General features: G+C 58.4%; 56 protein-coding genes, 1 pseudogene and 1 riboswitch (1 of these 58 running past the window's edge). Of the genes and pseudogenes, 32 read left to right on the top strand and 25 right to left on the bottom strand.

What is annotated here, in order from left to right; translation table 11 throughout:
• Nucleotides 1–5 precede the first annotated feature (5 nt).
• The 5 genes from AC07RO_RS00585 to AC07RO_RS00565 all read left to right on the top strand — a co-directional run bounded on the left by AC07RO_RS00585 (nucleotide 6) and on the right by AC07RO_RS00565 (nucleotide 3,990).
• Nucleotides 6–428, top strand: coding sequence for an HPF/RaiA family ribosome-associated protein (locus tag AC07RO_RS00585; protein ID WP_065991892.1), 423 nt, complete (start codon nucleotides 6–8; stop codon nucleotides 426–428).
• A gap of 538 nt (nucleotides 429–966) precedes the next feature.
• Complete coding sequence (locus AC07RO_RS00580) at nucleotides 967–1,296, top strand: DUF3509 domain-containing protein (RefSeq protein ID WP_495085042.1); 330 nt, start codon at nucleotides 967–969, stop codon at nucleotides 1,294–1,296.
• 241 nt (nucleotides 1,297–1,537) lie between these two features.
• Complete coding sequence (locus AC07RO_RS00575) at nucleotides 1,538–1,882, top strand: YXWGXW repeat-containing protein (protein ID WP_122535300.1); 345 nt, start codon at nucleotides 1,538–1,540, stop codon at nucleotides 1,880–1,882.
• A 345-nt stretch (nucleotides 1,883–2,227) separates the two neighbouring features.
• A complete protein-coding gene (locus AC07RO_RS00570; protein ID WP_346630863.1) occupies nucleotides 2,228–3,673 on the top strand; it encodes a DUF6861 domain-containing protein in 1,446 nt (481 codons plus the stop codon).
• A gap of 8 nt (nucleotides 3,674–3,681) precedes the next feature.
• Nucleotides 3,682–3,990, top strand: coding sequence for a hypothetical protein (locus tag AC07RO_RS00565; RefSeq protein ID WP_065991887.1), 309 nt, complete (start codon nucleotides 3,682–3,684; stop codon nucleotides 3,988–3,990).
• A 154-nt stretch (nucleotides 3,991–4,144) separates the two neighbouring features.
• Here AC07RO_RS00565 and AC07RO_RS00560 read toward each other — a convergent pair whose 3' ends face one another.
• Nucleotides 4,145–4,591, bottom strand: coding sequence for a phosphate-starvation-inducible protein PsiE (locus tag AC07RO_RS00560; protein WP_172609665.1), 447 nt, complete (start codon nucleotides 4,589–4,591; stop codon nucleotides 4,145–4,147).
• A gap of 421 nt (nucleotides 4,592–5,012) precedes the next feature.
• Here AC07RO_RS00560 and AC07RO_RS00555 point away from each other — a divergent pair, with 421 nt between their 5' ends.
• Nucleotides 5,013–5,279, top strand: a complete 267-nt coding sequence (locus AC07RO_RS00555) for a YebG family protein (RefSeq protein WP_346630864.1) — start codon at nucleotides 5,013–5,015, stop codon at nucleotides 5,277–5,279.
• A 55-nt stretch (nucleotides 5,280–5,334) separates the two neighbouring features.
• Here AC07RO_RS00555 and AC07RO_RS00550 read toward each other — a convergent pair whose 3' ends face one another.
• Entirely contained in the window at nucleotides 5,335–6,357 is a 1,023-nt protein-coding gene (locus tag AC07RO_RS00550) for a Glu/Leu/Phe/Val dehydrogenase family protein (protein ID WP_463583338.1), read from the bottom strand.
• Nucleotides 6,358–6,552: 195 nt separating this feature from the next.
• Here AC07RO_RS00550 and AC07RO_RS00545 point away from each other — a divergent pair, with 195 nt between their 5' ends.
• Nucleotides 6,553–7,356 carry a SirB1 family protein gene (locus tag AC07RO_RS00545; RefSeq protein WP_495085041.1) on the top strand — a complete coding sequence of 268 codons (804 nt, stop codon included), beginning with the start codon at nucleotides 6,553–6,555 and terminating at the stop codon, nucleotides 7,354–7,356.
• Here AC07RO_RS00545 and AC07RO_RS00540 read toward each other — a convergent pair whose 3' ends face one another.
• The 4 genes from AC07RO_RS00540 to AC07RO_RS00525 all read right to left on the bottom strand — a co-directional run bounded on the left by AC07RO_RS00540 (nucleotide 7,357) and on the right by AC07RO_RS00525 (nucleotide 13,743).
• Nucleotides 7,357–10,245 (bottom strand): dermonecrotic toxin domain-containing protein, encoded by a 2,889-nt coding sequence (locus tag AC07RO_RS00540; protein WP_495085040.1) that lies wholly within the window; start codon nucleotides 10,243–10,245, stop codon nucleotides 7,357–7,359.
• A 1,214-nt stretch (nucleotides 10,246–11,459) separates the two neighbouring features.
• Nucleotides 11,460–11,984 carry a hypothetical protein gene (locus tag AC07RO_RS00535; protein ID WP_065991875.1) on the bottom strand — a complete coding sequence of 175 codons (525 nt, stop codon included), beginning with the start codon at nucleotides 11,982–11,984 and terminating at the stop codon, nucleotides 11,460–11,462.
• Nucleotides 11,985–12,169: 185 nt separating this feature from the next.
• Entirely contained in the window at nucleotides 12,170–13,078 is a 909-nt protein-coding gene (locus AC07RO_RS00530) for an SDR family oxidoreductase (protein ID WP_495085039.1), read from the bottom strand.
• Nucleotides 13,079–13,287: 209 nt separating this feature from the next.
• Nucleotides 13,288–13,743: a flavodoxin gene (locus AC07RO_RS00525; RefSeq protein ID WP_346626990.1), complete on the bottom strand. Its 456-nt coding sequence runs from the start codon at nucleotides 13,741–13,743 to the stop codon at nucleotides 13,288–13,290.
• Nucleotides 13,744–14,117: 374 nt separating this feature from the next.
• Between AC07RO_RS00525 and AC07RO_RS00520 the strand changes: the two genes are divergently transcribed.
• The 7 genes from AC07RO_RS00520 (at nucleotide 14,118) to AC07RO_RS00490 (ending at nucleotide 18,096) form a co-directional block, all read left to right on the top strand.
• The gene (locus tag AC07RO_RS00520; RefSeq protein WP_192171862.1) at nucleotides 14,118–14,723 is read left to right on the top strand and encodes a hypothetical protein; all 606 of its coding nucleotides are present in this window, start codon (nucleotides 14,118–14,120) and stop codon (nucleotides 14,721–14,723) included.
• 187 nt (nucleotides 14,724–14,910) lie between these two features.
• On the top strand, nucleotides 14,911–15,480 hold the full coding sequence (locus AC07RO_RS00515) for an antibiotic biosynthesis monooxygenase (RefSeq protein ID WP_192171863.1): 570 nt from the start codon (nucleotides 14,911–14,913) through the stop codon (nucleotides 15,478–15,480).
• Between the two features lie 228 nt (nucleotides 15,481–15,708).
• Nucleotides 15,709–16,419, top strand: coding sequence for a dihydromonapterin reductase (folM, locus tag AC07RO_RS00510; protein ID WP_495085331.1), 711 nt, complete (start codon nucleotides 15,709–15,711; stop codon nucleotides 16,417–16,419).
• Between the two features lie 20 nt (nucleotides 16,420–16,439).
• Nucleotides 16,440–17,000 carry a GTP cyclohydrolase I FolE gene (gene folE, locus AC07RO_RS00505; RefSeq protein ID WP_463583332.1) on the top strand — a complete coding sequence of 187 codons (561 nt, stop codon included), beginning with the start codon at nucleotides 16,440–16,442 and terminating at the stop codon, nucleotides 16,998–17,000.
• A 3-nt stretch (nucleotides 17,001–17,003) separates the two neighbouring features.
• Complete coding sequence (folX, locus tag AC07RO_RS00500) at nucleotides 17,004–17,375, top strand: dihydroneopterin triphosphate 2'-epimerase (protein WP_065991860.1); 372 nt, start codon at nucleotides 17,004–17,006, stop codon at nucleotides 17,373–17,375.
• Nucleotides 17,376–17,465: 90 nt separating this feature from the next.
• Entirely contained in the window at nucleotides 17,466–17,762 is a 297-nt protein-coding gene (locus AC07RO_RS00495; protein ID WP_192171866.1) for a DUF1244 domain-containing protein, read from the top strand.
• Entirely contained in the window at nucleotides 17,755–18,096 is a 342-nt protein-coding gene (locus tag AC07RO_RS00490) for a HopJ type III effector protein (RefSeq protein WP_495085038.1), read from the top strand. Before AC07RO_RS00495 ends, AC07RO_RS00490 begins: the two co-directional genes overlap by 8 nt.
• A gap of 84 nt (nucleotides 18,097–18,180) precedes the next feature.
• Here the strand turns inward: AC07RO_RS00490 and trxB are convergent, their stop codons facing one another.
• Entirely contained in the window at nucleotides 18,181–19,143 is a 963-nt protein-coding gene (gene trxB / locus AC07RO_RS00485) for a thioredoxin-disulfide reductase (RefSeq protein WP_133771976.1), read from the bottom strand.
• Nucleotides 19,144–19,528: 385 nt separating this feature from the next.
• Here trxB and cysZ point away from each other — a divergent pair, with 385 nt between their 5' ends.
• Nucleotides 19,529–20,284 carry a sulfate transporter CysZ gene (gene cysZ, locus AC07RO_RS00480; protein WP_495085037.1) on the top strand — a complete coding sequence of 252 codons (756 nt, stop codon included), beginning with the start codon at nucleotides 19,529–19,531 and terminating at the stop codon, nucleotides 20,282–20,284.
• Between the two features lie 74 nt (nucleotides 20,285–20,358).
• On the opposite strand, the gene AC07RO_RS00475 is transcribed toward cysZ, so the two are convergent.
• A complete protein-coding gene (locus AC07RO_RS00475; protein ID WP_495085036.1) occupies nucleotides 20,359–20,991 on the bottom strand; it encodes a hypothetical protein in 633 nt (210 codons plus the stop codon).
• Between the two features lie 368 nt (nucleotides 20,992–21,359).
• On the opposite strand from AC07RO_RS00475, the gene AC07RO_RS00470 reads away from it, so the two are divergent.
• On the top strand, nucleotides 21,360–21,683 hold the full coding sequence (locus AC07RO_RS00470; RefSeq protein ID WP_495085035.1) for a hypothetical protein: 324 nt from the start codon (nucleotides 21,360–21,362) through the stop codon (nucleotides 21,681–21,683).
• A 39-nt stretch (nucleotides 21,684–21,722) separates the two neighbouring features.
• Here the strand turns inward: AC07RO_RS00470 and AC07RO_RS00465 are convergent, their stop codons facing one another.
• Nucleotides 21,723–22,130: a flagellar protein FlhE gene (locus AC07RO_RS00465; RefSeq protein WP_495085034.1), complete on the bottom strand. Its 408-nt coding sequence runs from the start codon at nucleotides 22,128–22,130 to the stop codon at nucleotides 21,723–21,725.
• Nucleotides 22,131–22,311: 181 nt separating this feature from the next.
• Nucleotides 22,312–22,455 carry a hypothetical protein gene (locus tag AC07RO_RS00460; RefSeq protein WP_495085033.1) on the bottom strand — a complete coding sequence of 48 codons (144 nt, stop codon included), beginning with the start codon at nucleotides 22,453–22,455 and terminating at the stop codon, nucleotides 22,312–22,314.
• Between AC07RO_RS00460 and AC07RO_RS00455 the strand changes: the two genes are divergently transcribed.
• On the top strand, nucleotides 22,454–23,620 hold the full coding sequence (locus AC07RO_RS00455) for a glycosyltransferase family 4 protein (RefSeq protein WP_495085032.1): 1,167 nt from the start codon (nucleotides 22,454–22,456) through the stop codon (nucleotides 23,618–23,620). The genes AC07RO_RS00460 and AC07RO_RS00455 overlap by 2 nt on opposite strands.
• A gap of 29 nt (nucleotides 23,621–23,649) precedes the next feature.
• Here AC07RO_RS00455 and AC07RO_RS00450 read toward each other — a convergent pair whose 3' ends face one another.
• The 3 genes from AC07RO_RS00450 to AC07RO_RS00440 form a co-directional block, all read right to left on the bottom strand.
• Nucleotides 23,650–24,753 carry an NADH:flavin oxidoreductase gene (locus tag AC07RO_RS00450; protein ID WP_495085031.1) on the bottom strand — a complete coding sequence of 368 codons (1,104 nt, stop codon included), beginning with the start codon at nucleotides 24,751–24,753 and terminating at the stop codon, nucleotides 23,650–23,652.
• A 124-nt stretch (nucleotides 24,754–24,877) separates the two neighbouring features.
• Nucleotides 24,878–25,360, bottom strand: a complete 483-nt coding sequence (locus tag AC07RO_RS00445; protein ID WP_495085030.1) for a glutathione peroxidase — start codon at nucleotides 25,358–25,360, stop codon at nucleotides 24,878–24,880.
• A 114-nt stretch (nucleotides 25,361–25,474) separates the two neighbouring features.
• A complete protein-coding gene (locus AC07RO_RS00440) occupies nucleotides 25,475–25,960 on the bottom strand; it encodes an FKBP-type peptidyl-prolyl cis-trans isomerase (RefSeq protein ID WP_074884740.1) in 486 nt (161 codons plus the stop codon).
• Between AC07RO_RS00440 and AC07RO_RS00435 the strand changes: the two are divergent.
• The 3 genes and pseudogenes from AC07RO_RS00435 to yihG all read left to right on the top strand — a co-directional run bounded on the left by AC07RO_RS00435 (nucleotide 25,929) and on the right by yihG (nucleotide 29,460).
• Nucleotides 25,929–26,290 (top strand): annotated as a pseudogene (locus AC07RO_RS00435) (DUF3565 domain-containing protein). The gene AC07RO_RS00440 and the pseudogene AC07RO_RS00435 overlap by 32 nt on opposite strands.
• A 94-nt stretch (nucleotides 26,291–26,384) precedes the next feature.
• On the top strand, nucleotides 26,385–28,478 hold the full coding sequence (gene pta / locus AC07RO_RS00430; RefSeq protein ID WP_495085029.1) for a phosphate acetyltransferase: 2,094 nt from the start codon (nucleotides 26,385–26,387) through the stop codon (nucleotides 28,476–28,478).
• An 82-nt stretch (nucleotides 28,479–28,560) separates the two neighbouring features.
• Nucleotides 28,561–29,460, top strand: a complete 900-nt coding sequence (gene yihG / locus AC07RO_RS00425; RefSeq protein WP_495085028.1) for a 1-acylglycerol-3-phosphate O-acyltransferase, YihG family — start codon at nucleotides 28,561–28,563, stop codon at nucleotides 29,458–29,460.
• Nucleotides 29,461–29,527: 67 nt separating this feature from the next.
• On the opposite strand, the gene AC07RO_RS00420 is transcribed toward yihG, so the two are convergent.
• On the bottom strand, nucleotides 29,528–30,229 hold the full coding sequence (locus AC07RO_RS00420; protein WP_192171876.1) for a YiaD family glycine zipper/OmpA-like lipoprotein: 702 nt from the start codon (nucleotides 30,227–30,229) through the stop codon (nucleotides 29,528–29,530).
• A 424-nt stretch (nucleotides 30,230–30,653) separates the two neighbouring features.
• Between AC07RO_RS00420 and AC07RO_RS00415 the strand changes: the two genes are divergently transcribed.
• On the top strand, nucleotides 30,654–31,853 hold the full coding sequence (locus tag AC07RO_RS00415; RefSeq protein WP_282371938.1) for a cyclic di-GMP phosphodiesterase: 1,200 nt from the start codon (nucleotides 30,654–30,656) through the stop codon (nucleotides 31,851–31,853).
• 33 nt (nucleotides 31,854–31,886) lie between these two features.
• Here the strand turns inward: AC07RO_RS00415 and AC07RO_RS00410 are convergent, their stop codons facing one another.
• Together AC07RO_RS00410 and AC07RO_RS00405 are read right to left on the bottom strand one after the other, a co-directional pair.
• Nucleotides 31,887–32,177 (bottom strand): helix-turn-helix domain-containing protein, encoded by a 291-nt coding sequence (locus tag AC07RO_RS00410; protein ID WP_192171878.1) that lies wholly within the window; start codon nucleotides 32,175–32,177, stop codon nucleotides 31,887–31,889.
• 173 nt (nucleotides 32,178–32,350) lie between these two features.
• On the bottom strand, nucleotides 32,351–35,122 hold the full coding sequence (locus AC07RO_RS00405; RefSeq protein ID WP_495085027.1) for a winged helix-turn-helix domain-containing protein: 2,772 nt from the start codon (nucleotides 35,120–35,122) through the stop codon (nucleotides 32,351–32,353).
• Between the two features lie 233 nt (nucleotides 35,123–35,355).
• On the opposite strand from AC07RO_RS00405, the gene AC07RO_RS00400 reads away from it, so the two are divergent.
• The 5 genes from AC07RO_RS00400 to AC07RO_RS00380 are packed head-to-tail and all read left to right on the top strand — an operon-like array spanning nucleotide 35,356 to nucleotide 39,912.
• Nucleotides 35,356–35,553 (top strand): hypothetical protein, encoded by a 198-nt coding sequence (locus AC07RO_RS00400; protein WP_495085026.1) that lies wholly within the window; start codon nucleotides 35,356–35,358, stop codon nucleotides 35,551–35,553.
• Nucleotides 35,550–38,135 carry a DUF8812 domain-containing protein gene (locus AC07RO_RS00395; protein ID WP_495085025.1) on the top strand — a complete coding sequence of 862 codons (2,586 nt, stop codon included), beginning with the start codon at nucleotides 35,550–35,552 and terminating at the stop codon, nucleotides 38,133–38,135. The genes AC07RO_RS00400 and AC07RO_RS00395 overlap by 4 nt, the downstream gene beginning before the upstream one ends.
• A gap of 1 nt (nucleotide 38,136) precedes the next feature.
• Nucleotides 38,137–38,616 carry a hypothetical protein gene (locus AC07RO_RS00390; RefSeq protein WP_495085024.1) on the top strand — a complete coding sequence of 160 codons (480 nt, stop codon included), beginning with the start codon at nucleotides 38,137–38,139 and terminating at the stop codon, nucleotides 38,614–38,616.
• A complete protein-coding gene (locus AC07RO_RS00385; protein ID WP_495085023.1) occupies nucleotides 38,609–39,406 on the top strand; it encodes a PA3715 family protein in 798 nt (265 codons plus the stop codon). Before AC07RO_RS00390 ends, AC07RO_RS00385 begins: the two co-directional genes overlap by 8 nt.
• On the top strand, nucleotides 39,403–39,912 hold the full coding sequence (locus AC07RO_RS00380; RefSeq protein WP_192174912.1) for a hypothetical protein: 510 nt from the start codon (nucleotides 39,403–39,405) through the stop codon (nucleotides 39,910–39,912). Before AC07RO_RS00385 ends, AC07RO_RS00380 begins: the two co-directional genes overlap by 4 nt.
• 182 nt (nucleotides 39,913–40,094) lie before the next feature.
• On the opposite strand, the gene AC07RO_RS00375 is transcribed toward AC07RO_RS00380, so the two are convergent.
• From AC07RO_RS00375 to AC07RO_RS00365, 3 genes are all read right to left on the bottom strand, one after another.
• The gene (locus AC07RO_RS00375) at nucleotides 40,095–41,459 is read right to left on the bottom strand and encodes a DUF1329 domain-containing protein (RefSeq protein WP_192174913.1); all 1,365 of its coding nucleotides are present in this window, start codon (nucleotides 41,457–41,459) and stop codon (nucleotides 40,095–40,097) included.
• A 14-nt stretch (nucleotides 41,460–41,473) separates the two neighbouring features.
• Nucleotides 41,474–43,396 carry a DUF1302 domain-containing protein gene (locus AC07RO_RS00370; protein ID WP_192174914.1) on the bottom strand — a complete coding sequence of 641 codons (1,923 nt, stop codon included), beginning with the start codon at nucleotides 43,394–43,396 and terminating at the stop codon, nucleotides 41,474–41,476.
• A 364-nt stretch (nucleotides 43,397–43,760) separates the two neighbouring features.
• Nucleotides 43,761–45,437, bottom strand: coding sequence for a fatty acid--CoA ligase (locus AC07RO_RS00365; RefSeq protein WP_495009141.1), 1,677 nt, complete (start codon nucleotides 45,435–45,437; stop codon nucleotides 43,761–43,763).
• A gap of 319 nt (nucleotides 45,438–45,756) precedes the next feature.
• On the opposite strand from AC07RO_RS00365, the gene AC07RO_RS00360 reads away from it, so the two are divergent.
• Nucleotides 45,757–46,314 carry an RNA 2'-phosphotransferase gene (locus AC07RO_RS00360; RefSeq protein WP_495009142.1) on the top strand — a complete coding sequence of 186 codons (558 nt, stop codon included), beginning with the start codon at nucleotides 45,757–45,759 and terminating at the stop codon, nucleotides 46,312–46,314.
• Here AC07RO_RS00360 and AC07RO_RS00355 read toward each other — a convergent pair.
• Entirely contained in the window at nucleotides 46,304–46,702 is a 399-nt protein-coding gene (locus AC07RO_RS00355; RefSeq protein ID WP_495009143.1) for a hypothetical protein, read from the bottom strand. The genes AC07RO_RS00360 and AC07RO_RS00355 overlap by 11 nt on opposite strands.
• Before the next feature lie 118 nt (nucleotides 46,703–46,820).
• On the bottom strand, nucleotides 46,821–47,450 hold the full coding sequence (locus AC07RO_RS00350) for a LysE family translocator (RefSeq protein ID WP_495009144.1): 630 nt from the start codon (nucleotides 47,448–47,450) through the stop codon (nucleotides 46,821–46,823).
• An 88-nt stretch (nucleotides 47,451–47,538) separates the two neighbouring features.
• Here AC07RO_RS00350 and AC07RO_RS00345 point away from each other — a divergent pair, with 88 nt between their 5' ends.
• The 3 genes from AC07RO_RS00345 to AC07RO_RS00335 all read left to right on the top strand — a co-directional run bounded on the left by AC07RO_RS00345 (nucleotide 47,539) and on the right by AC07RO_RS00335 (nucleotide 50,433).
• The gene (locus AC07RO_RS00345; RefSeq protein ID WP_495009145.1) at nucleotides 47,539–48,504 is read left to right on the top strand and encodes a 2-hydroxyacid dehydrogenase; all 966 of its coding nucleotides are present in this window, start codon (nucleotides 47,539–47,541) and stop codon (nucleotides 48,502–48,504) included.
• A gap of 95 nt (nucleotides 48,505–48,599) precedes the next feature.
• Nucleotides 48,600–49,598: a methyltransferase gene (locus AC07RO_RS00340; protein ID WP_495085022.1), complete on the top strand. Its 999-nt coding sequence runs from the start codon at nucleotides 48,600–48,602 to the stop codon at nucleotides 49,596–49,598.
• Nucleotides 49,599–49,638: 40 nt separating this feature from the next.
• A riboswitch (yybP-ykoY riboswitch) is annotated at nucleotides 49,639–49,759 on the top strand.
• A gap of 89 nt (nucleotides 49,760–49,848) precedes the next feature.
• Nucleotides 49,849–50,433, top strand: coding sequence for a TMEM165/GDT1 family protein (locus tag AC07RO_RS00335; RefSeq protein WP_495085021.1), 585 nt, complete (start codon nucleotides 49,849–49,851; stop codon nucleotides 50,431–50,433).
• Nucleotides 50,434–50,575: 142 nt separating this feature from the next.
• Here the strand turns inward: AC07RO_RS00335 and AC07RO_RS00330 are convergent, their stop codons facing one another.
• From AC07RO_RS00330 to AC07RO_RS00315, 4 genes are all read right to left on the bottom strand, one after another.
• A complete protein-coding gene (locus AC07RO_RS00330) occupies nucleotides 50,576–51,394 on the bottom strand; it encodes a M48 family metallopeptidase (RefSeq protein WP_192174923.1) in 819 nt (272 codons plus the stop codon).
• A 151-nt stretch (nucleotides 51,395–51,545) separates the two neighbouring features.
• Nucleotides 51,546–52,190 carry an SOS response-associated peptidase gene (locus tag AC07RO_RS00325; protein WP_495085020.1) on the bottom strand — a complete coding sequence of 215 codons (645 nt, stop codon included), beginning with the start codon at nucleotides 52,188–52,190 and terminating at the stop codon, nucleotides 51,546–51,548.
• Between the two features lie 51 nt (nucleotides 52,191–52,241).
• A complete protein-coding gene (locus AC07RO_RS00320) occupies nucleotides 52,242–52,502 on the bottom strand; it encodes a putative signal transducing protein (RefSeq protein WP_495085019.1) in 261 nt (86 codons plus the stop codon).
• Nucleotides 52,502–52,684 (bottom strand): CPXCG motif-containing cysteine-rich protein, encoded by a 183-nt coding sequence (locus AC07RO_RS00315; protein ID WP_192174926.1) that lies wholly within the window; start codon nucleotides 52,682–52,684, stop codon nucleotides 52,502–52,504. The genes AC07RO_RS00320 and AC07RO_RS00315 overlap by 1 nt, the downstream gene beginning before the upstream one ends.
• A gap of 214 nt (nucleotides 52,685–52,898) precedes the next feature.
• Between AC07RO_RS00315 and AC07RO_RS00310 the strand changes: the two genes are divergently transcribed.
• Both AC07RO_RS00310 and AC07RO_RS00305 read left to right on the top strand, forming a co-directional pair.
• Complete coding sequence (locus AC07RO_RS00310; protein ID WP_495085018.1) at nucleotides 52,899–54,062, top strand: 1-acyl-sn-glycerol-3-phosphate acyltransferase; 1,164 nt, start codon at nucleotides 52,899–52,901, stop codon at nucleotides 54,060–54,062.
• Between the two features lie 170 nt (nucleotides 54,063–54,232).
• Nucleotides 54,233–55,172 carry the start of an autotransporter domain-containing protein gene (locus AC07RO_RS00305; RefSeq protein ID WP_495085017.1) on the top strand. 2,159 nt of this gene lie beyond the right edge of the window, so the window shows 940 of its 3,099 coding nt (coding positions 1–940); the start codon lies at nucleotides 54,233–54,235; its stop codon lies beyond the right edge, outside the window.

Genomic DNA, 55,172 nt, shown 5'->3' with positions numbered 1-55,172 from the left:
GAACTATGCAAATCCAGGTCAACAGCGATAACCACATCGAAAACAGCGTCCGTCTGGAGGAGTGGGTACGAACCACGGTTGAAACTACGCTCGAACGATACGAAGAGGATCTGACCCGCGTCGAGGTCCACATCAACGACGAAAACGGCGACAAGCCCGGCCCCCACGACATCCGTTGCCAGATGGAAGCCCGGCCAAAAGGACACCAACCCATTTCAGTGACCCACAAGGCCGATTCGATTGATCAGGCCGTGGATGGCGCAGCGGTCAAACTGGACCACGCCCTGGAACATCTTTTCGGAAAACTGCGCGGCAACAAACGCGGCGCGGCGCCGGTGATCGAAAGCGATCTGGATGACGAGCCGGTCAGTGCTGACGCGTTGCTCGAAGAAGAATTTCTCGAGAAGGATGAAGCATTGCACGGCTGATGCAGCAGCCTTGAAACACTAAACTGCTGACGGAGGGGCGGGCCTGGAAACGGGTCCGCCCCTTTTTTTGCGCGTTTTTTAATTGCCGAGCTTCCGCATGGAGCGCTGGGATAAACCTGAGACAAGTTCGCTTCCAAACCCACGCACACAAAGAACGCATGAGGCGCGCAAATGGTGCCGAGTGGGAATTATCCAAGCAGTTACCCGGTACAAGATGGAGGCTGAAACCATGACCTGCTTCTCGATTCAGCGGCCCGCGGTCCACCTGCTAGGCGCATTTAAACCTTTCGTCCCTTGTGGCCCAAACCCTGCAAGCTTTGTATCGTCGAGCTTACACCTCACCTGCACGCCGCATGCTTAATAGCTCCGCGCACAGTGACTCGCTCAATGAGACGACGTTTCAACGGACCACTGATGGATATCACCGCGACTTCAGCGAGAGCGGCCAGGGCAGGAATCATTAACCGTTGATCGGCTTCGAGAACTAAAGGGATTCACCCCCAGTCAATTTATGCAGATCGTTAACAGGTAACAGGCCATGGATAACCCTTTTCAACTGATCACTGACGCCTTCCACCCCGACTACCGGGTCAACCTGAGTATTCAGGGTCTCGACGGAACCATCATGCTGACGCTGTCGAATGAGTCAGGTGTGGTCGCCAAACGCCTGCTCAGCGCGGAGCAACGCAACTCGCCCAAGCGTCTGCGTCGTTTGATCGAGAGCATCCAGTTCGGCATCGCCATCGAACAGGGCCACAGCGCCATCAAGATCCTGGCAGCCATGACCGACGGCGACCTCAAGCAACTCTCGCCGCCGCCCACCCGAACCAGCTTCCTTGGCCGTCCGCAGATGACTGCCGGCATCTGATTGTTCGATGCGCATGGCATGGAGTGAGGTGATCTCTGTCACCTCTCCAGCGCAGCCTCTTCGGGGCATCATTGTTGATGCGCCCTGCCATCCGCCAATGATCGCCGACTCCCCTCTAAGTCCCGCCGATTCAGCCCCCAGACAGAAAGCACCTGTTACAACAAACCTGTAGCAAGCCGGCTGCCCCCGTGACACAAAAAAACGGCGAGCAGCAGAGTCTGGACAAGTCTGAGGTGACGATATGTCTCTACGATACATAGCGCTGATTGGCGCGCTGGCCCTGGCGACCGGGTGCGTGGAAGAAAGAGTGGTACACGAACGGCGAGTCGTCGACCGACCCGCACCCCGCGCCGAATACGTCGAAGTTGTCGCCCCGCAAGCGCCGCCCGTGCGCGTCATCGAAGAAGAACCGGCCCCGCGCCCGGGCTACATCTGGTCCCGCGGCTACTGGCGCTGGAACGGCAACCGCTACGTCGCCGAGCACGGCCACTGGGAAGCGGTACGGCCGGGCTATCGCTATCAACATCCGTACTGGGAAAGTCGAGGCGATGGCTGGCATTACCATGTTGGGGTGTGGGTGAACTGACGAACTGCCGCACGCAAAAATGCCCCGCTGAGACGGGGCATTTTTTTGGATTCGCTGGTGGATAGCTCATCGTAAAACAGCTCGCTGATTGCAAGCGGCGATTACAAGGGAGAGGCAAGTTCGTACCGAACGACCATCCCATCTTGCAAAGTATCTCGGTCGCCGCTGCAGCAACAACCTGCCAACTGCTTGAAGCATCACTGGTCGTAGCGCTAATGGCGAAGGATAGAATCCACTCTCAGTTGTTTTCTTGCGGCTGTAGTCCTAAATTAGCGGCATGCCGTGGTCCTGTCGGACCACCATCTGGGCGTAAATGCCGCCCAACAATGGAGACCTAACCGCTAAATGGATTTTTTCGCTAATTTACCTAGCTGGGGCGACATCGAGCGAAACCTCGACCAAAAATTCAGTGAGCTGAATCAGGGCGTTGATGACGGCTGGAACGGCTTCACCCGCCGCATCAGTAACGGCGCAACTCAAGCCTACAGATACGTGGGTGGGCATAAGATCGATAATGTTCGCCACGCGCTGGACTTATCCTCCCCAATCATGCAGATGAACATTCGGCGCAAATGGGCGTCGATCAATATTGAGGAAATTCTGCCGGAGTTGATTAAGCTGTTGCAGGAAGTTGTGATGATCGTGGGCGGCAGCGTAATGATGGGAGCTGCGATGGGTGGCGCAGCCGGCTCACTTGCTTTAGGTGCTGGAGCCTTGCCCGGCGCGGCAATCGGCGCAAGTGTAGGGTTGCAGGTCGGAAACTTGATCATGGCAGCGCTTGGGTTATATGCAATCGCTGGTTATTTCTCGGCAGGTATCGGGCCATGCCTATCGACGATATACGAAGGGCTATGCACTGCGTGGCAAGCTGAAGACGGCTTGAAAGATCCAGGCCTTGACCCCACTGGCGGTTCCGCTGCGATGATCCAAGACCGCATAGAGCGCGCAGCTCGGCTGCTGGCCCAAGGGCAAGAGCAATTGGTCTTGCTATTACTGATGGCTATTGTCACTTATCTCACTCGAGGGCAGATGAGAGCGGGGGTATCCAACAGTTTGGAAAGTATCGCGACGAGGAGTGCCAAGCTACGAGCAGATATTTCCAGCAAACCAATCGTTGAATGGCTCACAAAAAATGAAGAGAACCTTTTGGGACATCCTGAATTACAGATCAGGGGGGTCACTTCAGTCGAGCAGCTGGTGCGGGAAAGTAAGATGCGTGACTTTTACGCCAAGCAAGACCCAGAGTTCGTGTCAGTCGAGCATAAACGAAACTCTGTGAAGACACTTGAGCCAAAGGGCTTAAGTAACCAGCAGGTCCGTGATTATCTGCAAAGCGTTGACGGACAAAAATATATCGCTAAAATCGCAAAGGCAGACCCTGAGTTACCATTTCCAGATATCTTGGAAAGAGCCATCAGTCATGTAGCTTCAGGAAGTACCGTACCGGTCACCACCAACATTACAACACCACTTGTGAAAATCGTACCTGTGACACAAGAAGGCGTCTCTGCCTTCTCACCATTCTTCACCACAATGGAAGAATTGCAAGCGGCGGCTAAATCCGATAAAACTCTAGCGGATGCACTCGGCTTACCGGTTACGAGTGAAAATGCTAGATATCACGTGTTTGAAATTACGCCACTCCAGCCCACCGAAGTTTTCAAGAGCACGGTTGCACCGACAGTGGAATTCGGCGGGAGAATCACCAGAACAGGCGGGGCGGCACAATATTTAGTGCCTAATCGGCAAGAATGGTCCGCAGCAAAGCTCATTGGCGAAATCGACAATTAGGAATCAGTATGGACATACTAGCGCTGAAACAGACCGCAATCGAGTTACGCAAGCAATTAGAACGGTATAAAGAAAAGGAACCGGCAGCACTCGCTTTGTATGAGCATATGGAGCCTTTAATATCGGCCGCCGAGCGAGGTGAGATTAATACCCAGGTCGAAGCACGAGACATACCAGGCCATCGAATTATGGATGAATCAAACCTCCGAAAATATCGTGATCTCTCTGGAGCGTATAGCAATTTTTATATAGAACTTATCGAAGGCCGTGACATGCTCAAAATGGTAGAAGAAATTGCTAAAAAGGCAAGAATGTAAAAGAGCTATATCCGGGCAATCGTGGACCGATACGAACGCTGCGGAAACGTACCGCGACTTCTCGGCGTTGGCCGCTAACCGCATGCACGCCAAACGCCAAGAATTAGTCGGACAAGTGTGGAATGAGCCCTAAACGACAAGGACTCACCCATCCCTACTCCACTTTTTCCTGCACCGACGGATACCTCGACGAGGAGTACCTGACGACCAGAATCGAGAACGCCAGCAACAGCACGCCGCCACAGACGTAGATAATCCCCAGATCCGGCGCCTTGTGGTGCGACACGTCACTGATCAGCAAACGGATCAAAGCGGTCACCCCGATGTACAGCAAGAAGCGCAGGGGCATGTGGTTGGTCTTGAAATAAATCCCGACCATCGCGCCCAATTCGAGGTAGATGAACAACAGCAAAATATCATCCACGGCGATGTATTCCTGCCCGAGCATGCCGATGAAGGCTTTAATCGCGGCGTAAGCGGTCACCGCGCCAATGCCGAACAGCGCCAGATAGTGAAACGCTTCAACGGCCAAATTGCCCAGGCTGTTGGCGCCGCCATGCAGCTTGGCCCGCATCCGATCTGCCCATTTCACACCACCCATCCCTCACCTCCCCTGACCCAACCAAAACTGTTCATAACGAGCGCTGCGATTCAGCGCAGCGGTGGATCTGTCGACGCAGGCCTAAGGCCGCATTGATGTTCACGATGTACTTCCTTGAGTGACCCGGACCGGATAATGCTCCCCGCGCATGACGGTTTGCTCGTGCGCGGGATGTCCGAGGGCAAGCATTAATAGGGCCATCGGCCAAGGTTGAGAACGTGACCAGATGTCGCAAGGCCGCGCATGGCGAAAAAAGTGAGCGCGCACCCCCTACCCAAGCTGCGGCGATTCACCTATGCTGCGCACTGTATAAATAAACAGTAAAAAGACGGAGTACGCTGTCTTTGCATCATCCGTCGGCCGAAGCGTTGAGCGCCCGGGCTGATCCCTTACACCTCTGGAAATGACGACGAGGCCAACAATGGCTGTTGAAACCCTTTACCGCAGTACCCGTGATTTGGAGACTACGTTCGTGGACCGCAAACTCGCCGATGCCCATGATCAGATGCTGGAACTGGCCGAACTGCTCACCGATGTGTTGATGAAGAACGTCGCCGGCCTCTCCGAAAAACACGCGGAAGACGCCAGCATTTTCATGGCAAAAAACCGCGCCGTCTTCGCTGCCGCGTTCAAGAGCAATGCCCTGGCCCTCAACGAGCTGGCACCCGCGGCGGAGCCGGCAGAGTAATCAGGCCGGCGACTTCAGCTTCAGAAAGTTGAATGCAGGTTTGCACGAAAGCGATTCAGTCCATGTCCAGCAGCCGCTCTGCCAGCTCATCTGCGACTCGCGCGGGTGAGCGCTTTTCAGCTTGCGCATGGGCGAACACTTCGGTCAGCCGCGTGCCGATCTGGGACAGATGCGCAGTGATGGTCCCCGGGCTTTGCCCCTGATGATGCAGCGCGACATAGATCAAACCGCCGGAATTGATCACGTAATCCGGGGCATACAGAATGCCGCGCGCTTCCAGTTGGTCGGCGATTGCCGCACAGCTGAGCTGGTTATTGGCGCCGCCCGCCACTGCAGCGCAACGCAACTTGGTCACACTGTGGCTGTTGAGCACGCCGCCCAATCCGCACGGCGCAAGAATGTCGCAAGGCGTACTGAGGAGTGCTTCGCTGGCAATCGGCTTGGCGCCCAATTGCTCCATGGCGAGCTGCACCTTGCCGCTGTCCAGATCAGCTACCAACAACTCGGCGCCCGCGGCATGCAGCTGTTCGGCGAGCGCGTAACCCACATGCCCCAAGCCCTGAATCGCCACGCGCAAACCTTCCAGATTATCGCTGCCCAGTCTTGCCATGGCCGTGGTCCGAATCCCGGCGTACAACCCTAGCGCGATGTGCGCAGACGGATCGCCGACTGCCGTGGTGCTGGTGACGTGCGGGGTGAATTGGGCAATGCAGTCCATGTCCTCCCTGGAAGTGCCGCTGTCCATGGCCGTGACGTAACGGCCGTCGAGGGTCTGCACGAATCGCCCGAACGCCTCGAATAAGGTAGCTCGATCAGGCACATGGGCCGGACGCATGATCACCGCCGTTCCCCCACCCAATGACAACCCGGCAAGCACGGCTTTGTAACTCATGTTCCTTGCCAGCTGAATGGCATCCTCGATGGCGCTCTCTTCGTTTGGATAGGAGAGGTAGCGACAGCCCCCCATCGCCGGGCCTTTGCGGCTGCTGTGGATCGCAATCACCGCCTTCAGGCCGGTGAGGGGTTCAACCATCATGTGCAGTGATTGCACGCGTGAGCTTTGCATGAGAGCGAACATGGGCACTGCTCCCCTTTTTCGTACTGGCGAGTATAGGCGCTGGTTGAAAAAAAGAAGGCCGACCCGTGGGGATCCGGACGACGGACTGCCATTCAACGTGCCCGATGAATCAATGCTGGACGAAGGCGGCAGCCAGGGATAAAACAGAGCCATCCGTTAACTCTTCTCAGCCGTCTTATCCTGCCGGAGAAGTCGATGAATCCGCGCCAGCAATGCATTGCCTGTCTTGGACGCAATCCGCCGTCCACGTTCGAAGCCGCTGCGTGGATCTCCACGGAGCACGACGGCCAGGTTGATTTCCAGATTATCCGCGACCAGCTCACCGCGCTGGAACGTAGTGTCAGCGCAGCCCTTCCTTTATTGCCGGCTGCGGAGCTTGCCCAGCCATTGCTGCGGCAACTGGCGACGCTGGGATTTCAGCAGGACGATGCTGCCCAGCCCAAACCCCAGGCTGCCCTGATTCACAAAGTGCTTGAACGTCGTCGCGGTCAACCGCTGGGGCTGGCGTTGATTGCGCTGGAAATAGCCAAACGGCTGGAAATCCCGCTCGAGGGTGTTAACTTCCCCGGTCACTTTCTGCTGCGTGTGCCCGGTGCCGACCATACGCTGGACCCTTGTGGCGGGCGCAGGCTTTATCCTAAAGACTGCCGGGAATTGTTACTGCGCCAGTTCGGCGCAGACATGCAGCTCAAGGCCGAGCACATGAAAACCGCAACGCCAGCGGCAATGCTGCAGCGGCTGTCGCGAAACCTGCGGTACCTGCATCAGCTAAACGACGACTTGCTCGCCGCACTCAAGGACGCGACTCGTGTGATGGAGCTGGGCCAGGCCAACACCAGCGATTACCTCGCTCGTGCCACCCTGTACCAGCATCTGGAGTGCCCGCAGGCCGAGCGTTTCGACCTGGAGCATGCGTTGATGTTGAGCGAGGACCCGGTCCAACGGGTGCGGCTCACTCAACGGTTGGTTCAGCTGCCCGGAATGGGCGCGCTGCACTGATTATCGGAACCGCGGCACACTGCCCGACGATGGTTTTGCCGCCTTGCCCAAGCGCTTCAGTTTCTCGGCCTTGCGGATCTTGCGGACCTGTTTGGCCGTTTTGAACGCTCCGAATGCAGCCTTCATGAAGTAGCCCCTGGCGCGCGCACGGTCGCCATCCTGATACGCACGGATTCCGCGGAAGAGATCAACGCCAGCGTGAATCGCCGTCCAGACCAGCTTCGTCATCGGGTTCAAGCCAGCCAGCTGGCCGCCGTATTTACGGACGAAGGTATACGTATTGAGCAACCTTCGCTCATTGACACTCTCGGTCTGGGTGTCGATATCCACGATCAAGTGCTGCACCGCAATCCCATGCAAGCCCTGTAGTGTCACCGGCGCCGACTGAGAAACCTTATAGGGCTTGCCGTCGACGACGGGCGACATCTCAAGCTTTTGCATCAACGTTCCGATGATGCGCTGAGCGCCGTAATAGACCTGATCATAGTAATAACGGCTCATGCCGGGGCGGGACACAGAGCGAACAACGTCATCCTCCTGGCGGAACAAATAGCCATCGGGCGCACCCGGTGTGTAGACCAGCGTTCCCAGGCGAGCGTTGGCTTCATCCGGCTTGAAAACGTAGATATTGGCAAAGGATTTGTACGCCATGATCAGCAGATGAAGTGTCCCCGGCGCCTGAATGTTGTTCCCGACGATACTGCTGTCGAGACCCGTGACCATCCGCACAAGCCAGTTGTACTGATCAGCGTCAAGCCGGCCTGCGGCGTACTCAATCAACGCGTCACGCCGCAGTTCACAGTGGGTTTTGCGCGCGAACAAGGCGCGCACTCTGGCCGGCGGGGAATTGGTGAGGTCCCACGTGTGCTGGCGCAGTTTTTTGATGTACTCATCGGCATAGTTGGAACTGCGGATCATCTCGTCTACGAAGTCACCCGAGAGCGCGGAGACATCCTGGCCAATCGACGAATACACGGCGGCATCGGGATCAAAGTCGTATTCCTCTTCCGAGTACCCGACCATGAACAGGTCCGTCAGGCATCTGAGCGTGGTGTAGCGACCAAAATCCGGTTCACTCTCGCCAGCGTTGTCCTCGACGTCGAAAAACACAGTGTCCGGGTCGATACGTCCCGGCACCCCGGACGCCTTGAGATGCCTGTCGATCAAACGCTCGCATTCGCGGCGGGCAGCTTCGCGCCAAGGCGTGATTCCGAACTCATCGTAGGCTTTGTTCAATGCTGCAACCCGATGGGCCAGCACCACCTGCGCCATCCGGTGTTGCTCGGTGACGTGCTGCAGCCGCCCACTGGAGACAATCTGATTGCGGGCCAGCATTTGCTCGACCTTGTAATGGCTCAAGCTCGACAGCGCGTCGTTGAAAGAGGCGGCGTTGACGGCGACTAACTGGACGCTGTCGCTAGACCACTGCGAAGGCTTCAGCCGGATGCTTTCGATGTACGGCACGACGTGCTGGTCTGGATTGACGACGGTCTGATCGAGCAGGTACTGCGCACCGCGCGCGTTACCCGTCCAACTGCCGACTTCAAGGGACAGCTTGCGCCAGGTGTCGAAGTCGAATATCTCGCGACCATTTGGCTGACCCGGTGCGTACAGCACATAAAACTCGTCATCTCCGTTGATCTCACTGATGACGACCACATCTTCCAATCGCCGATTGCCGCCTTTGAGGTAAAGGGCGCCAACCTTTATCGAAGGGCTGCCGGCAAGGTTCGACTGCACTTGCTCGATCAAGGCGAGACCACGATCCGAAATATGCCCTTGCAGTTTCGCTGCCCAGGCACTCAACGCGATGTTGCTGGCGCGCAACGCGCTCATGGCATCCAAGGTGCTTTGGTCGCGGTACCGACGTTCTACTTCGCTCCCGTAACGCTGCTTCAAATTGAGCTCTCGCACCAATCGGCACACGAAATCGAAATTCAGGCGTAAGTGAGAGTAAGCGGGATCGACCTCGATACTCGGGCCCAGATTGAGGTCTGTGTCTGGCATACCGTCGAGTGCGAATCCCAAGAGAGTGTTGGTGTAAACAGTCTTCAGCGGCGCGTCGGCGAACTGCATTTCATCGGGCAGATGGATCGTCACTGTGGACGGGTCAAGGGTGTAACCCAGACGCTCGATCAAATAGGCCGCGATTTCTTCCCGCGCGAAGACTTCGGGTGTCTCGATGCCAGCCAACTGGGTATGCATTCGCGCTTCACAAACCGACTGCTCCTCTGCGAGCGCGTCGTAGCGCTGACGATCTGTCGGCGCGGCGAACCGCAGCCATTCCGGCAGACGCCGCTCATGCACGAATGCCAGCAGGTCCAGATAGCGAACATTCAGGGCCTGCTCCAGATCGTCCAGACGGCTCACGTCGTCGAACATCTGCAACAGGGCATCCGGGTCGCCACTGCTCAACGGCGCCTGGGCACGCAAGTAGTCGAAGTCTTTCAGCTGTTTTTCGCGAAGGCTGGCGACGTAGCGGGCCGCCGGTTTTTCTTTCATCAGCGAATAGTCGAGGTGCACAGCAACCGCCGAATGGTCGGCAAGCAGAATTTGATGTTCGAGCGAGAGATAACCCAGCAGCAGATCGCGTGAGTCGTTCTGAATCAGGCGCTGCTTGAACTCAGCTTCCATCGCGTCGAGCGTTGCGAACTCCTCCACCCCGCCATAGGGACTGAACAGATAGACGGCGGCATCAGGGCCATCGGAAACCAGCGGCATGACATCGACGTCTTTGGCAGTCGCTACGTAGACCCCGATCAATGGCAGCACTGCGCCGTCCGATGTGCGCAATGACAGCGCATAACGGCCCTTGCAGTCGGGGGAATCGACAACGCTCAGCAGGCGGTTCTTTTCTTGAGTGTCGAGCTCTCGGGTGCCGACGGTCAAAGCGATGGCGTGGCTAAGCACCCACGACTGCAAAGTCTCGAAGACTTCACCGCGTGTGCCACGGACGGCGTCCTCACAGGGGATTCGGGTGAAAGTTTGCTCGTCCACAGCCCAGTAATGATCGAGAGTGAACTTGAAAAAGCCGGGCAGCCCTTTCAGCAGATCAGGCAACATGTCTCTGATTGCGCCGATGTCCAGGCCTGGCAGTCCATATGCAGCGTGAGCGGAGTCTCTTCGCGTCGACAACACCGCTTGTTGATGATCAAGGTGAGCGGTGTCTCCGATGAATGCACGCAACAGAGTCTCGGTCAGCGAGAGCGGTGCCGGATCGGATCCTCCAGGATTGTTTCTGTGAATGAACACCGCGTCAGGGTTGGGAAATCGTGTCACGCGACCCAGTGCTTGCGTCAGCATCTGCCTGGCGGCCAGACGTACGGTCGGGGCTTCGCGCAAATGCGCAATCAGCAACGCAGACAGCTCGCCTTCGTTATTGGCGTGATCGAGCAGCGAACCCGCTTTCTGATGGGATGATTTTTGAAAAAGTGATCAGACATCTCTACAGCTCCAAGATGACCGCCCGCGCCACAAAGGCATCCAGCCAAAGTGTGAAATACGTGGGCAATCCGAAAGAGCTGTCATCTAAACCGCTGAGTCGCAGATCGATGGGATAACTATTGATAGCGATGGGCGAGACCAGCCGACCCATGAAGCAGGAAAAAAGAGCGTTTCCTGCGACCCCGTTGCGAGGTCCTACTGTTGCTGTGGCTGTAAAACTGCTTGTCACAAAGCACGCTGTTTCGGTTTCAACAAACCCCTTAACCTTCGCGCCCTCTGAGCAGCCCACTGGCCCTTGAATGGCTTGAGGATGCGCTCGACCGTCGTCACCGACGTTGTGTTTTGAAGCTCCTGGATTCAACGTCTTATTTGGCCGCTGCGATTGCAGCGGCTTTTTTTTGCTTTGGACTCAGGACACTTTCCGGATGCCTTTCATGCTTGCGATGGTCCATCCTTCCGCTCAAAAACAAAGCTCAGAAAGATCCCACAGCGTTTCTAGCGACATTCCTACGCAATGTTCTGTTTAAACATTCCGACTGGTACTCGATAACGTACAAAGTCCTGCGCCAACCCGTTACTCAGGAAGTTTCGTTGTCCCCATGTAACAGCTGAAGGCCAGGGGCACATCGGTTGTGCCCCCGGCTCCGCACTCATATACCTCAGGCGCGAATATTCACCAATGAGCGCTCGCGAGGACGCTTTGCATGTTCCTCCAACGCCATCAGCACAGAAACCGCAGTGTTCAAATCCACCACGGCGCCTTTTGCCATTTCATTGCCTTGCTTGATAGCGCCCTGCAGTCGAACGAAGTGGTCGGTAAAAAATTCATACGCATTGACCTCCTTGTCAATATTGATTTCTTTTCCCAGCGCATCGAACTCGACATTGATGCCGCCCATAGTGCCAATCAGGTCTCCATCAATAATTCCTTGCTCAGCCAGTAGAGCGCCGATGTCCCTCAGTTGCCTGTTACTGGTCTTACGAGGATCAAATCCAGCCAGGTTGATGTTCAAGCCCTCCAGCTTTTTAACATCAGGAATGCTCTTGTCCGCCCAGTACTGACGCACCTTCTGCTTTACCGCCTCCTCTTGAGGATTAAGGCCGGAGCGCACGTTAAATTGCTTGTCCGGGACAGCGCTGTAGACCCTCAGCCGCTCCTGCACCTTACTCAGATTGCCAATCATAAAACCTCCTGAAAATCGGTTGATCCTCAGGCATGTCGGGCGACTCGGGGCGGGGTTTAGGCTGAAAAAGTGAAGACGGAATCATTGCCTCATTCAGAGACCGTTCCTACATCGCGGCAAATAACCTTCCTACAAAAACGGCCAGTTCGATCGCCCGAACTGGCCGCTTATTGATCAAAGACCGATCAGGCAAACTTCTGCAGATTGGCCATCATTTCCTTGAGCGCTTCGACGTTGTCAGCCGGATGCACCGCATCGCTGAAGTCACTGATTGTTTGCCACTGCGCCGCGACGTCTTCCGGTGAAAAGCCTGCATGTGGGTCGAAGCCGGCGCCCAGGCTGCGCTCCCAGCGGACTTTGCCGATCCAGCCGCCGCCCACTTCATACAGGCCGGCGCTGTCGTGGCACTTCTCGCTGCCCAGGTACACCACCAGTGGGCTGACCAACTCTGGCTTGAGCAGATCGAACACACTGGCGGGGATCAAGCCTTCGGTCATGCGCGTGCCACCGGTGGGCGCGATGGCGTTGACCAGGATATTGTTTTTGCGCCCTTCGACCGCGAGCGTGCGCGTCAGCCCGTACAGGCCGAGCTTGGCCATGCCGTAGTTGGCCTGACCGAAGTTGCCGTAAATGCCGGAAGTGGACGAGGTGAAAATGATGCGGCCGTAATTCTGGTCCCGCAGGTGGGGCCAGGCCGCGCGGGTGACTTTGTAGGCCCCTTCAACATGCACGCGGTAAACCAGATCCCAGTCGGCATCTTCCATTTTGGCGAAGCTTTTGTCGCGCAAGATGCCGGCGTTGTTAACCACAACGTCGACGCGGCCGAAGGCATCGAGGGCGTTCTGGACGATCTTGTCGCCGTCGGTGACCGAATCATGATTGGCAACCGCCTCGCCGCCCGCTTCACGGATTTCCGCGACCACTCGATCCGCCGCTGAAGCATTGGCACCTTCGCCATGGGCCGAACCGCCGAGGTCGTTGACGATCACGCGCGCGCCATGTTGCGCGAACAGCAGCGCGTGAGCTCGCCCCAATCCGCCGCCCGCACCGGTGACGATTACCACTTTGTCTTCAAAACGTACGGACTCACTCATGCTGCTCTCCCAGTGATGATGCCGACTTTGCCACCGCTGTCCTTAACTAATCAGGCGTCACCAGCGGCAATAGCGGGCGAAACAGTCATCGAGTGTCAACGACTCGCTGCCGGGTCACAATCAACACAATACCCGCTGAATGGTGATCAATAATGCTGGGGGATGGCTGGTCATGCCTTGATCGGGACGGGTCGCAGTCAGCGCGCCACTCAGCTATTCAACTGCCCGATGAACGCTGCCAGCCAGGGCTCGGCGTCGCTTTCCGGCGTCACGGTTTCGCTGGCATCCAGTCGCAGCATTTCCTGCACCTCGCGGATCCCAAGCTCGCCAAACAGCTCGCGCATCAACTCGCCGCCCGCACAAAACGTGTCGCCGTAACTCGCATCGCCCAAGGCGATCACGCCACCGGGCAGCCCACGCCATGCAGCAGGCAGCACGTCGCGGATTTGGTGGTAGAGCGGCTGAAGGTTGTCCGGCAGCTCGCCCATCCCCGTGGTCGAGGTCACTGCCAGCAGAGCCTGCGGCCCAAAGGTTTGCAAATCGGCCAGGGTGGCGCGTGGGTTGAACAGCACCTCGTGCCCTGCATCCTTGATGATCTGTTGGGCGTGGCGGGCGACCTCTTCAGCCGAGCCATATACCGAGCCCGCAATAATCGCGACTTTCATGGGTTAATCCTGTGACCGGTAAAAATTGTGCGGCATTATGCCTCAGCGCGGCGGCATGTCTTGAACTGCCGACCTTGCGAAGCCAGACGGCAAGCCCAGCGATCAGCGCACCGTTGATCCAAATGACTTTCAACGTTGCTGGAAATTTCCTGTCCTATCTGTGCTTCTGTACTACCTTCAAATTGGCACTCCAGTTCATAAGACCCACTGGTCATACGCCCGACGGGAAGGAGTCGAGTTAAATGCCGAACGGGCGCAAGCTCGGCTGGAGAATGAAATCCTGAAGGGGTAACATCTTGCAGCTGACGAACGGTCGCAACCTAAACGCGAACCATCTGTCTGCTCTCTCAATAACCGGTTAATCGAGCTTGACCATGCAGCGCGACAACATCCTCACGCCTGATGAACTGGAGTTTATCCAGAACATGCAGCACAACCCCACGCTGAATGTGCGCGACAAATCCAGCAGTCTGGTGGTTAACGGCGGTGTGCAGATTCAGGATCTGCTGACTCGCCTCGCCGCTCATGAGCAAGTCACGATTCAGGCTCAATTCGATAATCAGCAAATGACCTTCCCACTGCATCTGGTGGAGGACGAATTTCATGCGCTGCATCTGGAGCTAGGTGCGCCGAGCATCTTTGAAGAAGGCCCGCGCATTCGCCCATGGCGCCTGATACTGCCCGAGCCGATGCCTCTGGAAACGCAAAGGGGCTCGCCCACCGCGCTTTGGGTGCATGAGGTTTCCTTCAAAGGCATCCTGCTGGAAATGCGCAAACAGACCAAGCCGCCAAAATCTTTCGCTGCCTGGTTCAGTCCGGAGGGCTATGTGCCTATCGCGCTGCGCGGCACTTTCGAACGCTTGACCCAGCATGGTCTGGCCGCGTATCGATTGAGCCAGAACAGCAAGAAAGACACCGAGCGCCTGCGTCAGTACATTCTTCAGGAACACCGCAAGATTCACCCCTCGATGCACCTCTAGGATTGCCTGATCCGGCGACCCTTCGCGACAGCTCTCCCCTTCCGACAAACACCTCTGGCTTTATCGCAGGTTTCAGGAATAATCCTTGCTTGCTTTTTCCAGTGAAGCTGACGCATCGCCACCACCCCGGCGCCGCGTCATGTGATTTCCCTACCCGGGAACCTCACTTGTTTATCGGAGATACACAATGTCTACCTCACCCGTCACGCTGATGGTTGCCCGTCGCGTCGCCCATGGCCGCTATCAGGAACTGATTGCCTGGCTGCATGAAGGCGAACAACTCGCTACAGACTTCCCCGGCTATCTAGGGTCAGGCGTGCTCGCTCCGCCACCCGGGGATGATGAATTCCAGATTATTTTCCGCTTCGCCGATGAAGCCACCATGCACGCCTGGGAGCATTCTGCCTCCCGACGCTCCTGGCTGGTGCGCGGCAGTGGTCTGTTTGCCAAAAATTCCGTGCACCGGGTGAGCGGCATCGACGGCTGGTTTGGCGCCGTGGGTCAGCGCCCGCCGCGCTGGAAGCAGGCCGTTGCCATCTGGCTGGCATTCTTTCCGGTGTCGCTGATCTTCAACTTCGCGCTGGGGCCGCTGCTCGGTCAGCTGGAGCTGTTCCCGCGCATCATGATCAGCACCTTGATCCTCACGCCATTGATGGTGTTCTGGTTCATCCCGCTGTCGACCCATCTGTTGGCGGGATGGCTGCACAGCAACACGCCTGCACCGGTCGGCTCGACCGAGCCCGCCTCCACGCGCTAGCGTCCGGCGAAGGGCGCTGATCAGGGTCGCTCACACCCACCCGCGATGAAATGTCACAGCGGAGCGCCTATCAAAAACATGTACATTTTTCCGTGCTTGTACAAGTATCGACCGTTGGGGTAACTTTGCCCGACGGTCGTTTTCGATGGCGCAATGCGAGCACCCACTGTTCGTCATTCAGCACCGATTCGCCAGACCTCCCTCCCCGTTGATGAATGCGTGAAGACCATGGCCCGCTTCCCCGCCCCTGTATTGATCACCGGTGCCAGCCAGCGTGTCGGCCTGTATTGCGCCGAGCGTCTGTTGGCGGAAGGCCAGCCTGTGATTATCACTTACCGCAGCGAGCGGCCGGGCGTGCAGCATTTAAAGGCGCTGGGCGCTGTGGTGCTTCAAGCTGATTTTTCTTCGGAGACGAGCATCCTGGATTTCGTCGCCCGACTCCGGGAGCAGACCGACAGCCTGAGGGCTATCGTGCACAACGCGTCAGACTGGCTGGCCGAGACGCCAGGGGACGAAGCGGGTGTGTTCATGCAAATGTTCAGTGTGCACATGCTGGCGCCCTACCTCATCAATCTGCACTGCGCCGAGTTGTTGCGGCGCTCGGAGCCGGCCGACATTATTCACATCAGCGACGACGTCACGCGCAGGGGCAGCAGCAAGCACATCGCTTACAGCGCCAGCAAGGCGGGGATGGAAAACCTGACCCTGTCTTTCGCAGCCCGCTATGCGCCCCACATCAAGGTCAACGGCATCGCCCCGGCCATGCTGATGTTTCAACCCGACGACGACGCGGCATACCGTGCACGCACACTGGAAAAATCGGCGCTGGGGATCGAACCCGGCGCCGAGGTGATTTACCAGAGCCTGCGCTATCTGCTGGATAACTCCTACGTCACCGGCACCACTCTGACCGTAAACGGCGGACGGCACGTCAAGTAAGCCGCCCCGAGGAACCATTGATGACCCTGTCACTGCCACAGCATTACCGTGAAATCCTCGTCGGCCTGGGTGAAGATCCTGAACGCGAAGGCCTGCTGGATACGCCCAAGCGCGCCGCCAAGGCAATGCAATACCTGTGTCATGGCTACGAGCAGACGCTGGAAGAGATCGTCAACGGCGCGCTGTTTGCGTCCGAGAGCGACGAGATGGTGATCGTCAAGGACATCGAGCTGTACTCGCTGTGCGAGCATCACCTGCTGCCTTTCATCGGCAAGGCTCACGTGGCTTACATTCCTACCGGAAAAGTCCTGGGCCTGTCGAAGATAGCGCGCATCGTCGACATGTACGCGCGGCGGCTGCAGATTCAGGAAAACCTGACGCGGCAGATCGCCGATGCGATTCGGGACGTGACCAAGGCCGCAGGCGTGGCCGTGGTGATCGAGGCTCAACACATGTGCATGATGATGCGCGGCGTTGAAAAGCAGAACTCGACCATGAACACCTCGGTGATGCTCGGCGCCTTCCGCGAATCGACCACGACCCGCATGGAATTTCTGCAATTGATCGGACGGAGCAAGTAGTCCATGGCAAGACTCGAACCCGGTACCGCACGCATCAGGGTCAAAGACCTGTGCCTGCGTACGTTTATCGGCATCAACGAAGCCGAAATCCTCAACAAGCAGGACGTGCTGATCAACCTGACGATCCTGTACGCGGCACAGGAAGCGGTGCGCGATAACGACATCGATCACGCGCTGAACTACCGGACCATCACCAAGGCGATCATTCAGCACGTGGAAAGCAACCGCTTTGCCCTGCTCGAGCGCCTGACGCAGGAAGTGCTCGACTTGGTGATGACCCATGAAGCGGTGCAATACGCCGAAGTCGAAGTCGACAAACCCCACGCGCTGCGTTTCGCCGAATCGGTGTCGATCACCCTGGCGGCGGCACGCTGATACACTGGGCTTGCCGTTGCAGACGCACGCTTGCCCGGCCTGGCTGCCACTCTTATCATCCGCCCATCTTTAATATCGACAGAGCACACCATGACCGAGCAACAACGTCTTGAACTCGAAGCCGCCGCTTTCCGCCGTCTGGTTGCACACCTGGACAGCCGCAAGGACGTGCAGAACATCGACCTGATGAACCTCGCCGGTTTCTGTCGCAACTGTCTGTCCAAGTGGTACAAGGCCGAGGCCGACGAGAAGCACATCGACATCACCCTCGATGACGCCCGCGAAGTGGTTTACGGCATGCCGTACAGCGAGTGGAAATCCACGTACCAGAAAGAAGCCAGCGCCGAGCAGCAAGCCGCGTTTGCCAAGGAACCCAAGCATGACTGACCTGAGCGCCCTGCGCGCCAGCCTCGCCAGCGGCAATCATCTGTTCGCCGACACGCTGGCCTTCATCGCCGCGCACTACGACTATCAACCTCAAGCGTTCAGGAATGGCCCGGTGGAAAACGCCGCTGGCCAGAACGAAGGTTCGTGCAAGACCCTCGGCCTGGCGCTGCTGGAAGGCCTGAGCGACGAAGAAGCGCTGCTGGCTTTTGGCGAGCACTACCGCTCAGTGCTGGAGACGCCGGAAGGCTCTGACCACGGCAACATCCGGGCGCTGATCGCGAACGGTTTGGCGGGCGTTAAGTTTTCCGCCGAGCCGCTCATGCCCAAGGCCTGAGTGGGCGCTTGAGTCATTGAGCGAAGTTGACGGACATAAAAAAACCGGCTCAGTGAGCCGGTTTTTTTGCAGCTGGAGATCAGGTCAGAACGAAACGTTCGCCAGACCATCCAGGTAGCGCTCGACGTCGAGTGCAGCCATGCAGCCAGCGCCAGCCGAGGTGATGGCCTGACGGTACACGTGATCCGCCACGTCGCCGGCGGCGAAAACACCGTCAACACTAGTGGCCGTCGCATTACCTTCGCGACCGCCTTGAACGACCATGTAACCGTCTTTCAACGCCAACTGACCGTCAAACAGGCTGGTATTCGGCGTGTGGCCGATGGCGATGAAAACGCCGTCGACGGTCACTTCGGAATAGCTGCCGTCGTTGTTCTTCAAGCGCGCACCGGTCACGCCCATGTTGTCGCCCAGGACTTCGTCCAGGGTCGCGTTGAGTTTGAGCTCGATCTTGCCCTCAGCGACGCGTGCATGCAGCTTGTCGATCAGGATCTTCTCGGCGCGGAAGGTATCGCGGCGGTGAACCAGGGTGACCTTGCTGGCGATGTTGGCCAGATACAGCGCTTCCTCGACAGCCGTGTTGCCACCGCCGATCACTGCGACCGGCTTGTTGCGATAGAAGAAACCGTCGCAGGTCGCGCAGGCCGAAACACCCTTGCCCATGAACGCTTCTTCGGACGGCAGACCCAAGTAACGGGCGCTGGCGCCAGTGGCGATGATCAGCGCGTCGCAGGTGTAAGTAGCGTTGTCGCCTTTCAGGCTGAACGGCTTGCCCGCCAGATCCACTGCATTGATGTGATCAAACACAATCTCGGTCTCGAAACGCTCGGCGTGTTCACGCATACGCTCCATCAATGCAGGGCCGGTCAGGCCATGGGGGTCGCCCGGCCAGTTGTCGACTTCGGTGGTGGTGGTCAATTGACCACCCGCCTGCATCCCGGTGATCAGCAACGGCTTGAGGTTGGCGCGCGCGGCATAGACTGCCGCGCTGTAACCGGCAGGGCCGGAGCCGAGAATAATCACTCGCGAATGACGTACATCAGACATGACACACTCCTATTGACCGGCCATCGTTACGCGTGGTCGGAGTCACTGGGTCTGAACCGGCGTACCGGTTGAGAGGATTGGGGCTGACGAGGCCTACGCCGCAAGGGTGGCGCCCGCCGATCCTGAGAACGTGAAGCTGCCACGTGGGGCACAGCAACGGTGAAAGTTGCCCGCAAGCTTATCGGGGCGGAGAAGATTAAGGAAATATCGTTTCACAATCCAGCTCATAGGCCCGCGCTATGTGCATCTTCCGCTTCGCGATCGCAGTCCTGCATAGACTTCACCGCTGCACGATTGTTTCAGAGAGTGTCGCCCCTGCTGCTGCGCTTCCGCCCCTTCAGCAAAGCCGGTATGGTCGGCGCGATATCACTGCCTGGAGGCACACATGCCTGCACCCGCCCTGTCCGGCCCGCAATACCTGCGCGAAGGCCTGAAACTGGTCCTGAGCCCCGGTCTTCGCCTGTTCGTCCTGCTGCCGCTGGCGATCAATCTGGTGCTGTTCAGCGCCATGATCTACTTCGCCAGCCACGAATTCAGGCTGTGGGTCGACTCCTTCATGCCGACCCTGCCCAGTTGGCTCGGCTTTCTCAATTACATTCTATGGCCCCTGTTCGTGGCGCTTGTCGCCCTGATGGTGTTCTTCACCTTCACCATGATCGCCAACATCATCGCCGCGCCGTTCAATGGCTTTCTCGCCGAGAAGGTGGAAGTGGTCCTGCGCGGGACGGACGATTTTCCTGCGTTCAGTTGGGGAGAGCTGGTGGAAATGGTCCCGCGCACCCTGAGCCGGGAAATGCGCAAACTGGGCTACTTTCTCCCTCGTGCCATCGGCCTGTTCATCCTTTCGTGGATCCCTGTGGTAAACCTCGTCGCTGCGCCACTCTGGCTGATGTTCGGCGTCTGGATGATGGCTATCCAGTACATCGACTACCCCGCCGACAACCACAAAATGAGCTGGCAAGACATGCTCGCCTGGCTGCGCGCCAAGCGTTGGCAGAGCATGAGCTTCGGCGGGATCGTGTATCTGGTGCTGCTGATACCGGTGGTCAATATTTTGATGATGCCGGCGGCAGTGGCGGGAGCGACGTTGTTCTGGGTGAGGGAGCGTGGGGCGGAGACGCTGGCAGAGCGGATTCGCTGATACAAAGAAAAGGCCTCGATTGAGGCCTTTTTTATGTGCGCAGGTTCTATCAGTGTAGCCACTCGCTCATCTGGCTAAAGGCCACGGCTGGAAAAATACAGTCTGATAGCTTCAATCATGAAAACGATAGTTATCACAACTACCCAGCACATTAAGCCCAGCATTGCCCATACACCTTCGCCGAAGGTAGAACCACACTTGCAGTTCCCCTCGGCGTCACGGTTCAGCTGGTTAATGAACGACTGCACTCTGAGCATGATCAGGAACTGTGCGACCGTCGAAATGACGGATAACCCTAACGGGATAAGTCCAAGGCCTGCCGAAGCGACGCCTTTGGAGCTTGTTGCGATGTTGTGGACGAACACGACAAGTGACGGGGCGAGTGCCAGAAGAATCATACCTGCCGCAAGCGTGCCCCAATAAGGCATCCCCACCTGCCCTTTCTCCTTCAGCAAAGCGTCAACCTTGCCAAACATGGACGGCACATAAATCAGTCCAAAAATGGCACGGGGAACCGGCCATACCGGTTTCGCCGAATACGCTTTGTACCGCGACCAGTTTTTGTAATACCAGTACAGCCCGTACAGCCCGCAGGTGATAAACATCATCACCGTCAGCTTGATCAGCGATACGGTATAAAACGGCGGGCCGCTCGCGGGCAGCGCCTTCAAGTCGGCAGCGGGTGGCGTATTGAATTGCTCGGACACAGCGTTTCCTCCAGAAGTTGAGGCGACGCATGCTAAAGGCGGAAACACTCTTTTTATCAACCACGGGAAAATCAGGACGATTCCTACAACAGTATTCACAACGTCCCACAGCCTCCTTGTTTAACCATGGACATGCCCACTCCGGGCGAGCATTTGCCGATCTATGTTGGCAGCGTGCCATCACTCAAGGAGGTCTCATGCATCTGAGCACAGAAACTGCGATACATCCCGGACTAGTACATATCCCATCATCCGCACCTACCGGTTCAACCCAGCGCGCTGGTAGTTCGTTTGCAAACGTGCTCGGCTCTGCGAGATCAACTGCCCCTGCGTTAAGTGAATCCGCTCGACTCACGGAACGGACCGAGATGCGTAAGCATTGGCTAGAGCAGGCTAGAGCCAGTCCAGAAAGGGGCGAGGAGATAACACATGGCTATGCGTTTAACTACCTCGCTCACGCGCTGTTGGATTTATCTGACAGGCCGAATATCCGTTACTCAGGAACCGGAGAATTAGTGACTCCGAAAACCGAAGCTTACTTCGCTCGAATCAGTAGAAACATGCAAGATCAGTGTGCGAATATTTACCGGCAAGAAATGCGAAAATCCACCCCTGCGGATCAAATTTTGGAGAAGATTTTCGAATTTCACGATTCGATGCCAAAAGACTTCAGAGACATGCTGGGAATGTGAAGTGACCGCACTCGCCAACCGAGCGAGTGCGGTTAGGCTTTACCAGTTGATCGCAAGAGTCCCCAGCAGGCCAGCAACCGGAACCGTTCCTGGATGAGATAACTTCATCTCATAATAAAAGGGTTTAAAGCGAGTAAATTTGTTCGTCGACCCAACCCGTTGGCGGGAAACGTCGATGCACGTCGCAGGCCCTTGGCACAGATAAACTTGAAGTCCACGAGGCCAACCATGCACATTCCAGTTCCAGCTGACCGACTTAATTAAGTTGTCAGTTTGCAGCCCATTACTTGGCAAGTGAGCAGTGTATACGTAGTTTTTAGAATGCAGCGTGGGCAGCCTCACCGAGGAGTTTGAACTGCCTGCGACAGCTTGAGCCGACAACACAGTTGCCGCAAATGCAAAGCTTGCAGCAACAGCGATACCGCTCAACCGTTTAGAGTTTTTCATATTAATATTTCCTGAAATAAAGGGACGAATATCGGACTTAAGCGTCGGCTCCGATAAGCGCTTATCGATTAACAACTCAATAGATATGAGAAGCTCGATCCCCTGACGTTATTCAGGACGAGGGCGTAGTCAACACCAAAACTTGTAATAAAGAGCAACTAGGAAATATCCTACTCCCCTATCAGACTAATAATTCATGCGTACGAATATCGCTTGGCATTACTTTCCAAACTTCTACTTCGTCCTTCTCGGCATTCTTAGCCGTCACAAATCCATCACTCAACCGCCACACAAGCGCAATGACCCGCTCAGAAACTGATCTCATGAGCAAATCCCTGCGTATTACCCTGATCACCGAAACGTATGCACCGGAAATAAACGGCGTGGCCAATACGCTCAGCCGTTTGTGCGACGGGCTGCGCCTGCGGGGGCATCGGGTTGAGGTGATTCGGCCGCGGCAGACCGACGATGAATTGCGCGCGGCCGGGGAAGATTTGATGCTGTGCCGTGGCTGGCCGATTCCGGGCTATCCCGGGTTGCAGTGGGGGCAGTCGTCGATGCACAAACTGCTGCGCCGCTGGCAGCGCAATCGCCCGGATGTGCTGTACATCGCGACAGAAGGGCCCCTTGGTCTTTCGGCGCTGCGTGCAGCGCGGCGGCTGGGGATTGCCATCGTCAGCGGGTTTCATACCAACTTTCAGCACTACACGCGGCAGTACGGGCTGAGTTTCATCACGCGCCTGCTGACGACCTACCTGCGCTGGTTTCACAACCGCTCCAACGCCACCCTGGTGCCCAGCTTCACGCAAAAAACCGAACTCGAACGCCGAGGCTTCGAGCGGTTGGAGTTGCTGTCCCGGGGCGTTGATTGCCAGTTGTTTCACCCGTCGAAACGTTCGAGTGCGCTGCGTGAAAGTTGGGGCCTTGAACCGGGCGATACGGCCGTCCTGCATGTCGGGCGGCTGGCCGCGGAGAAAAACCTGGGCCTGCTAAAGACCACCTTTGATGGTCTGGTCAGCACCTATCCCGAGAAGAACCTGCGGCTGGTGATTGTCGGTGATGGACCGGTCAGGCCGACGCTGCAGCGTCAGCTCCCGGACGCCATCTTCTGCGGCACCCAGCGAGGGGATTCGCTGGCAGCGCACTATGCGTCGAGTGACTTGTTTCTGTTCCCGAGCCTGACTGAAACTTTCGGCAACGTGGTGCTGGAGGCGTTGGCGTCAGGGCTGGGGGTAGTCGCCTATGACGAAGCGGCAGCGGCCCAACATATTCGCCACGGCCATAACGGCGCGGTGGCGATGCCGGGGGATGAGGAAGGTTTCATTGATGCCGCGCGATGGATGCTGGAGGATGACGAAACGTTGCGCCGGGTCAGGCTGAACGCCCGGCAGCACGCCAGTCGTCAGGGATGGGCCGGGATTATCGACTCATTCGAGAGCTATTTGCGTGCGGCGTGCGAGACGCAGCATGGGATTGTTTTAGGCGCATAACCCGCCAACAAGAACGGGCCACTGGACTTTCACTCCAGCCGGGTCAGCGCTTCACGGCTGAATGGCAAAATGTCGTGCTCGCGGCCTTCCTTCACTTTCAATGCCCAGTCCGGGTCGACGAGCAGCGCACGGCCAACTGCGACCAGATCGAACTCCTCGTCACCCAGACGCTTGAGCAGGTTTTCCAGGCTCGCGGGCTGGGCGACCTTGTCGGTGTTGACCATGAACTGCAAGAACTCCGCGTCAAGTCCGACGCTGCCCACCGTGATGGTCGGTTTCCCGGTGAGCTTGCGCGTCCAGCCGGCCAGGTTCAGGTCGGAACCTTCGAATTCAGGCTCCCAGAAACGCCGCGTCGAACAGTGGAAAATGTCCACGCCCGCGTCAGATAGCGGCTTGAGGAATGCGTCGAGTTCTTCCACCGTCTGCACCAGCCGTGCGCTGTAGTCCTGCTGCTTCCACTGCGAGTAACGGAAGATGATCGGGTAATCCGGGCCCACGGCGGCTCGCACGGCCTGGATCAGTTCGATGGCGAAACGTGAGCGGTGAGTGAGGTCGCCGCCGTATTCGTCGGTGCGCTGATTAGTGCCTTCCCAGAAGAACTGATCAACCAGATAGCCATGGGCGCCGTGGATCTCGACGCCGTCCATGCCGATGGCCTTGGCGTCCTTCGCCGCCTGGGCAAACGCTGCGATGACCTCGTCAATGTCTTGCTTGCTCATGCCATGAACGACAACGTTACCGTCCTTGAGCTTCTCGGTCGGGCCATAGGCCGGCACCGTGCCATCCGGCTCAGTACCCAGACGACGCACGGCGCCGACGTGCCAGAGTTGTGGCACGATCTTGCCGCCTTCTTCGTGAACCGCTTCCACCACCTTGCGCCAGCCTTCCAGTGCCGCTTCGCCAAAGAACTGCGGCACGTTGGGGTAGCCATTCGAGGCCTTGTGCCCGACGGTGGTGCCTTCGGTAATGATCAAGCCAACGCCAGCAGACGCACGACGACGGTAGTACTCGATGACTTTGGAGTTGGGTACGCCGCCCGGTGAAAACGAGCGGGTCATCGGCGCCATGACGATGCGCGTCGGCAACTCGAGGCTGCCCAAGTGGAAGGGTTTGAACAAGGCTTGAACAGGCATGCAGGCGTCCTCGGCATTCTGGAAATATGATGAAGGTCATACAGAATGAGCCGAAGCACGGGGGATACGAAGCACTATTGACTGGAGTGATTAAGGCTCAAAAGAAGGACGGCGAATTGAAATATTAGGGCAGTGCCTTCTCGATCGCACTCACCACTTTGGCGTCATCCGGAAGCGTGCTTGGGGAGAAGCGGGCCAGAACGCGTCCATCCTTGCCGACAAGAAATTTCTCGAAATTCCAGGTGATGTCGCCGGGAAACTCGGCGCCTTCGCCCGCGAGCATTTGATACAGACGATGCCGGTGCGGTCCGTTGACTTCAAGCTTGTCCCCCAGGGGAAAGGTCACGCCGTAGTTCAGCGAGCAGAACGCCTGAATCTCTTCCTGACTACCAGGCTCCTGGCCGGCGAACTGATTGCACGGCAGCCCGAGGACGCGGAAGCCTTGGTCTTTGTACTTCTGATACAGGGTTTCCAGCGCAGCGTATTGCGGCGTCAGGCCACACTTTGACGCGACGTTGACCACCAGAACCACTTTGCCCTTGAGCGGGGCGAGGGGCAGCTCCTGGCCATCCAGAGCCTTCAACTTCAGCTCGTGAAATACACTCATGACGACTCCCCTAGAAACCCTTGGCCGAAAAAGGCGCCCTGTCAGACCGCAAAAACAAACGTTTTCACAAGACCGCGAGGACGCCTGGCCAGCTCACTCAGCTTAGCAGGACAATCAGTGGTGATGACCACCTTCGCCGTGCACGTGACCGTGGGCCATTTCTTCTTCGCTTGCATCACGGATGGCAACGATCTTCACATCGAAGTTCAAGCGTTGACCGGCCAGCGGGTGGTTACCGTCGACAGTGACGTCATCGCCGTCCAGATCGCGGATGGTCACGATCTGCATCTGGCCGTCCGGCGCAGAGGCGTGGAACTGCATGCCGACTTCCAGTTCGTCGACGCCTTCGAACATGCTGCGATTGAGGGTGCTGACCAGCTCGGCGGAGTATTCGCCGTACGCATCTTCAGGCTCGATGGCCACTTTCAGTTCGTCGCCGACTTCCTTGCCATCCAGCGCCTTTTCCAGACCCGGGATGATATTGCCTGCACCTTGCAGGTAAACCAGCGGCGCGCCGCCGGCAGAACTGTCGATGACCTCACCAGCGTCATTGGTCAGGGTATAGTCGATGGAGACAGCCTTGTTGGCGGCGATCGGCATGGGGCGAGACCTTTTGCAAATAGATATGAGCGGCCAAGTCTAACCAAGCACTCGCGCGAAAGCGAACGCAACTCAGACGGACGGCCCCGATTGGAATCCCCGAACGCCCCCTCCCCCCATTCGATCATTACCGGCTTTGCTCAGGACCCGGACGGTCACTGGGTGGTCATGCTGTCCTGCGGTCACACCCAGCATTTGCGTCACGACCCGCCCTGGCAATCCCGCGCCTGGGTGCTCGATCCCGCGCAGCGCCAGGCGAAAATCGGTCAGTCCTTTCACTGCGGCTGGTGCGCGTCGGGGTCAGATAACGATAACCTTGGGCCCCGTTGAGACGCTGCGACTGAACAGCGTCCTGGTTTATCCGGTCCGATGGCTGAATTCATAGCGCCATGACCCTTGCACTGCTCATTTTCGAGAAGCCCGCATGCAGACTTTCTTTATCGCGCCCACAGATTTTGGTGTGGGCCTGACGTCCATCAGCCTGGGGCTGGTGCGCACCCTGGAGCGCGCCGGGCTCAAGGTCGGTTTTTTCAAGCCGATCGCCCAGCCTCATCCCGGGGATCTGGGCCCGGAGCGTTCGACTGAATTGATCGCCCGCACCCACGGCCTCAAGCCGCCCAAGCCGTTGGGGTTGGCCCACGTCGAACGCATGCTCGGCGAAGGCCAGCTTGACGAGCTGCTGGAAGAAATCATAAAGCTGTATCAGGAAGCCTCGATCGGCCGTGATGTGTTGATCGTCGAAGGCATGGTCCCGACCCGCAGCGCCAGCTATGCCGCGCGGGTCAACCTGCACATGGCCAAGGCGCTGGATGCGGAAGTCATTCTCGTGTCCGCCCCGGAAAACGAAGTGCTGACCGAGCTTTCCGGCCGCGTCGAGCTGCAGGCGCAGATGTTCGGCGGCCCGAAAGACCCGAAGGTGCTTGGCGTGATCCTCAACAAAGTGCGCACCGACGAGAGCATGGAAGCCTTCTCGGCGCGGCTCAAGGAACACTCGCCGCTGTTGCGCAGCGGTGATTTCCGTTTACTTGGCTGCATCCCGTTTCAGGCCGACCTCAACGCCCCGCGCACCCGCGACGTCGCCGATCTGCTCGGCGCGCAAGTGATCAATGCCGGCGATTACGAACAGCGGCGCATGTCGAAGATCATCATCTGCGCCCGCACGGTGCTCAACACGCTGCAACTGCTCAAACCGGGCGTGCTGGTCGTTACTCCGGGGGATCGCGATGACATCATTCTGGCCGTGAGCCTGGCAACGCTGAACGGCGTGCCGTTGGCCGGGCTGCTGCTGACCAGCGACACCCTGCCCGATCCGCGCATCATGGATCTGTGCCGAGGCGCGTTGCAGGCCGGGTTGCCGGTGCTGTCGGTGAGCACCGGTTCGTACGACACCGCGACGCAGCTCAATCAGCTGAACAAGGAAATCCCGATTGATGACCGCGAACGCGCGGAGATCATCACGGATTTCGTCGCCAGCCACCTCGACGCCAATTGGCTGCATCAGCGCTGTGGCACCCCGCGCGAAATGCGCTTGTCGCCAGCGGTGTTCCGCTACCAACTGATCCAGCGCGCCCAGGCGGCGAACAAACGCATCGTGCTGCCCGAAGGCGCCGAGCCATTGACCGTGCAAGCGGCGGCGATTTGTCAGGCCCGGGGCATTGCCCGCTGCGTGCTGCTGGCCAAGCCCGAGGAAGTGAATGCCGTCGCGCGCGCCCACGGCATCGACTTGCCGCCGGGCCTGGAGATTCTCGATCCGGACCAGATCCGCGAGCGCTATGTCGCGCCGATGGTGGATTTGCGCCGCAGCAAAAACCTCAATGCGCCCATGGCCGAGCAGCAACTGGAGGACCCGGTGGTGATCGGCACCATGATGCTGGCCCTCGACGAAGTGGACGGACTGGTGTCGGGGGTGATCCATTCGACCGCCAACACCATTCGGCCTGCCCTGCAGCTGATCAAGACCGCACCCGGTTGCACCCTCGTTTCATCGGTGTTCTTCATGCTATTTCCGGAGCAGGTGCTGGTGTACGGCGACTGCATCATGAACCCGCACCCGACCGCCACCGAGCTGGCGGAAATCGCCGTGCAGAGCGCGGATTCGGCCGTGGCGTTCGGCCTGTCACCGCGGGTGGCGATGATCAGCTATTCAAGCGGCAATTCGGCCAGCGGCGAGGAAGTGGAAAAGGTCCGCGAAGCCACGCAACTGGCGCGTGAGACCCAGCGCGGTCTGTTGATCGACGGGCCATTGCAATACGATGCCGCCGCCAACGAACACGTCGCCCGACAATTGGCGCCGGACAGCCCGGTGGCGGGTCGCGCGAATGTGTTCGTGTTTCCGGATTTGAATACGGGTAACACGACCTACAAAGCGGTGCAGCGTAGTGCGGACTGCGTGAGCCTCGGTCCGATGCTGCAAGGCCTGCGCAAGCCGGTCAATGACCTGCCGCGGGGCGCTCAGGTTGACGACATCGTCTACACCATTGCACTGACAGCCATCCAGGCGGCCACCTTGCCGGAATAACATTGCGCTGCAATATCCATTGCCCACAATAACCCCGCCGGAACCCACCGGCGGCTGACTGAAACCCCGGAGTTCGATTCACATGGATTTCCTGCCCGCCCCTTTGCGTGGCGTCATCGCCTCGTTGCTGTTGGCGCTCAACACGATTCTCTGCTGCACGCCGCTGTTCGTCGTTGCCATCTTCAAACTGTGCCTGCCCTTCCCGGCCGCGCAGAAGGTCACCGACTGGCTGATGAGCCACATCCACGAAGCGTGGATCAGCAACAACAACGCCTGGATGGATGTGCTTGGTCACACCCGATGGCACCTGAGCGGGCTGGAAAGCCTGGACTATCAGCACTCGTACCTGGTGACGAGCAATCACCAGAGCTGGGTCGACATCATGGTGCTGCAGTACGTGCTGAACCGACGCATTCGCCCGCTCAAGTTCTTCCTCAAGCAAGAGCTGATCTGGGTGCCGGTGATTGGCCTTGCCTGGTGGGCGCTAGGCTTTCCGTTCATGAAGCGCTACAGCAAGGCGTATCTGGCCAAGCATCCGGAAAAGAAAGGCAAGGACCTGGCCACCACCCGCCGCACCTGTGCGAAGTTTCGCAACAACCCGGTCGGCATTTTCAACTTCGTCGAAGGCACGCGCTTCACCAAAGCCAAGCACGCACAGCAGAATTCACCGTTCCGTTACCTGTTGAAGCCTAAGGCAGGCGGCATTGCTTTCGTGCTGGATGCCATGGGCGAGCAGCTGGAATCCATCGTCAACGTGACCATTCATTACCCGGCTGGTCGGCCAGGGTATTGGGACTTGCTCTGCGGGAACGTGCGCGAAGTCGTCGCGCATTTTGAAGAAGTGCAGATCCCGCCGCAGTTCATTGGCAAGAGCTACGACCAGGACGATGCCTACCGCCTGGAGTTTCAGCAGTGGATCAACCGGCTGTGGGAAGACAAGGACACGTTGCTCGCGCAGATGCATGAACGTTACCCGGGCTAAGCGTCCGTAGGTCCAAACGCAAAAACCCCGGCTCACTGGCCGGGGTTTCTGGTTTCACGTCACGCGGTTATTGCTGCTGTTGGTACTGCTGACCAGGAATCGGCTTGAGATTGACCTCGACGCGGCGGTTCTGGGCACGGCCGTTGACGTCGGCGTTGCTGGCGATCGGCGAATCAGGACCGGCACCGCGCACCGACAGGTGAGCTGCGTCAACGCCTTGAGAAGTCAGGTAGGTCGCCACGCTTTGGGCGCGCTGCTGCGACAGGTCCATGTTGTGCTGGCGACTGCCGGTGCTGTCGGTGTAGCCGACGATTTCAATCATGTTCTGGTTGTACTGCTTCAGCGAGCCGGCCAGGTTGTTCAACGGCGCATAGAAGCTGCTGGCGATGGCAGACGAGTCGGTGGCGAAGGTGATGTTGCCCGGCATCACCAGCTTGATGTTGTCGCCCTCACGCTGAACTTCAACACCGGTGTTGGCCATGCTGGCGCGCAGTGCAGCTTCCTGCTTGTCGGCGTAGTAGCCGTAACCGGCAGATGCCGCGCCTGCCACGGCAGCGCCAATCAGCGCACCTTTGCCACGGTTGTTGTGATCGATGGCAGCACCGGCGACGGCGCCGGCCAATGCACCCAGACCGCCGTACTTGGCGGTCTTGCTCATCCCGCCGGAGTTCTGCGCCTGCCCCTGATTGTCGTATGGATTCTGCGTCGCGCAGCCGGAAAGCACGGTCAGTGCGGTGGCAGCGATGATCAAACGGCGAAAGGTCAACATCAAGGAGAGCTCCTGTTTTGCTTTTCTACGGCCAAACATAAAGGCCGACGATTTGGGCAATTAGAGCACGGTCCCCGTCAAAAATTCCTTAACGCGGCCTGAACCGCCAGTGCACGGCCAAGGGCAGCGATTCTTTAATATAAAAAGCAAATATTTATATGCATTTTGAACATGCTGTTCATCGCATTTATTCGATGCGTGATTCGTCAAACAACGCCAATAATCTATGCAAGCTACTGATTAGGTTTGATATTTATCTATCAGGAGTGTAATTCCCACAACATTCAAGGGAGTTTCATTTCCCCAGCGCTTTCCTATACTGGCCATGCGCAAGTACAGGAAAGCGCAGTGATGAAGCAAAGAACAAAGATCGCTCTCACTTTCAGGCAAGGCAGCGCTGTATTCACGCGCAAGAGCTGACTCTATGCTAAGAAAAATCCCCGTTTCCGACCTCACGCTGGGCATGTACATCCACGAGTTCTGCCGCCCACGGATTAACGATCCCTTCTGGACTGCCCACGTCGAGCGCGAACTCAGCGACGACGCGGTGTTGCGGCACATTCAGGCATCGACCCGTGAGGTCTGGATTGACACTCGCCTTGGCAAAAGCCCTGCCGACAGCTCGCCAGCGGATCAGACCTCCCCCGAATGTCCCGACCCTGCCGAAACAGCGCCCTGCAGCCTTGAGCTGGAACTGGCCCGCGCGCGCCTGATTTGCGGGCGCGCGAAAGCGGCAGTGATGACCATGTTCAGCGATGCCCGGATGGGCCGGGCAATGAATACCGAAGACGTCGATCTGCTGGTTGAAGAAATTTCCACGTCCGTCATGCGCCATCCCCACGCGCTCATCAGCCTGTCGCGCCTGAAAACGACGGATGAGTACACCTACATGCATTCGGTGGCGGTGTGCGCATTGATGGTCGCGCTCGCGCGGCAGATGGATCTGGATGAGGATCAAGTGCGTGAAGCCGGCGTTGCGGGGCTGATGCATGATGTCGGCAAAATGATGATCGACTCGGCCATTCTCAATAAGCCCGATCGTCTCACCTACGAAGAATACGAGGTCATGAAGCATCATCCGCAGGCCGGGCTGGAAATCCTCCAGGGCTGCGAGCGGGTCACCCGACTGGTGATGGACGTGTGCCTGCATCACCACGAAAAGGTCGACGGAAGCGGTTATCCCCACGGCCTGAAGGGCGATGAGATCAGCCTGCTGGCGAAAATGGGCGCTATTTGTGACGTGTATGACGCGGTGACCTCAGACCGGCCCTACAAGAAGGGCTGGGATGCCGCGCATTCGGTTCGCGAAATGGCGTCCTGGAAAGGCCACTTCGATGCGAAGGTGTTCCAGCACTTCGTCAAAACCGTTGGTATCTATCCCGTCGGCGCGCTGGTTCGCCTGAAAAGCGAGCGCCTGGGCGTGGTGGTCGAGCAGGATGAACAGTCCCTGCTGCACCCGAAAGTGAAAGTTTTCCTGTCCACCCGGACCCGAATGCCCTTCGAGCCGCAAGTCATCAACCTCGCGTGCCCCACGGTACGAGACGGCATCCTGAAGTTCGAACTGGCTGAGGAGTGGGGCCTGCTGGACGTGGCCAGCATGTGGGCCGGTCAGCCCGCTGCTTGAGCCTGCCGTCGGGCTGATCGGTGCGATTACGCCTTAGAGACTGGTTCCCGCCGGCCGGCGTCGCAATGGAATAATGCCGACCTGCATACCAAAGGGCCTGAACACGGCGTTGAGGGTTTGCACCGTCGGATTACCCTCGTCCTGCTCGATCTGGCGCAGTGTGCGCAACGAGATTTTGCACATGCTCGCGAACTGCTCCTGGCGCAGTCCTGTGATTTCGGTCCGCAGCCGTTTGACGGCAGCGCCCATGGAAACGGTCCCCTCCAACAACTGATCCCGAAGCTCGTCAAGGATGATGCCGCGCTGGCGGATCTCGTCGTTCATAGCAGGCTGATCGCGTCGTGCCATCGTCCCGACAGGTAGAGTTGGAGGGTCAGCTGCATCACGGGCTGCTCGGCAATTTAATGCCTAAACATTAGGACTGAAGCGCTGAAAAGGCAATTAAATGCCTAAAATTGACCTTTTCTAGCATAAATCGGCATTTAAATACCGACCGATCAGCCCAGCAATCCCAACTCTTGTGCCCGGGCCACTGCTTGAGTGCGTCGCTCAACACCCAGCTTGCTGTTGATATGGCTGGCGTGGGTTTTAACGGTGTGCAGGGAAATGAACAAGCGTTCGCTGATCTCCTGATTGGAGCAGCCTTGCGCGATCAGCTGCAGCACGCTGAGTTCTCGCGCGCTGAGGTGGTCGCCGCCATTGCCGCTGATGCAGGTGGACGGCTCGCTGGCCATGCGCAAGCAAGGCAGCCCCTGGCCAGGCGCAGCTTCAGGAAGTTGCCGAAGCAGGTAATCGACCAGCCGGCATGAGGGTCGTTTGTGCAGTTGCTCACGCAGCCAGTCGGGATGACCACGGATCAGGCGCTGGAAGGGCAGAACCGCACCACCCGTGGCGAGCTGAAGGCTCTGTTGAAAAAGCTCATCGGCCTCAGGCCCGCGTGATGTGTCGAGTAACAACAGGATGTGCTGACTCAGCGCATTGAGGCCGAGCAGTCCTGCGCCGATTCGCTGGGCATACTCCACCAGACCGTGCAGCCGCATCATCGCCTCTTCGGTGCGGCCCTGAATATGATCAAGAACCGCCCGCAGCGTTTCGATCTGCTGAGGCAGTTGCGGCGAACATTCCGGGGCAGCGGCGGGTTGGTTGCCGCCGTAAGTCTGCCCCAGTCGCAGGAGCCACGCGTCGGCCAGGTCGATACGGCCCTGGGCCAGCCACAGCTCGCATTTGGCGAGGGTGATCATTGCCAGGTAATAAACCGGCGGCACGTCCCAGATGTGCATCAACCGCTCGGCCTCGGCCAGCTCGGCGAAGGCTTCGGCGTAACGCCCTTCGCGCCCTTCCATTCCGGCAATCACGCAGTGGCCGATCAGTACGCTGATGTCACGGCAGGCGCGTGCCTCGGCCAGCCCGGCAGTCAAGCGCTCGCGCCCCGCCTCCGGTTGAAGGAACTGCACCAGCAAATAGCCTTCGTACAACGTCAGGCGCGCGCGCACCGCGTACAGTTTTTGTGAAGACAGGCCATTCAAACGTCGCAAGCCCTGGCGCACTTCCTCCATCGAGCGGAGTGTTTCGCCACGGGCCTGCAAGGTGCGAGCGCGGTCGTAGTGCGCCAGCGCTTCAAACAATGGATTGGCCACCCGCTGCGCCAGCTCAAGGGCGTCACGGTTCAACGCACGGGCGCGCCATAAATCTCCATCGGCGATGGCCAGATTCGCCAGGGTCGACAGGCATAGCAAACGCTGGCCATATCGCTTTAGTGGGAGACTGACCAACGCTTCACTGCAATAGCGCCGGGCCGTTTCACTGTCGCCGCGGCCTCGGGCGATGATCCCGCTCAGCGCCAGCCACTGAGCCAGCATCGAATTTTGCGCGGTCGCGGAAGGCGCCGGCAGAAATCGACTGAGGTGATTGCCCAACTCCTCGGCCGCGTCCAGCTGACACGCCAGGCCCAGCGCCCAGGCGTACAGCACGATCAAACGCGGCGTGCTGACCAGCAGGCTGTCGGGCAAGTCCATTTTCCAGCGCAGCAGCATGCCGACGTTTTGCTCGGCGAGCAGTTGTTCCTCGGAGAGGTTCTGCACCAGATTGGCCGCCACATCCAGATGCCCCGCGCGCAACGCCTGTTCAATGGCTTCGTCGAGCAACCCTTGGTCGCTGAACCAGCGGCAGGCATTCAGATGCACGCGTCTTTGTTGCGGCGTGACACTGGGCCCGGCGCGCGCGCGCAGCAGATCCGAGAACAAATGGTGATAGCGAAACCAGCGACCGTGCTCGTCCAGCGGGACGAGAAACACCTGATGCGCTTGCAGGTAAGCGAGCATTTCGTCGCTGTCGTGACTGTCGCGCGCGGCGTTGCACAGGGCACCGCCAAAACGCTCCAGACAGGCCGTTTCATAGAGAAAGACCTGAACGTCGGCCGGCAGGCAATCGATGACCTCTTCGAGAAGGTAATCCCGGATCAGCCCTTCCCCGCCGTTGAGCCCTTGGGTCAGCGCACTACTGCCCGCTTCGTTGGCCGCCAGCAGCCAGAATCGCAGGCCGGCCACCCATCCCTCGCTGCGTTGCAGCAAGGCGTGCAGTGCTTCCTCACTCAAGCCATTGCGCTGTTGATCCAGCACCGCCAGCGACTCGTCGTCGGTCAGCCGCAGGTCCTGCTCGGACAATTCCAGCAATTGACGCGACAGCCGCAGACGCGCCAGGTGCCAGTTCGGCCTCTGCCGGCTGGTGACCATGATGTTCATGCCCGCAGGCAGATGATTAAGGAGAAATTGCAGGCAGCGATCCAGCACGGGGCCCTGCACCAAGTGGTAGTCGTCAAGCACCAGCAGCAGCGGTTTGCTCAACATCAGGTGCATTGCCAGCTCGTCCAGTAAACCGTCCAGCCACTCTTCGAAGGCAAAGGGCTGGTGCCGCTGACGCATTTTCAGAAGGCCGAGCGCCTGGCCGCCGAGCTGAGGAAAAAATTGCTGGAGACCGCAAAGAAGACGTTCGAGAAACCGACCCGGGTCGCTGTCCCGGTGGCTCAGACCCAGCCAGAGGTTCTGCCACTGATCGGGCAGGCTCTCGCAGAACTCCACCGCCAGTGAGCTTTTACCGAAACCGGCCGGGGCACTGATCAACAACAGGCGCCCAGACAGACCCGCACTCAACCGCTCGCACAATCGAGGTCTCGATACATAACCCTCAGGCAGTGGCGGACGGAAGAAACGGCCTTCCAACGCAGTGACTGCGTGATTTGCGAATCCTTGCAAACGCGACAGATCAGTCATGGCCGGCTCTTGTTGGAGTGCTTGTTGTTCGGCGTTCAGATGTCGGGAGACTAGCGGCTATGCCGTGCCTTTTGAACATTGTTAGACGAAAGACTGTAAGAAAACGTATCCAATCAACAGGGCGAATGTTGGTTTATATGTCTGGGGAGGTACACGGTCCTACATCCGCTGCAGTGTAGTGGGCCAGCGCATCTCCATCCTCGACGATTGCCTCGTGTGGGACCCATCCGCAAATGCGCGTGGAAATCTCCTGTTCGTATTTCCCCCTCTGGAACCGCGCGCTGGAATTCGCCATCGTGCGCACCAAATCTGGCCTTGTCGTAGCGCGAGGTTCGGATGCATCGGTCGAACAGGACGTTGACCGGGACCTCGCCGACAGAGCGGCAGCTTTGCTGGCTTATCTCGTGGAAAAGCAGGAGCCACCTCCATGACACGATTGTTCGCACCACGCCACGCGCTTGATGACTTACAGCAGCCTATGCTGCCGACACCCGACACATTGCCGCCTCATCCATCCACCGGCGTAGAGTCAAACAACGACTCACTGATACCGGTCCAAAACTGGAGCCATCCCTTCCGCGACAAACGCGATGCGCTCCAGCAACTGACCCACTTGGCAAACGCCGCAAGCGGCAGCTATCCCCTCGGCAGCAGCGGGCTCTGGCATGGCGGTGTGCATTTTGATGCGGGAACGGCGGGCACGCTGGACCAGTCGAGCGTGCACTGCATCGCGGACGGTGAAGTGGTGGCCTATCGCATTGATGAGCAGTCGCCTGACACGACGTATTTCGTTAATAAACAGCTCGTTTCAAAGCCGTTCTCGCGTAATTTCGTGCTGGTGCGACACCGCTTGCAGCCGCCTGCCATCAAGGGCAGCACGGACACGCCGCCGAGTCTGATTATTTACAGTCTCTACATGCATTTGCGGGATTGGGCGGCGTACGAAAAAGACTCGGCTGTCGTCAGGCCAGGATTCTGGAAATCCGGATCGACCCTTCAGGTTCGCGTCGACGTTAACGACATCCATGGGGACTACCCCGGGCAACGCGGACTGAACGTGCGCAACAAGGCGAGCAAGGGCGCGATCATCGGCTGGCTGCCGCGTGGTGCGGAAGTCCAGGTCAGCGGCGAAGGCACTTATCGCAAGCTTGAAAACACCCCCGGCCCCGATCACCTGAAAGACGCCAGCGGTGCGTTGCGAGGTTATGTCTGCGCCGACTTCCTGCGACCCCTGGCGGGCGAGCAGCGTCGGGTCGTTTCCGAGACGCCCCTGAACGTCCGTGCTCAGCCAATGGTTCGCAAAGGCAACGAGATCGGCACGCTATATCCAGGCACCGAGGTGACGGTCAGTGGCACAGGCCGGTTTCGCAAGCTGGAGCGGGTCAATCAATACGTGCACTTCGCTTCGTTGCAGAGCGGCGCGGTCGAGCCGGAAGCGCGGGGCAGCGTTGTCGTTCTGGATAAGCCGGTTGCGATCAAGGCCGGTGAACTGATCGGGCACATGGGCCGATATCACGAAGGCGCCGTCGATTACCCGGAGAATCGTCTGCACCTGGAGGTGTTCAGCGCGGGCGACGTGAAAACGTTCCTGCGCCTGAGCCGCCTTTGGGCAGACAAACTGCCCGCCAGCAGCAGGACCTGGCTGAAGCTCGTCAAAGGCACTCGCGTAATCGCGCATCAGGGCACGTTCAGCAGCAAAAAACCGCCGACGTTGAAAGCGGCTGGCCACCTCAGCGCCGCGCAATTGTTGCTCCCTAAAAGCCTGATCGACGGCTTGCCGGCCGAACGAAAAATCGCTGTACCTGCCAGTGGCGACAGCAAAGCGTGTAACTGGTATCGCCTGGATGGGCTGCTGCACGACGCCGACAACAACCTGCTCGACGGTTGGGTGCGTGAAGAAGTGGGCGTGACGCCGTGGCTCAGTCCTTGGTCGTGGGAAGGCTACGAGACCCTCGCCGACTACGATTCGCCGCGGAGCATGCTCGCCTCTTTTATGCGTGCATCAGGCCGGTTCAACGAGGACGAGATCACCCGCCATGGCGCGGCGGCTGACAAGGCCGACCAACGCCCGATCAAAAAGCGCCTGTTCGACATCATTGACCGCAACCGTGACGACAAGCTCAGCGGCAGCGAGATACAAGCCGCACTGAGATTGCCAGCCCACGCGCAGTCGATTTCGCAGTTGATAGTTCGCTACCAAAGCGAATGGCATCACGTCCCGGGCAAGTGGGATGCGCTGGACGACTTGCTGGGGCACGGCGGCTCGACGCCTAACCTGAACTGGTTGGCGGAGAAGGAGCGGATCAAGGCGATGAGTTGGTGGGCAGAGGTGGCCGGACGGCTTGGGTTGCCTGTAGATGGGAAGGTGCACCATCTGCATCCGGTGGGGTTGTTAGGTTGGTTGTGCTCCGAGGAGCCGCGTAAGGATTTAGTAGTAGAGCGAGGACAAGTCACTTTCGACGCCGAAGGGAACGACAATCCATCAAGCTATTACTTTAGCCGACAGTTGCATTGGCCAGGCGGTGCCTCGGGCGTCACCCTTGGGCGCGGTTACGACATGCGCCACAGGACAAAAGCATCCGTGTGTGCAGACCTGATGCAGGCGGGTCTGGATGTGGAGACATCCCGAAAATTCTCGCAGGGTGCCGAGCTCTTCAGTGACGCCGCTCGTGACTTTGTGACGGCGAACAAGGCTGCATATGGGGTTATTTCCACACGTTCACAGCGCGTTTTGTTCGAGACGGTGGTCTACCCCCGGTATGCAATCGCCGCTCAGCAGCAATACGAGTCAGTTGCAGCGCCGGGTACTCCACTATGGGAGGATCTTGATAGTCGGGTAAGAGATATTGCCGTGGATTTGACTTACCAGCAGGGCAGCATTTGGAAACGGCAACTGCCACACATTTCAGCTAACGATAAACAACGTCTCGCAAACTACATTGAAAGCACTCCAGAGCTCTTGAGATATGAGCGAGGGCGAAATCGTGCGCGTTACTTAAGAGCTGGAGACTGAGATGAAACGCATTGCATTGACCATGTGCCTCGCGTTACAAGTTGCTGTATCGAATCCGGCACGATCCGCACCTGTAGCGGAGGACAATTCACATTCCATTGTCGTTCCTGATGCGTCTTGGGAGGGTACCTACACCGTAAGCAGCTTGCTTTGCACCTCGCCAGAGGACGGCTCAAACTGCTCAAAGATTTTTAGCGACAGTCTGCAAATCCGGAAGAAAGGTAACGACTACCAAGTGACGCTAGAAAGCACCCAAGCGAATCAGCATGTCTGTGCGTTTTCATTCCAGATGAAAGTAACAGGCTGGAGCTTGGTTCATGAAACTGCGTATGGGCGGATCCTCGTGACGAGAAAGAAAGCAGGTTTAACCATTATTTCGGACAATGTTGACCCAACTGCGTTGGGTTTGGGTATTTGTGGAGCACATGCTGATATCAACGGATTGGTGTTTCCACGGGTAAGCAAGCGGCACGGTGGATGAGATCACTAACCCGCAATGGCGGGACCAGGCTATGAAGGCGATATGGAACATCGTCTTTTTATGGCTGGAGCTCACAAGCGCAACCGTATTTGGAGCTGGGGAGAATCTGGGCCATGCTAAAAGGCCTGACTGCATGGAGGAGTATCAGAGCTTTATCTCGGATAGATATAAAGACTATGAGCGCACCTACCATATAACGACTTGCAAAATGTGGCCCGCTACGGGTCTAATGATTTTCGCTACATCGATCATCTTTGGCGAAAATGCTGATTTGGAGATGGTAGTCCTGGATCCGCTTACAAGAAACGTTATGGGTGAAAATCGCGAATCGGGAGTGCTTGACGCCGGCGCTATTCATAGTCATGAAGTGATAATCGATACTGCCCCTTATCAACTGAATGAAAGTCATACTGCGTTCGGGATCCGAATCTTGTGGACAGGATCGTCACAGCCGAACCCCTACAGTTCCACCTCGCTCAACTTATACATCCTACTCGACAAAATGCTAATTAATATATTGAAAGGGCTGGCCGTCCAGGAGCGTATCGGTGAATGGGACATGCGCTGCGCCGGAAGTTTCCAAGACAGAACTATGACACTGCGAATGAAGCATGCCCACACTCCTAATGCTGACATAGTTGTTAGGGAGACCGTGATTAATACGACTTCACAAGAAACAGATGAGAGCTGTAAAACCAACTTCATAAAGCGGAGGGTCAATTCCTATACGTTGAAGTATAACGATGGTTATGCGGTCCCCGACAATCTGAAAGCGCTAAGTTACAGATGATGGAGAGGCGTGATAAGACAAACTTTTTAAGCCTGGCATTCGTCTGTATATCTTTCACAAGTGGAACCGTATCTGCCAGTGAAGACGTCAGTTGCGTCAAAAACGAAACCCCCATTGCCGGTTGCCGTCTTGATGAGCAAAAGCAGCGGTCAGTCTCTCTGTGCAGCAGTGCCAACAAAGAAACCATCACCTATCGATTCGGGACGCCTGAAAAGGATGAGATGACGCAAACATTCCGAGCAACCCGCCCGCTTTTTCGGTGGGTAGATAAGGCGACATACACCACCTATTTTGGATTTCGCACGGGTGATTACGGATATGTCGTAGGTGTGCCTCAACAAACCTTCGGTGCCAAAGCGTTTCTAGAGGTACTCAAGCTCAACAAAACCATCATGAGCAAAACCTGCACCGCGAACTCGTTCGGCTCGGAGCATCTGAAGAATGTTGCGATAAAGGAGCTGGATGACGGCTCGGTTCGAGCACAGCATTTTTCATTTCCGCCGTGATCCACGCATAAAGAGGAACAGTGTCCTGTGGACGCAAACCTTGGTCAAAAAAAAAACACCCCGACCACTCGGGGTGTTTCCTTTCTGCGCTATGGGGTTCAGCCATAGGGTAAAACGCGGAGGACTTCAGTGCGCTGTAGCTGTGATCAACGTTGCACGCTCCCCGCTTGTTCGGTCAGCCGTTAGCGCACGCCTTCCTGACGCAGCGCGTTGGGCTGGAAGTCGCTGACAGTGGCGGTAAAGCCGAAGTCATAGGCTTTTTTCTCTTCGTTCTTCATGCCCAGCGCCAGGTAGCGGCCTGATTGCAGGTCGTACAGAGCTTCGAGGGCATACCACGGCACTTGTTTGTCGTAGTAGTTTTCGGCGTGGGCTTCAGCCACGCGCCACAGTTGACCACGGCCGTCATAGTGATCGATGACCGCGGCCTGCCAGGTGTCTTCGTCGATGAAGAAGTCACGTTTGGCGTAGATGTGACGCTGGCCTTCTTTCAGCGTGGCAGTCACGTGCCAGACGCGACGCAGTTCATAGCGCGCCAGGTCCTGATTGATGTGGCCGGCCTTGATGATGTCGGTGTATTTCAGCTTCGGATCGTCGAGCTTGTAGCTATCAGAGGCGATGTACATTTCTTGTTTGCCAATCAGCTTCCAGTCGTAGCGGTCTGGCGCGCCGTTGAACATGTCGAGGTTGTCGGAGGTTCGCAGGCCATCGGCGGCGGTGCCCGGCCCGTCATAGGACACTTGCGGCGCACGGCGTACGCGACGTTGACCCGCGTTATAAACCCACGCCGCGCGCGGCTCTTTGACCTGATCGAGGGTTTCGTGCACCAGCAGTACGGAACCTGCCAGACGCGCCGGCGCCGTCACTTCCTGTTTGAAGTAGAACAGGATGTTGCCCGGGTTCTTCGGATCGAAATCCTTCATCTTGTCGCGGAAGACGAACTCGTCGTGGAAGTACACCGGGTTGAACGAGCCGTTGGTCTGCGGCGTGGCCTGGGTAACCAGACGCGAGACGCTGCCGCCGCGATAACGGGTGATGTGGTTCCAGATCACCTCAAGGCCATCCTTCGGAATCGGGAACGGCACTGCGGTTTCGAAATTCTCCAGGCCGTTGCCGCCACCCACCAGTTTGGTGTTGGTGGCGTTTTTCTTGATGGCGGCGAATACGTCAGCGGGCACAGTCGCGCCACGATGGGACGGGTAGACCGGCATCTTGTAGGTGTCCGGGTAACGCTTGAACATCGCGTACTGGCCCGGGGCGAGTTTGTCCTTGTACTGATCCACGTTCTGCGCAGTGATGGTGAACTGCGCTTTTTCGTTGGCGTACGGGTTGGCCAGGAAGCCTTTGTCGTCCACGGCGCCGGCATTGGTCGGCATCGGGCTCCAGGCCGGAATGGTGTTGGCAGCGTTGCCGGCTTTTTCCGCGCCCATAGGCGTCAGCGTGGTGCCCAGCTTGGCGGCTTCGGCGTCGGACACCGCAGCCATCACGCTAGTCGCCAACAACGACAGACCCAACACGCCAACCTGCAACAGACCCTTCGTGATTTTCATTTTCATTATTGTCCTTAGAAGTTCATGCCGAAGCTGAGCGCTACGAAGTCGCGATCGTCCACGGTGGTGTACTTGCCATCGAAGAAGTTGGTGTAGGAAAGGTTGGCGGTGTAGGTGTTCTGGTACTCGGCGTCGAGGCCCAGACTCACGGCCTTGCGACCTTCCTCGAAGTTGCCGCCGGGACCTGGCGAGTAGCCGTCGACGTCGTGGGACCAGGCCACGCTCGGACGCAGGTTCACCCCGGCGAAGACGTTGTTGTAATCCCAGATGGCGCGAGCGCGGTAACCCCACGAATCGGTGGTGGTGAAGCCATCGTTTTCGCAGTAGCGGCTGAGGTTGTTCTGCGCGGCAGTGCCCAGGGTGCTGGCGTTGAGGGTCTGACATTGACCGCCTGGCAGCGGGCCCGGCCCATAGCTCGGGTCGCGGCCATAACGCAGTTTCGATGTACTTTCCAGCCCGCCGACGTGGGTCCAGCCCACCTCACCCACTACGGTCAGACGTTCGGCGCCCATCACCTGGTCGAAGAAGTGCGTGAAGGTGGTCTGCGCCTGGCTGATTTCCTTGCGGCGATAGCCTTTCTGGTCCTGGCCGGGTGCGCCCTGCAGCAGCGACACGTTCGAGTTCAGCGGCGACAGGCCGGAATACAGGATGTCGGTAGTGTTCAACTGCACCGGTGCGTTAGGGCGATAGCTGACTTCGCCGCTCCACGCCGTGCCGGTGGGCAAGGTGGTGGAGAAGCTCAGGCCGAACAGGTGAATGTCTTCCGGGTATTCAACGTAGTAGCTGGAGTTGGCAGCGACCACGACGGGCAACAGGGTTGGCGCGAGGGCCGCCGCGACGCCTCGAGGAACGCCGTTGGCCGCCAGACCGCCAACCAGGCCCGCTGCGCTGTAGGCGCTTGCCGGCCCGCCCTTGCCGCTGAAGATCGGCAGACGGCTGTGGTAGTTCATGTAATAGGCGCCGAACTCGGTGTCCAGCGGCTCGAAGTTGTAGTGCATGGCCAGGCCGTACTGGCCACTGTCTCGGGCATCGCGATCAGGGCCGCGGGCGACCACTGCGCCCTCGTCAGGATTACCAAAGTTCACGCCGCGCGCAGCCAGCGTGTTCTGAACGGGGCCACGCAACGCGGCAGGCAGAGCCGCATTGAGGCTGTTGCGGGTACGCAGTACGGCCAGGTTGCTGTTGCAGCCGTCCGCGATCACGTCCGGTTGCGAGAAGAAGGTGCCGCAGTTGTCGACGACCGTCTGATCCCATTCCAGCTGGTAAAAGCCTTCAGCCGAGAGGTTTTCGGTCAGGCTTTGCGACAGGTAGAACATGTTGACCGGAATCAGGCCTTCCTTGATTTCCGAGCCAGGGCGACGGAACGCGGACACGTCGACCGGGTTGATGCTGTTGATGCCGCCCTGGATGAAGGTACTTTCACCCCAACTGACGACTTGCTTGCCCAGACGCACCGAGCCCGGCTCATCGGCAATGGAGTAGTTGTGATAGACGAATGCGTCGAGCAGCTCGAAACCTGAGGATTTGGCGCCTTCCTTGCGGCCGGAATCGCTGATGTCCTTGAAGTCACGGCTTTCGTCCTTGAGCTCGAAGTCATACCAGTACTTGCCCCGCAGGAACACACCGGTGTCGCCGTATTTCAGTTCAAGATCGTGGATGCCCTTGAAGATCTTCGAAAACGTTTCGCCGCTTTTGAAGTTCAAGTGACCGTCGTCGGAGGTTTGCGAAAGACCGTGACCGCCGTTGTTGGAGCCGATCAGGTTCTTGTTGGCGTTCTGGGTGGACCAGCTTGCCCCTATTGAGAGCGACGAGTCGAAGTTGCCTTCGATTTCTCCGATATTGAAACTGACGCCGAATGCAGGGCCGGCGAGCGTGGAAGCGAGGCTGACGGCCAGGGGCAATTTAGCCCGGCGCCAGAACTGGTTAGCTGATGTCATCGACGCTACTCCATGTGCTTTTATTTTTATGGCAGTGGGTGCTTCCAGAAACGACTCAGGCGGACGGGCCGCAGTGCCTGGGTGTCAACGCCGATCGGGCAGCCAAACAACTGCGAAACGATCAGTGCGCTTTTTCTCCGGTACCTACCTACTGCCGACTATAGCCAGCAGGTGCTGCTGCTTGATCCCTCTAAAGTGTGATTTGCAGCGCCAACACCTCTGGCACGCCGACTCCAGAGTGGCAAATCACAACGCAGGGGGAGCATGGCTGAAAAAAGAGAATTGGCAAGGAAGACGCCGGATTAGAGCCTTCGCGGCACATTTTCACGGAGATGAACCGATGAAATGGCCGCGAAGGAAAGCGTCAGAGCGTGGAGAGGAAAGCGCTGTTACTGCCCTGCCACTCAAGGATGTTCTGACGTATTTGCTTCTTGTCGAGCTTGCCGACGCTGGTCTTGGGAATTTCGGTAACAAGGGCGATCTGGCTGGGGATCGCCCACTTGTTAATGTGCCCCTGTTCCACAAATGGCTTGAGATGTTCCTTAAGGGTCTTGGCATCCAGGACGTGACCCTCGCGGGCGACCAGCAGCGCAAACGGGCGCTCGCCCCACTGAGGATCGGCGATACCCACCACGGCCACTTCACGGACACCGGGATGGCGACTGCAGAGATCCTCCAACTGCAGCGACGATACCCACTCGCCGCCGGTCTTGATCACGTCTTTGATGCGGTCACGAATGTCGATCCCGCCCATGTTGTCCAGCGTCGCTACGTCGCCGGTGTGCAGCCAGCCGCCGGCCCACAGTTCGGCGCCCTTCTCCGGCTCGCGGTAATAACCTTCACTCAGCCACGGTGCGCGCAGCACCAGTTCGCCCTGGGTCTCGCCGTCGGAAGGCAGGAAATTGCCCTCACCATCGACAATCGCCGCCTCAACCAGCACGCCCGGCGCGCCGGCCTTGATTCGGTAGGCGGTCCGTTCGTCTTCACTGGCGGCCATCAAGTCGTCATTCAGGTGCGCAACCGACACCAATGGCCCGGTCTCGGACATGCCGTAGGCGGCAGACAGCTGAATGCCTTTGGCCTTGGCTGCCTCGTACAGCGAACGATTGAGCGAGCTGCCGCCGATGATGATGTGCCAGCCGGTGAAATCCATGTTCTGAGCGGCTTTGGCGTTGAGGACCATTTGCATGATGGTGGGCACGCAGTGGGAAAACGTGACCTTCTCTTTTTGCCAGAGCTCCACTAGCAATTCGGGATCGTAGCGGCCGGGATACACTTGTTTGGCGCCCAGCATCGTTGCGGCATAGGGCACGCCCCACGCATGCACGTGGAACATCGGCGTGATTGGCATGTAAACCTTGTCGCCGCCCAGAATGCCTTCGACGCTGCCCATGATCGTCGCGACGGCCATGGTGTGCAGCACGAGCTGGCGATGGGTGAAATAAACGCCCTTGGGGTTCCCCGTCGTGCCAGTGGTGTAGAACGTGGTCGCCACCGAGTTCTCGTCGAAATCCTCGAATTGATAGTACGGATTCGCCGCGGCCAGCAACGCTTCGTACTCGCCCACAAGATTGGGCAGGTCGGCGGTCGCGCCATCGGTGTCGGTCAGTAACAGTGTTTTTTCGACGGTCGTCAGTTGCCCGGCGATGGCGTTGTAGAGGGGCACGAATTCGCTGTTCACCAGCACGAGCTTGTCTTCGGCATGGTTCATGGTGAACAGGATCTGCTCGGGCGAAAGCCGGACGTTAATCGTGTGGATCACCGCGCCAATCATCGGAATGGCGAACATGCATTCCAGGTAACGATGGCTGTCCCAATCCATCACCGCCACGGTGTCACCCGCCTTGACCCCGGCCGCCGTCAGCGCACCGGCCAGCCTGCAGATGCGCTCGTTGAGCATTTGATACGAATAGCGCGAATGGTCCCGGTAAACGATTTCACGGTTTTTTTCGTAGCGCACGCCTGACAGCAGCAGTCGCTTGATCAACAGAGGATACTGGTACGCCCCTTCGGCGGGCGGAATCACGCGGGTGTGCAGCATAGGAATCCCTTTTCACGGTGCAGGTGCGGGGGCTGAAAATATGCACTGTAGGGCCTGGGCGCGTCGATCGGATCAGCCGAAGGGATGAATTGTTGGTCTGAGGTGCCTAAAAAATACCAACTTGGCCTAGGAAATTCTGGACCGATATAAAGAATTTTTTCGGTGCCGCCGAGATCATAAGAAAGGTGTCATTGGAATACCTAACCGCTCAAGAATGTTCCAACGTTGCTGAATAACGATGCAGCAGAGGTCAGGATTGATTTTCTTCGGATGAAGCTTTAGCTTTCACGTTCAATGCTGGCCATTATGAGGAATCGGTGTGGACAAGAAATTACTTGACGAAACCAGCAAGTTTTTAAGTTATGTCTTAAGGCATGAACCAGAAGCCATCGGCTTGGAGCTGGATTCAGATGGATGGGCCGATATCGATGCGCTAATCCTGTGCGCCTCGAGAAATAATCGCGTTATTGACCGAGACCTGTTGGAAAAGGTGGTTAACGAAAGCGAGAAGAAAAGATTTATTATTTCAGAAAGCCGACAACTTATCCGAGCCGCGCAAGGTCATTCAACTCGCACAGTAAATCTTCAACACGCGCCGATGATACCGCCCAAATTTCTCTACCATGGAACGGCCACCCGTTTTCTGGAATCAATCTACGCCGAGGGGCTGAAGCCGGGAGCACGTCACCATGTGCACTTGTCGGAAAGCCCTGAGACTGCCCATTCCGTAGGGCTTCGCTATGGCAAGGCAGTTGTCCTGGAAATTGAAGCCCTTCGAATGCATGAAATGGGCTTCAAGTTTTATAAGGCCGAAAATGAAGTGTGGCTAATCGATAAAGTCCCTGCGGAGTGGCTTCCTCCCAAGACTAGTCTATAACTTCAAATGACTGCGCAACGATGTGGAGTGCCGCCCCTACAGAGTGTAGGTATACCCGAAAATGCCGGTATCTAGGCAAGCCGGGGGGCTTATTCGCGATATCCAGCATTTCTGAGCTTTTGTACTCCACCAAACAGCTTAGCAACGATAAATCCCGGTCGTCAGGGCAACTAAAAAAGCTATGCCCCGGGAACGGTGTCTTTACGAAATAGCTAGGCGACAAAAAGACAAAGGCTTTTTTTGCCCGCACGATACCGGGAAGCTCCGGATCGTAATAGATGTTAAGTGTGAGCGAGTTATCGACCCAAGACATCTCAACATCATCTTCACCATCTGAAGGCAAAAAGGTATCGAGATCCAAAAGCTTTTGGGGCTGAGATAGTCTCATAAGCCATCACCTCCTGGCGTTAAGTACAGAGCAGCGCTAACTCTCCCAGGTTGCTCTTTAAACAGCCCTTAAAGAGTTAGCATAAGCGTTCAGGCACAACCTTGAAAAAAACCCACCATCAATGCATTTCCGTCAACGCCAGCTTCAACCCCAAGGCAACCAATACACCACCCATCGCCCGATCAAACCAATGGCCCATCCGCGCAAAGCCCGCGCGAATCCGAGGCTGGCTGAACAGGCGTGCCACCAGGCAGAACCATGCGCCGGTCGCGAATGCCAGGTAAACGCCATAGCCCGCCTGAACCAGGATCGGCGTGTGCGGATTGATCACGACGGTGAACAGCGACAGGAAAAACAGGGTCGCTTTCGGGTTCAGCCCATTGGTCACGAACCCGGCCGTGAAGGCGCCACGCGCGGTGCGCTCGCCTTTGGCGATGTCCACGGGCGCATCCGATGCGCTTGCAGGTTTGGCGCGCAGTGCTTTGATGCCGATGTAAATCAGGTACGCCGCCGCAGCCCATTTCAAGGCATTGAACAGGACGATGGACTGCGAAACGATCAAGCCAATGCCCAGCAGCGAATAGCCGACGTGCAGGAAAATTGCGGTGCCCACGCCCATGGCGGTGTAGGTGCCGGCCTTGCGACCGTGGGTCACGCTTTCGCGCACGACGACGGCAAAATCCGGACCGGGGCTGGCGACGGCCAGCAGGTGAATCAGCGCAACGGTTAAAAATTCGGTCCAGTACATCGAAGTTCTCCAGGCGTTATGGCGAGCGGCAGGCTCTGGTAGGCTCGTCACATTACGCCTCCCACCCACCGAGCAAAAGGTACAGCTGATGCCCACTCAACGCCGAGCAGTTTTCCTGGATCACACCTCTCTGGATCTGGGGGATCTCGACCTCGCGCCGTGGCGTGAAACCTTCAGCGAACTAGTGCTGCACGGCAGCACCACACCCGATCAGGTGGCCGAGCGTTTGAAGGACGCCGATGTGGCGATTTCCAACAAGATCATGATCGATGCCGCCACGTTCGCCGCCTGTCCGAAGCTGAAACTGGTGCTGGTGACGGCCACCGGCGTCAACAATGTCGACCTCGACGCCGCGCGTAAGCATGGCGTGGTGGTCAGCAACTGTCAGGGCTACGGCACCCCTTCCGTGGCCCAGCACACGCTGATGTTGCTGTTGGCGATGGCCACCCGCTTGCCTGACTATCAACAAGCGATCCACCAAGGCCAGTGGCAGAAATCGAAGCAGTTTTGCTTGCTGGACTTCCCCATCGTCGAGCTGGAAGGCAAAACATTGGGGCTGCTGGGCCATGGCGAGCTGGGCGGCGCGGTCGCGAAGCTGGCCGAAGCCTTCGGCATGCGCGTGCTGTCGGGTCAGATCCCTGGTCGTCCTGCTCGCCCTGATCGCGTGCCACTGAATGAGCTACTGCCCCAAGTCGATGCCCTCACCCTGCACTGCCCGCTCAACGAGCACACTCGGGACATGATTGGCGCCCACGAGTTGAGCCTGCTGAAACCCAAAGCCTTCATCGTCAACACCGCGCGCGGCGGCTTGATCAACGAGCAGGCACTGGCCGATGCCCTGCGCAACGGCCAACTCGGCGGCGCGGCCACCGACGTGCTGACGGTCGAGCCCCCGGTTAATGGCAATCCGCTGCTGTCGGGCGATATTCCGCGCTTGATCATCACGCCCCACAGCGCATGGGGCAGCCAGGAAGCGCGGCAGCGCATCGTCGGCCAGATCAACGAAAACGCTCTGGCGTTCTATGAGGGCAAGCCGGTCCGCGTCGTCAGCTGACACGTAGCTTTTCGCAGGCTCGCCACTCGGCCGCACAGCGCGTGCGCGGCGTGGCAGGCCTGTTAGACTTCGCCCTTTTTTTCAAGGAGCCGATGATGGACCCGCGCAGTGAAGTGTTACTCCGACAGGCCGATTTGTTTCAGGGTTCCTTGCTGCTGACCGGCCTCCCTGCCGACGACTTGCTGAGCAAGCTGCCCAACGCGCGCGGCTGGAGCTGGCACGCTGGCGACTTCGACACCCTCGGCACACGATTCCCCGAGCGCGTGCACTTCGGCACCGAAGCACCGGCCCAACCCTTTGAAGCAGCCGTACTGTTTTTGCCCAAGGCCCGCGACCTCGCTGATTACCTCATTAACGCCCTCGCTTCCCGCCTGGCCGGACGTGAGCTGTTTCTGGTCGGTGAAAAGCGCGGTGGCATCGAAGCCGCCGCCCGCCAGCTAAGCCCGTTCGGGCGTACGCGCAAACTCGACAGCGCCCGGCATTGCCAGCTCTGGCAAGTCACCGTCGAAACGCCTCCGCAAGCCGTCGAGCTCGACAGCCTGGCCAAACGTTTCGACATCGAAATCGAAGGCGGCGCGTTGAAGGTGGTGAGTCTGCCGGGCGTGTTCAGCCACGGCCGTCTGGACCGGGGTTCGGCCCTGTTGCTGGAAAACATTGATCGACTTCCCGCCGGCCATTTGCTCGATTTCGGCTGCGGCGCGGGCGTTCTCGGCGCAGCGGTCAAACGCCGCTACCCCGAAACCCGCGTGACCATGCTGGATGTCGATGCGTTCGCCACCGCCAGCAGCCGTCTAACCCTCGCCGCCAATGGCATTGAAGCCGACGTGCTGACGGGTAACGGAATCGACGCCGCACCGAGCGATCTGGACGTGATTCTGACCAATCCACCGTTCCATACCGGCGTCCACACTGATTACGCCGCGACTGAAAATCTGCTGAAAAAAGCACGAGAACATCTGAGAAAAGGAGGCGAACTGCGCCTGGTTGCAAACAGCTTCCTGCGCTACCAGCCGATCATCGAGTCGCATCTGGGGCCGTGCGCAACCATGGCCGAGGGCCAGGGTTTCCGGGTTTACCGTGCGAAACGTGCGTGATAATTAGCGCTTGCCGAACACGAGACGTGTAGGCAGAATCCGCACCGTCCTAGGGGAGTAGTCTCCCACGAGCGCCATGCTCGTCCGGCACGCATCAACATACTTGGTCCTCAGACCATGGTGCGTGCGACCCCAGATCCGCTCAGACGGATCGGTGGTTTGACAAGACCTATGACACGAACATCCTGACCCGGGGCGGGGAGGTTGTACGTGTCATAGCCGTGTTGACCCGCCCCTTAGGAAAACCCTGATGCTGGAATCCCTGTTGGTCCCCACCGCTGTCGTCGCACTGGCTGAAATCGGTGACAAGACCCAACTCCTCGCGCTCGTTCTTGCCGCTCGCTTCCGCAAACCCTGGCCCATCATCGCCGGGATTGTCGCAGCCACGCTGGCCAACCATGCTGCGGCCGGTGCCGTTGGCGCATGGTTCAGCAGCTATCTCTCCGACGCCGTTCTGCACTGGATCCTGGCCGCCAGCTTTACCGCTACGGCGCTGTGGACGCTGGTTCCGGACAAGCTGGACGACGACGAAGCCAGCACCAGTCGCAAGTTCGGCCCCTTCCTGACCACGCTGATCGCGTTCTTCATCGCGGAAATCGGCGACAAGACGCAGATCGCGACCGTCATGCTGGCGGCGCAATACCCAAGCTTGTGGCTGGTGATCCTCGGCACGACGCTGGGCATGTTGCTGGCCAATGTGCCGGTGGTGCTGGCGGGGAATTTTGCTGCGGAGAAACTGCCACTGACGCTGATTCGTCGTCTGGCAGCAGGGGCGTTCTTCATTCTGGCGATCGTTGCGGTGTACAAGGCGATGCAGATCAGCGGCTGGGCGTAGCCGCAGACACCAGCCCCCTGTAGGAGTGAGCTCGCTCACGAAGACGGCATTCCAGTCGCTGAAGATGCAGCGGATGTCCCGACCTCTTCGCGAGCAAGCTCGCTCCCACATGACCGTGTCTGCTACCGGGATCAGGCGCTGATCAACCCTTCGGCGCCTGCTGATACAACGGCATCACTTTCGGAATCGCCGCCTGCAGCGAGGCGATCCGGTTGGACGAAGCCGGGTGGGTGCTCATGAACTCCGGCTGCGACGCGCCGCCTTGGGCTTCCATCTTCTGCCACAGCGTGATCGCGGCATTCGGGTTGTAACCGGCGCGAGCAGCCAGCTCGAGGCCCAGCAAGTCCGCTTCGTTTTCATTGGCGCGGCTGTTCGGCAGCGTCAGGCTGTAATCGACCACGGTGTCGGCCAGCGCCAGACTGTCCTGCCCCAACCCCAACAATGCACCGGCGCCCTGCTTCGCCATCTGCACACCGTAGGCCTTGGACATGGCTTCACGGCCGTGTTCGCGCAAGGCGTGCGCAATTTCGTGGCCCATGACCGCCGCCAGTTCGTCATCGCTAAGCTTGAGCGTATCGATCAGGCCGCTGTAAACGATGATCTTGCCGCCGGGACCGCAGTTGGCGTTCAGCTCATCGCTTTTGATCAGGTTCACATCCCACTGCCACTGCGCCGCGTCGGGCCGCAATTTCGGTGCCTGGGCAATCAGACGCTTGGCGATGGCCTGGACGCGCTTGCCCTCGGCGCTGCTGTTGTCGAGCACGCCTTTGGACGTGGCTTCGCTGACCGTCTGCTGATAGGACTGGGCGTACATCTTGTTGACTTCGTCCGTCGACAGCATGCTGAACATGTATTGTTTGCGCTCGACACCCACCGAATCGCCGGTGGTGGTATTGACCGCCTGACACCCGGCCACCAGCAACGCTGCCGTTACGCCACAAAGAGCAAAAATCCTGCGCATTTCGTATCTCCATTGAAACAATCGCGCCATCCTAGGCAATACGCGGGCCGAGCACCAGATGCCAGCCGTCTGCCATGTGAAAAGGCGCAGGAAAACGCGGCTGTGTAACAGGAAAGAAATACGGGATCGCGATTCACACCGTGAGACAGCACTACAACGGCGTCAGGCATTCCGGCGCGTTGAGCTTCGGATCGTTCACCAGATTGGCCAAAGGCCGTTCGCGCAGTTGCATCTGCGGGGCGGCGAGCATGGCCTGCAAGGTGATCAGCGGGCAGTCCGGATCAAGCCAGGCGCGCTGCCCTTCTTCGTCGAGAATCAACGGTCGACGCTGGCTCATGGCCGACTGCGTGACCACAGCAACGCTCAGGTAGATGTGGCCTTCAACGGGATAGGCCTCCCAGATCGCCGCGAAATACAGCGTCGATCCTTCGGCCGGCGTGAGCCAGAACGGCCGCTTGCGCACGCTGCCACGCCACTCATAAAAGCCGTTGGCCGGCAGCAGGCAACGTCGCTCACGAAACGCCTGCTTGAACATCGGCTGCTCCGCTACGGTTTCAGCGCGAGCATGGGCCGGCGTGCGCGACATGTCGGTAAGCCAGGGCGGCGTCAGCCCCCAACGTGCCCGCGCCACTTCGCGTCCGCGCTCGGCGCCCTCCTCGACCTCGCCCGGCGCTGCCTGAACCATCAAGACAGAAGCGGCAGGAGAAATATTCCACTGCGCTTGCTGGTCGCTCGGAAATCCGGGCAGGGCCGCAAAGGCAGGCGACCAACGAAACAGCGCATAACGTCCACACATGGGTTCAGCACAACTCTTTTTGAAAGCGAATGAGGCGCGCGCGAACCGGATTCAGCACAGCAACACATCGGGATAGCTGTCCGGCTCGTCACCGGGCAGCGGAAGGGCGGCATTGTACTCGGTGATCAACAGACGCGCCCGCTCGGCCTGGTCATCCTCGACCGTCAGGCCCAACAACCCGAACGCCGGCAAATCCCCAACGGCGCCCAGTAAATGACGCCCGGTGATGTGGGACTCGATGCCTTCGCTGGCGAGCATGGCCTGCAGCAGCTCACCTTCCATCAGGTGTTCGGGCTCATAAATCTTGCGCATCACTCGTTCTCGCTGCGGACGTCCAGCGTCCACTCTTCCCCATCGGTTTGCAGGCTGAAGATGATCGGCCGGCAGCAGACGGGGCAATCTTCAATGTAAGTCTGATCGCCGCCGGACAGATCCAGCGCCGCCTCCACCGGTTCGCCACAATAAGGGCAGTCGTAATCCTGTATTTCCTGCATCGCAGTCTCCGGGCCCAGTTTTGCGTATAATCGCCGACTTGTTTGCGGGTCGAGCTTTATTCCTCAGCATCCGGGCATCAGTCTGAGTCGACACCTTGAGCGAAGCCGCCTTGTTGTGCGGCCGCCGCCCAGGCATCAAGCCTGTGGTGTCGTGACTCGCTGCTGCACCGGACTCGACCTCCTTTACCTTAGCCGTTTCCGACAAGAGAGCATGATGGGCGAATTCGATGCCATCCGACCGTACGACGACACCGAAGTAAAAGCCGTACTTGATCGGCTGCTGGGTGACAAGGCGTTCCTCGCGATCCTCACGCATTTCCGATTTCCGCGCCTGGCCGGCTCCCTCGGCTGGATTCTGCAACCGGCCATCGCGCGCAAGTTGCGTCGCCAGTTCGCCGGCATCGACACCGTCGCGGCCCTGCAGGACAAGGTCGAGCATTACGTCGATCACACAATCGAACGCGCCACTGACGGTGTGACCTACACCGGCGTCGAGCAGTTCAAGTCAGGGGTTGCGTACCTGTTTCTGGCCAACCACCGCGACATCGTGATGGACCCGGCTTTCGTCAATTACGCGGTCTACCACGCGGGCCTGCCAACGCCGCGCATCGCCATTGGCGACAACCTGCTGCAAAAGCCCTTCGTCAGCGACCTGATGCGCCTGAACAAGAGCTTCATCGTGCACCGCTCGATCACCGGGCGTCGCGAGAAGATGGCGGCTTACCAGTTGCTGTCGGCGTACATCAATCATTCGATCCGCAATGACTGCCAGTCGATCTGGATCGCCCAGGCTGAAGGCCGCGCCAAAGACGGCGACGACCGAACCGAGTCGGCCATCCTCAAGATGTTCCACATGAGCCGTAAAGACGAGCCGTTTGGCGAAGTCATTCAGTCGTTGAACCTGACGCCGGTGTCGATCAGCTACGAATACGACCCGTGCGATCACGCCAAGGCGCGGGAGCTGTACATCCGCGCCACCACAGGCAGTTACACCAAAGTGCCGGGCGAGGACGACGTCAGCATCGCGCTGGGAATCACCGGCTACAAAGGCCGCGTGCACGTAAACTTTGCCCCGCCGATCACCAAGCTGTTCGAGGACACCAAACTGCTGGCCATCGAAATGGACCGGCAGATTCTCGGCGGCTATCGGCTGTTCCCGGTGCACTACCTCGCGTACGCGCAATGGGCCAACGCCGAGCCGGCGCTCCAAGTGCCGAACGCGGCTCAAGTGTTCCCGGTAGACGAACTGGAACGCGCTCAAGAGGAATGGCAGCGCCGACTCAATGGCTGCCCTGCCGAGCACCGTCCGTTTCTGATTCAGCAATACGCCATGCCAGTGCGCAATCAGTACCGGGTGAAGGCCGGGTTGCCGCTTTAATGTCCCCTTCCCTTTCACGAAAAACGGCGCCATAAGGGCGCCGTTTTTCGTTGTGCGCCTGCGTTGATTTGGCGAGAGCCACCTTCACAAATGTGTCACCGCTGACACACTCAAGCGTAAGACACGGTTGCTAGGGTCGTCGGCTATCCAAATGAGTGAAGGCGTACGCTATGCGATCCAGCAAACCGGTTGCCCATGTAATGGTGTCTTCCCTGGTACTTTCATTGCTCGCCGTGTCGGTTCAGGCCGCGAGCAGGGCGGGAGACGACACCATCAACGGTGTCGACCTGCTTTCCGGATTCAATACCTTATGGACGACCGGCGCGACCTGGGACACGGGCACACCCACAGCTCTGGGTCAGAGTCTGCTACGGCGTAACCTGCAAATCGTAGTCGACCGCGCCAACGCCCGCACCCTCGCCCAGGAAACCGCCGCCTACTTCGATGACCGCCGTGACCAGAGCTACAGCGCCATCAGCGGCCTCGGCTCGTTGAGCGCTGCCTACAAGGCAGGTGCCGGCGCCTTCACGACCATCACGCAGTTCGACGACAGCAACAAAACCGTCAAGTACGACGACAAAGGCAATGGCGCAGGCAGTTCGTCTTCGGCGCTGGGCAAAGTCGTCGATCTGGTCGGCGCTGTACGCAACGACGCCTCGACAACGCCCGCCAAATCCCACTATTTGTATCCGCGCCCATGGCGGCAAAGTCTGGACGGTCAGAGCCTGGCCTTCGTGGTGGCGCCCTCCCTGCGCCCGGCAGAAAGCACCACGCCGGCCAGCGACTCGGGTTTCCCCAGCGGCCACACCAACGCCGCGTACTTGTCTTCATATGCGCTGGCCTACGCCATTCCCGAGCGTTTCAGCGAACTGATGCTGCGCGCCTCGGAAATTGGCGACAACCGCATTGAAGCCGGCATGCACTCACCGTTCGACGTGATGGGTGGACGCATCACCGCAACGTACTTCGCCATCGACAACCTCTCCAACCCGGCCAATGCCCAACTGCGCACCGATGCGCGTGCTCAGGCACTGAGTTATTTCACGACGCAATGCGGCGGCGACGTCAACAACTGCATGGCGAGCATTGACCCGGCCACCGATCGCACGT

Source organism: Pseudomonas sp. GW821-FHT07F05 (assembly GCF_059418765.1).
The sequence above is the reverse complement of the archived record's forward strand: the minus strand, read 5'-3'. Positions and strand labels throughout refer to the sequence as shown.

Coding starts and splice junctions, on each gene's coding strand:
- trxB (WP_133771976.1), bottom strand. CDS start 19,143: ATGTCTGATGTACGTCATTCGCGAGTGATTATTCTCGGCTCCGGCCCT.
- AC07RO_RS00525 (WP_346626990.1), bottom strand. CDS start 13,743: ATGAAAGTCGCGATTATTGCGGGCTCGGTATATGGCTCGGCTGAAGAG.
- AC07RO_RS00365 (WP_495009141.1), bottom strand. CDS start 45,437: ATGCTGCACACCCGCGTGATTCCGCCCGCCGAAGGGGCGTACCAGTAT.
- folM (WP_495085331.1), top strand. CDS start 15,709: ATGGCCCGCTTCCCCGCCCCTGTATTGATCACCGGTGCCAGCCAGCGT.
- AC07RO_RS00460 (WP_495085033.1), bottom strand. CDS start 22,455: ATGAGATCAGTTTCTGAGCGGGTCATTGCGCTTGTGTGGCGGTTGAGT.
- folX (WP_065991860.1), top strand. CDS start 17,004: ATGGCAAGACTCGAACCCGGTACCGCACGCATCAGGGTCAAAGACCTG.
- AC07RO_RS00415 (WP_282371938.1), top strand. CDS start 30,654: ATGCTAAGAAAAATCCCCGTTTCCGACCTCACGCTGGGCATGTACATC.
- AC07RO_RS00350 (WP_495009144.1), bottom strand. CDS start 47,450: ATGTACTGGACCGAATTTTTAACCGTTGCGCTGATTCACCTGCTGGCC.
- AC07RO_RS00530 (WP_495085039.1), bottom strand. CDS start 13,078: ATGAGTGAGTCCGTACGTTTTGAAGACAAAGTGGTAATCGTCACCGGT.
- AC07RO_RS00375 (WP_192174913.1), bottom strand. CDS start 41,459: ATGAAAATCACGAAGGGTCTGTTGCAGGTTGGCGTGTTGGGTCTGTCG.
- AC07RO_RS00565 (WP_065991887.1), top strand. CDS start 3,682: ATGGACATACTAGCGCTGAAACAGACCGCAATCGAGTTACGCAAGCAA.
- AC07RO_RS00370 (WP_192174914.1), bottom strand. CDS start 43,396: ATGACATCAGCTAACCAGTTCTGGCGCCGGGCTAAATTGCCCCTGGCC.
- AC07RO_RS00440 (WP_074884740.1), bottom strand. CDS start 25,960: ATGCCGATCGCCGCCAACAAGGCTGTCTCCATCGACTATACCCTGACC.
- AC07RO_RS00560 (WP_172609665.1), bottom strand. CDS start 4,591: ATGGGTGGTGTGAAATGGGCAGATCGGATGCGGGCCAAGCTGCATGGC.
- AC07RO_RS00550 (WP_463583338.1), bottom strand. CDS start 6,357: ATGTTCGCTCTCATGCAAAGCTCACGCGTGCAATCACTGCACATGATG.
- AC07RO_RS00400 (WP_495085026.1), top strand. CDS start 35,356: ATGCGCGTGGAAATCTCCTGTTCGTATTTCCCCCTCTGGAACCGCGCG.
- AC07RO_RS00570 (WP_346630863.1), top strand. CDS start 2,228: ATGGATTTTTTCGCTAATTTACCTAGCTGGGGCGACATCGAGCGAAAC.
- AC07RO_RS00575 (WP_122535300.1), top strand. CDS start 1,538: ATGTCTCTACGATACATAGCGCTGATTGGCGCGCTGGCCCTGGCGACC.
- AC07RO_RS00355 (WP_495009143.1), bottom strand. CDS start 46,702: ATGAGACTATCTCAGCCCCAAAAGCTTTTGGATCTCGATACCTTTTTG.
- AC07RO_RS00515 (WP_192171863.1), top strand. CDS start 14,911: ATGTCTACCTCACCCGTCACGCTGATGGTTGCCCGTCGCGTCGCCCAT.
- AC07RO_RS00420 (WP_192171876.1), bottom strand. CDS start 30,229: ATGTTGACCTTTCGCCGTTTGATCATCGCTGCCACCGCACTGACCGTG.
- AC07RO_RS00310 (WP_495085018.1), top strand. CDS start 52,899: ATGGGCGAATTCGATGCCATCCGACCGTACGACGACACCGAAGTAAAA.
- AC07RO_RS00465 (WP_495085034.1), bottom strand. CDS start 22,130: ATGAAAAACTCTAAACGGTTGAGCGGTATCGCTGTTGCTGCAAGCTTT.
- AC07RO_RS00580 (WP_495085042.1), top strand. CDS start 967: ATGGATAACCCTTTTCAACTGATCACTGACGCCTTCCACCCCGACTAC.
- AC07RO_RS00555 (WP_346630864.1), top strand. CDS start 5,013: ATGGCTGTTGAAACCCTTTACCGCAGTACCCGTGATTTGGAGACTACG.
- AC07RO_RS00380 (WP_192174912.1), top strand. CDS start 39,403: ATGATGGAGAGGCGTGATAAGACAAACTTTTTAAGCCTGGCATTCGTC.
- pta (WP_495085029.1), top strand. CDS start 26,385: ATGCAGACTTTCTTTATCGCGCCCACAGATTTTGGTGTGGGCCTGACG.
- AC07RO_RS00445 (WP_495085030.1), bottom strand. CDS start 25,360: ATGAGTGTATTTCACGAGCTGAAGTTGAAGGCTCTGGATGGCCAGGAG.
- AC07RO_RS00390 (WP_495085024.1), top strand. CDS start 38,137: ATGAAACGCATTGCATTGACCATGTGCCTCGCGTTACAAGTTGCTGTA.
- AC07RO_RS00520 (WP_192171862.1), top strand. CDS start 14,118: ATGCAGCGCGACAACATCCTCACGCCTGATGAACTGGAGTTTATCCAG.
- AC07RO_RS00345 (WP_495009145.1), top strand. CDS start 47,539: ATGCCCACTCAACGCCGAGCAGTTTTCCTGGATCACACCTCTCTGGAT.
- folE (WP_463583332.1), top strand. CDS start 16,440: ATGACCCTGTCACTGCCACAGCATTACCGTGAAATCCTCGTCGGCCTG.
- AC07RO_RS00535 (WP_065991875.1), bottom strand. CDS start 11,984: ATGATTGGCAATCTGAGTAAGGTGCAGGAGCGGCTGAGGGTCTACAGC.
- AC07RO_RS00585 (WP_065991892.1), top strand. CDS start 6: ATGCAAATCCAGGTCAACAGCGATAACCACATCGAAAACAGCGTCCGT.
- AC07RO_RS00450 (WP_495085031.1), bottom strand. CDS start 24,753: ATGCCTGTTCAAGCCTTGTTCAAACCCTTCCACTTGGGCAGCCTCGAG.
- AC07RO_RS00545 (WP_495085041.1), top strand. CDS start 6,553: ATGAATCCGCGCCAGCAATGCATTGCCTGTCTTGGACGCAATCCGCCG.
- AC07RO_RS00455 (WP_495085032.1), top strand. CDS start 22,454: ATGAGCAAATCCCTGCGTATTACCCTGATCACCGAAACGTATGCACCG.
- cysZ (WP_495085037.1), top strand. CDS start 19,529: ATGCCTGCACCCGCCCTGTCCGGCCCGCAATACCTGCGCGAAGGCCTG.
- AC07RO_RS00470 (WP_495085035.1), top strand. CDS start 21,360: ATGCGTAAGCATTGGCTAGAGCAGGCTAGAGCCAGTCCAGAAAGGGGC.
- AC07RO_RS00325 (WP_495085020.1), bottom strand. CDS start 52,190: ATGTGTGGACGTTATGCGCTGTTTCGTTGGTCGCCTGCCTTTGCGGCC.
- AC07RO_RS00320 (WP_495085019.1), bottom strand. CDS start 52,502: ATGCGCAAGATTTATGAGCCCGAACACCTGATGGAAGGTGAGCTGCTG.
- AC07RO_RS00330 (WP_192174923.1), bottom strand. CDS start 51,394: ATGCGCAGGATTTTTGCTCTTTGTGGCGTAACGGCAGCGTTGCTGGTG.
- AC07RO_RS00395 (WP_495085025.1), top strand. CDS start 35,550: ATGACACGATTGTTCGCACCACGCCACGCGCTTGATGACTTACAGCAG.
- yihG (WP_495085028.1), top strand. CDS start 28,561: ATGGATTTCCTGCCCGCCCCTTTGCGTGGCGTCATCGCCTCGTTGCTG.
- AC07RO_RS00340 (WP_495085022.1), top strand. CDS start 48,600: ATGGACCCGCGCAGTGAAGTGTTACTCCGACAGGCCGATTTGTTTCAG.
- AC07RO_RS00490 (WP_495085038.1), top strand. CDS start 17,755: ATGACTGACCTGAGCGCCCTGCGCGCCAGCCTCGCCAGCGGCAATCAT.
- AC07RO_RS00405 (WP_495085027.1), bottom strand. CDS start 35,122: ATGACTGATCTGTCGCGTTTGCAAGGATTCGCAAATCACGCAGTCACT.
- AC07RO_RS00315 (WP_192174926.1), bottom strand. CDS start 52,684: ATGCAGGAAATACAGGATTACGACTGCCCTTATTGTGGCGAACCGGTG.
- AC07RO_RS00495 (WP_192171866.1), top strand. CDS start 17,466: ATGACCGAGCAACAACGTCTTGAACTCGAAGCCGCCGCTTTCCGCCGT.
- AC07RO_RS00335 (WP_495085021.1), top strand. CDS start 49,849: ATGCTGGAATCCCTGTTGGTCCCCACCGCTGTCGTCGCACTGGCTGAA.
- AC07RO_RS00410 (WP_192171878.1), bottom strand. CDS start 32,177: ATGAACGACGAGATCCGCCAGCGCGGCATCATCCTTGACGAGCTTCGG.